Genomic DNA, 56,184 nt, shown 5'->3' on the forward strand with positions numbered 1-56,184 from the left:
GTAGCATTTTCCATACGCCAGCGGACAGACCGCCGGTCTCATCAACTCCATGAGGGATTCTCATGGCAATCGAATTCGATTACCTCGTTTTCATCGGCCGTTTCGAGCCGTTCCACAACGGCCACGCCGCCGTCGCCCGCCACGCGCTGGGCAAGGCCGCCAAGGTCGTCTTCCTGGTCGGTTCCGCCGACACTCCCCGCACCATCAAGAACCCCTTCACCGTCGCCGAGCGCGCGGTGATGATCCAGTCCGCGCTCGCCGATTCGGCCGACCGCCTGATAGTGCGTCCGCTGCGCGACCACCTCTACAACGAGAGCCTGTGGATCGCCAGCGTGCAGCGCACCGTCGCCGAGGCGGTACGCGCCGACGGCGGCGACGGCAATGCGCGGATCGGACTGATCGGCATGGACAAGGACGCCTCCAGCTACTACCTGCGCGAGTTCCCGCAGTGGCCGCTGGTCGATGTCAGCCACACCGCCACGCTGTCGGCGACCGAGTTGCGCCGTTATTTGTTCGAAGCCAACCAGATCGACAGCCATGGCGGCCTGATGCTGATCCGCGCCAACGTGCCCGGCCCGGTGTTCGACATGCTCGAAGCGTTCCGCAAGAGCTCGCCGGCGTTCACCCAGCTGGTCGCCGAATACCAGTTCATCGAGCAATACCGCGCCGCCTGGGCCGACGCGCCGTACGCGCCGACCTTCGTCACCACCGACGCGGTGGTGGTGCATTCCGGCCACGTGCTGCTGGTGCGCCGCCGCGCCGAACCGGGCAAGGGCCTGTGGGCGCTGCCGGGCGGTTTCGTCGGCCAGCACGAGAGCCTGCTGGACGCCTGCCTGCGCGAATTGCGCGAGGAAACCCGGCTCAAGCTGCCGTTGCCGGTGCTCAAGGGCTCGATCAAAGGTCAGCAAGTGTTCGATCACCCCGAACGCAGCGCGCGCGGCCGCACCATCACCCACGCCTTCCACTTCGAGTTCCCGGCCGGCGAGCTGCCGGCGGTGCGCGGCGGCGACGACGCCGACAAGGCGCGCTGGATACCGGTCAGCGAAGCGTTGGAAATGAGCCCGCAACTGTTCGAAGACCACCTGCACATCCTCGAATTCTTTCTCGGCCGCGGTTAGTCCACAGGGACCGCCCGGCCGCCAACGCCGGTGGACAGACCGCCGGCTTCCCCCAGACGCGAAGGAGCTTCCGTCATGCAATGCCTCGACAACCTGCTACTCAACACCGACAGCTACAAGGCCAGCCACTGGCTGCAATACCCGCCCGGCACCGACGCGACGTTCTTCTACGTCGAATCGCGCGGCGGCGTGCACGACCGCACGGTGTTTTTCGGTCTGCAGGCGATCTTGAAAGAGTATCTGGCCAAGCCGATCACCCACGCCGACATCAGTGAGGCGCGCGACCTGTTCGCCGCGCACGGCGAGCCGTTCAACGAAGCCGGCTGGCGCTACATCGTCGACCACCACGGCGGGCTGATGCCGATCCGGATCCGCGCGGTGCCCGAAGGCACGGTGGTGCCGACCCATCAGGCCCTGGTGACGATCGAATCCACCGACCCCAACGCGTACTGGGTGCCGTCGTATCTGGAAACGCTGCTGCTGCGCCTGTGGTACCCGGTGACGGTGGCCACGATCAGCTGGCACGCCAAGCAGACCATCCGCCAATTCCTGGAACGCACCAGCGACGACCCGGAAGGGCAGTTGCCGTTCAAGCTGCACGACTTCGGCGCGCGCGGCGTGTCCAGCACCGAATCGGCGGCGTTCGGCGGCGCCGCGCATCTGGTCAATTTCCTCGGCACCGACACGGTCTCCGGCTTGCTGTTAGCCAAGCGCTACTACCATGAGCCGATGGCCGGTTTCTCGATCCCGGCCGCCGAGCACAGCACCATCACCAGCTGGGGCCGCGAGCGCGAAGTCGACGCTTACCGCAACATGCTCACCCAGTTCGGCAAGCCCGGCGCGATCGTCGCGGTGGTGTCCGACAGCTACGACATCTTCCACGCGATCCGCGAACACTGGGGCACGACCCTGCGCGAGGAAGTGATCGCCTCCGGCGCGACCTTGGTGGTGCGCCCGGACTCCGGCGATCCGGTCGACGTGGTCCACCAGTGCGTGACCATGCTCGATGAAGCCTTCGGCCACACCGTCAACGGCAAGGGTTACAAGGTGCTCAACCATGTGCGGGTGATCCAGGGCGACGGCATCAACCCGACCAGCATCCGCGCGATCCTGGAACGCATCACCAGCTACGGCTACGCCACCGACAACCTCGCCTTCGGCATGGGCGGCGCGCTGTTGCAGCGGCTGGATCGCGACACCCAGAAGTTCGCGCTGAAGTGCTCGGCGGCGCGGGTCAACGGCGAGTGGATCGACGTCTACAAGGATCCGGTCACCGACAAGGGCAAGTCGAGCAAGCGCGGCCGCATGACCTTGCTGCGCCATCGCGAGTACGGCCACTTCAAGACCGTGCCGGTGCCGCCGGAAGCGGCGTCGCTGGAGGAAGCGGTCAAGCCGCTGGGCTTCGACGATGCGATGGTGACGGTGTGGGAGGACGGCCGGATCGTCAACGATTGGACGTTCGCGCAGGTTAGGGAGTTGGCTAACGCTACGCGGCTTTGATGGCTTGCCTGGCCCTCACCCCTCTCCCGCAAGCGGGAGAGGGGTGAGGGGATGAGCGCCGCCGGCGCGAATGCTTTCGCGACACAAATCGCCTCGCCCCAACCTCGGAGCTAAACATGCCAGCCCCCCTCGAAGGGCTCGCCGCCGCCGACCCGGCGACCCTCCCCCTCAGCGCAGCCTCCTGCCTGTTCGAACGCCTGCGCGCGAACACGCCGCAACTCGCCCGCCGCGCACCAGCCGAACACGACGCCAGCCGCTGGCGCGAACACACCCTCGGCGAGCGCCGTTACCGCTTCGCCCAACCGATCACCTTCACTCCCTACGCCTCGGCCCGCCCCTGCTCGGCGCGCTGCCGCTTTTGTTCGGAAACCCTGCGCCCCACCGAAGCCGGCGCGATGGCCCAGACCCTGCGCCCGGGCGCCGACTACTTCGCCCGCTTGAGCCAGGCGCTGGCGCAACTGCGCGGCCTGCCGCTGTCGTGGTCGCTGTCGGGGCTTGAGTCCAGCGACGACGAAGACTGGTTCCTGCAACTGCTGAGCACGCTGCAACAGGCCGAACGCGACGGCATCGTGGCCGAGGATCGGGTGCTCTACAGCAACGGCGCCGGCTTCGCCCGCGGCCGCGGCGATGAACTGATCGCCGCGCTGCGCGGCTTCGGGCTGTCGTGGCTGGAACTGTCGCGGCACCATCCAGACCAGGCGCGCAACCAACACATCATGCGCTTCCGCGACGGCGAGCCGATCGCCGCCAACGCGATGTTCGAACAGGTAGCGCGCTCGATCGCCGCGGCCTTCGAACTGCGCCAGATCTGCATCCTGCAACGCGGCGGCGTCGCCGACGCGGCCGCCATCGCCGACTACCTGGACTGGGCCCGCGATTGCGGCGCCGGCACGGTGGTGTTCCGCGAGTTCTCGCGCCTGGACGAGGGCTATCGCGACAACGGCACCCTGCGCTATCTGCAAAGCGAACGCGTGGCGATAGAAAGCGTACTGAGCCAGTGCATGGCCGCCGATTGGTGGCCGACGCTGACGCCGCTGCGGATCACCGAAGGCTACTACTTCTGGAACCTGCATCTGCGCGACAACGTCCGCGGCCTGGACGTGGTGTTCGAATCTTCCGACTACGGCGCCATGCACCAACGCCACGCCTCCGGCGACATCTACAAACTGGTGTGGCACGCCAACGGCCGCCTCTGCGCCGGCTGGCAACCCGATCGCGACGTGCTGTGGCCAGCGGAGCCGGCGCATGGATAGCCGCAGTTGGTGGGTGCTGGAACCCGATCCGCCCGAACACGGGCTGCCCGACGACCTGCGCGCGCGCGACCGTTTCGGCGGCCGCGACTGCGGCTGGGTCGCGCAGATGCGGCCGTTCGTGCGCCACTTCACCCGCCCCGGGCAATGCGTGTTCGATCCGTTCTGCGGCTTCGCCACCACCCTGCTCGCCGCCGCGCTGGAAGGCCGCCAGGCCTGCGGAATCGAGATCGACGCCGACCGCGCCGCGCTGGCCCGCGAGCGTCTGCGGCGGCACGGCGTCGACGCGCCGATCGCGGTCGGCAGCCTGCCCGACACCGCGCCGCCGCGCGCGATCGATCTGTGCCTCACCAACGTGCCCTACTTCGGCTGCCGCTGGCCGCAGGACGATACGCAGGGCGCCGCGGCCGCGGGCCAGTTGTACCTGGAACGCGATTACGCCGCTTATCTGGAACGCCTGCGCGACATCTTCCACGGCGTGCGCGCCGCGCTGCCGGACGGCGGCTTCTGCATCGCGATGGTCGAGAACGTGGTGATCGACCAGCGCATGTTGCCGCTGGCCTGGGATCTGGGCCGGCTGTTGGGCGGCCTGTTCGTCGCGCACGAAGAACGCCTGCTGTGCTATCCACGCGAAGCCGTCGCCTTGCCGGCCGCAACCACCCGCGGCGACCGCAGCCACGAGTACGCGCTGATATTTCAGAAGGCGCGCGAAACCATCTGCATCGCCAGCACTCAGGCCGAGTTGCAGGCGATCGAACAAGCCGGTTTCGCGTTCGAGCTATACGGCAGCTTCGCCCGCTGGCTGCAACGCGGCGACGCCGACTCGCCGCGACTGCCTGCCGATGCCGATCTGTTGCTGCCCGACGACGAAGCGCGTTTCAACCAGCTGCTGCACTGGCTGCACGAACGCCACTACCAACTCAGCCTGTGGGGCGAACCGATCCTGCCGCCGGTGCGCCTGCAGCAGCTGCGCGCGCATTGGTATCTGCGCGCGCAGCGTCGCGACCGTTTGGGCCGGCTGGTCCGGCTGGATCTATGCCTGGCCTCGCAAGCCGCCGAGTACCTGCGCGGTCAGCCCGACAGCGCGCGCTGAGCGCCGATCCGACGCGCGCACGAACCCGCGCGGTCCAGGCGCCCCCTTAAACGGTTTCCTCCCGATCCGATTCCTGCAACGCATCGACCAACTGCGGCAGCCGCACCGCGCCGCCCATCGCCCTGAGCAGATGCTCGCACCGCGTGCGGATCGCCGCGGGCGCCATCGGCCAGGACGGGGTAAGCCGCGACTCGGGAAACACCACGAACAGGCACGGCCCCGTCGGCGCGCCGCGTCCGCGCGCATCGGCGCGCTGGCCGGACAGATCGCTGGCCATGCGCATGGACACCTCGCCGAGCGTGCGTTCCGGGCCGATGTCGCCGATCAGGCCATGGCTGCTGCGATGGTTGGCGGGCTGATACGCCACCACGAAATCGCCCAGGTCGCCGGTGCCCGGCCGCGTGCGCAAGGATTCGGGCAACACCAGATAGGGAATCCGGCCGGCATCGACATACGCGGCCGGATCGGTGCGGGAACGATCGAAGTCGCTCAACGCGGTGATCGAGACGAAGCAACCGGCGTGCCGCCCCACCGCCTGTTGCAACGGACGCAGCGGCCGCTTCGGATCGGCCACCAACCGGCGCGACCAATCCCCGTCGGGCCAGCGGGTTCGGCGAACGTTGCCGCTGCCGGTGTTCTCGGGGTTGTACGCATCGGCGGCGCCGTCGGCGACGACCGCGACGCTGGGAATCAAAAACACGTAGGCCCGCCGCTTTCCCATGTCGATGCTATGTACGACGGTGCCGTTGTATTCCATCCACCGCTCGACGACCAATATGCTCATGCCGCTCTCCGTAGCCGTGGTCGAAGGACGCGATCGCTATCGCGTTTAGTTCGCTCCGAACCGATTGCGCACAAATCGATGTCAATTCATCGTGATTTCGTCCGGGCTCACCGGCGTCGCTGATACAGCGATGAAACCCGCGAATGCGGCGCGATATCGACGCGCCGCGATCTATGCACAAGAAATGTGCGCCGAATCATTTCGACGAAAATATTGGGTCTACATCAGGCGATTTTTTGGTACCAAAACAACGCAGTTTCATGGGCGACGGCCGGATCGTTGGCGTAATGAAAAAGGTCAAATCCGCCCAGGACAAAGCCCTTGCGTTCATAGAACCGGCAAGCGGCGACGTTGTTGTCCTGGGTTTCCAGCATCACCCCGGGCAGGCCCCGCTCGCGCGCCCAGGCCAGGGCGCGATCGATCAACGCCGAACCGGCGCCGACGCGGCGCGCGCCGGCATCGACCGCGATATCGTCGATCAGCGCATAGCCGTTCCAACTGCACGACAACAGCAGGCGGCCGACTACCGCGCTGGCGCCATCGTGGCTGGTCGCGATCGCGACGAACGCGGCGCAGTCTTCGTCGTCGAGATAACCCTGCAACTCTTGCGTATCGGTGACGCCGTAGCGCTTGCGGTACGGCGTCACCGCGACCGCTTCATAGCCGATGACGCCCTCGCGCATGTGCAGACTCAGGCGCGAATCGACCAAAAAGCCGGAATCGAAGCTCGCGGCGGCGGCCACATGCTCGGCCCGCAGCGGTTCCACTACCGGGCTCATCGATGCAACTCCAGCGCCAGAATCGCATCGTCGTAAAGCCGCCCGCCCACCTGGAAACGGCGCTCGCCGACCTGGCGGAAACCGTTGCGCGCATAGAACGCCAACGCCCGCGCGTTGCCGGCATAAACGCCCAACAACAGGCGCCCCGCACCGCGCGCGTGCGATTCGGTCACCGCCGCCTGCATCAGCTCGCGTCCCACGCCGCCGCCGTGGAAACGCGAAAGCAGATAGATCCGCTTGAGTTCCAGATCGGTCTCGCTCAGATCCGCCAGCACCAGTTTCGGCGGCGCGACCAAGGCGTAACCGACCGGTGCGGCGCCGTCGGCGGTTTCGACCAACCACGCGGCGACGCCGCTGTCGGCCAACCATTCGGCGTAAACGCCGGGCGCGTGCTGCACCCGACAATGCTCGACGATGGCATCGCCGGCGAGCACGCCGGCGAAGGTTTCCAGGAACGTGGCCGCGCCGGCCAAAGCCAGTGCGCCGACATCGTCGGCGCCGGCGCGGCGGATGCGGGTGAGCGGAGAGGACGGCGCGGAGTCGGTCATTGCGGCGGGATCGCTGAGGCGAGTCGAAGATCGCGCAACGATGCCACGGCACGCGCTCGCGGCACATCGGCGGAAAGTCGCATGACGCCCGAAAGCTCCCTGCCCGTCATTCCGGCGAAAGCCGGAACCCATTTTGACTTTGCACTACCCCACCCACGCCACTAACTCTGAGCCGCAACCCGAATCACCACCTTGCCGAAATGCGCCCCGCTCTTGAGATACTCATACGCAGCCGGCGCCTGTTCGAAATCGAACACCCGATCCACCACCGGCACAATCTTGTTGACCGCAACGAAACGCGACAAATCCTCGCCCATGCCGCTGCTGCCGACGAAGATGCCCGACAAACGCTTGGCGCCCATGATCAGCGAGATCGGATCGAACTGCCCGGCGAAACCGCTGACGCCGCCGATGATCGCGATGGTGCCGTTCATAGCCGCCGCATCGATCGAGCGCTGCAAGGTGCCCTTGCCGCCGACCTCCAGCACCGCGTCCACACCGCGGCCGCCGGTGAGCTTGCGCACCTGCTCCTGCCATTCCGGATGGGTGCGGTAGTTGATCGTGGCGCTGGCGCCGAGCGCCTTGGCGCGTTCGAGTTTTTCGTCGCTGGAGGAGGTGATGATGGTCTCCAGCCCCGCGGCCTTGGCCAATTGCAGGCCCCAGATCGAGACGCCGCCGGTGCCCAGCAGCAGAACGCTTTGGCCCGGCTGCAATTTGGCTTCGACGAACAGCGCGTTCCACGCGGTCACGCCGGCGCAGGTCAGGGTCGCGGCTTGCGCATCGTCCAGGTGCTCGGGCACCGCGAACAACGAATCCTCATCGACCACGATCTCCTCGGCCAACACGCCGTCGGCCGAGGCGCCGAACGGATCGCGGCTGTTGTGCGGCGTCACCGCGCCCTGGTGCCAGTACGGGAAGAAACTGGTCGCGACCCGATCGCCGACGCGCCAGCGGCTCGCGCCCGCGCCGAGTTCGACGATCTGGCCGACCGCGTCGGAGGCCGGAATCACCGGCCCATCGCCATCGGTCAAGTAACTGCCGTCGGCCACCATCAGGTCGCGGAAATTCAACGACACCGCGCGGACCTTGACCCGCACCTGGCCCGGGCCCGGCGCCGCCGCGGCCCGTTCGAACGATTGCAGCGAACCGATACCGGCGCCGCTGCGGATACTAAAAGCCTTCATGGACCTCTCCTGAGCAAGACAAAGCGGGAACCGGGCGGCTTGTGGGTGCCGGCCGGTCCGAGTGGCGCTAAGATATCGTCGCCACACACTCTTTAGTGGCTCAATTCAATCCACTCTTTGTATCCCTCAGGGAACCAATATGGCCGTCAACGACCGCCTGCTCGGCATCGTCGCCTTCGTCCAATCCGCCGAGGCCGGCAGCTTCGCGGTCGCCGCCGAACGCCTGGGCGTCACCCGTTCGGCGATCGGCAAACGCATCGCCCGGCTCGAACAACAACTCGGCGTGCGCCTGTTCCACCGCAGCACCCGCCGGCAGAGCCTCACCGACGACGGCCAGGCCTATTACGAGCGCTGCGTGAAAGCGCTGGCCGAACTCGACGCCGCCGAAGCCGCGCTCGACAGCGGCCGGCGCGAACCCAGCGGCCGCCTGCGCATCAGCGCGCCGGTCTTGTTCGGCCGCCACTGCGTCGCCCCGGTGATGCTGGAACTGGCCCAGCGCCATCCCAAACTGGAGATCGACCTGTCGTTCAACGACCGCATCGTCGACCTGGTCGAAGACGGCTACGACCTCGCCATCCGCCTGGGCCGCCTGCCCGACAGCGCCACCCTCGCCGCGCGTCCGCTGTACGACGAACTGCTGGGCATCTGCGCCTCGCCGGCGTACCTGGCCAAGCACGGCAAACCGCACGACGTCGACGACTTCGAAGGCCACGGCGCGGTGGTGTACGGCCGCAACGGCCAAAGCATCCCGTGGCTGCTGCGCGACGCCGCCGGCAGCGTGCGCGAACCGCGCATCCACACCCGCCTGCGTTTCGACGACGTGCAGGCCATCGCCGACGCCGCCATCGCCGGCGCCGGCCTGGCGATGCTGCCGTGCTGGTTGCTGAGCCGTTACGTGCGCACCGGCGAGCTGCAAATGGTCATGCACGCCGACCGCGTCGTCGGCACCCGCATCAGCGCGGTGTGGCCGCATACCCACTACATGCCGCTGCGCACGCGCGCGGCGATCGATTTGCTGGTCGAACGGATTCCGACGTTGGCGGGTGGGCCGACGCCGATGGCTGGGTGGAGTGCTGCGGCTTGAATGCGGATCGATAGCGGCCTCGCTGCAGCCTGCTATCGACCCAAGGCGGACGGGGCCTCAGACGGTTGCCATTGACCTGCTCAAGCCCCTGAGGCCAGAACGTTCGGTGCTGCGCCTAGACCGCGTGCGAGCCCTAATTCGCTGCCTTCGACGCCGCCGAACCGCCGGCGGCGCCCAACTCCTCGGGCGCGAACCGATAGTGCTTGGAGTGCCAGGAAGTGGAGATGCCCAGGTCGTATCCGTAAACCAGCGAGACATGGATCGCGGACATGCCGCGCGCTTTCTTGTCGTTGGCGAGGATGATCCGTGCGATGTGTTCGGCGAACGCGCGATCATCGACACGTCGCTCGGTCAAGTTCACCTGCGCAACCACTGATTCGACATTGGGGCGCCCGCTGCGGAACGCCGTGTTATGGGTGAGCTGTACGGAGCGGACGCTTGGCTCGGCACCGACGGCGTCATAGGCGGCCGACAGATCCTTGAAGTAGTCGCTTTGCGCCAGTCGCCCGGCGAACGCAGGCACGAGAACCGCCGCGACCAGGATTACGCCGACCACTGCCAGATGCACGCGCCAAACCGGTGCCGGCGCGACCGCAGCGATCGGCGTCTGCGCGGTCACCACCGAACTGCCGACCGCCAGGTCGTGCAAGGAACGGCGGCCACGGCGGTTGAATACGTACAAATAGAGGATCGACAACATGCCGCCGAAAATCACCAACGACAGCACATAGCCTACTGGCGAGAACAGCACCTGCGTATCGAGCGAGGCACCGTTGAGGAAGAACGGAACACCCAGCACGCTGTAACGCAGCAGCGATTGCGGCAACGACAGCAGCGAACCGTTCTTGCCGGCCACGCGCACGCCCAGCAGGCGCTTGCCCAAGGTCTGGCCCGCGAACAGCGTACTGTTCATCACGCCGAAGTACGCCAATGCGACGACGAAGCCCACCGCGCGCCCATAACCTCCCATCCGCGCAAAAACGTCGAACAGCGCCCAGCCTGCCAACGCGCCAACAACGCCCAACACCAGCGAATCGACGATGAACGCGATCGAGCGGCGCCAGAAACCGGCTGCCACCGCCGGTGCTTCCCCAGAAATGCTTTCCATGCCCCCTCCTTTATTGGTCCTTCCCAGCTGGCGATGATGCCATCTGTATTCGCAAGCGCTAGCTCTGAACCCGGCCGAGTGGCCGCGTCCAACCCGAATCGCGCATCGACCGCCTCGGCTCCCACCACCGTTATCGGCTCGATGTTCCCGTCGAGAGTTTGCCGGTCGCCCCCCTCCATGAATCCTCGCGCCACCGCCCCACGGTTACAATCCTCGCCGTGACGACCCAGGCGGCACCCAGATAAATGGAACTTTTCAGCCTCGCCATCGCTGGCTTCTCGATCGTCGTCGCCGCGCTGCTCTGGCTGACCTACGTGGCCTTCCTGGACATCCCCGGCAAGTCGGCGTACTCGATCCTGTCGTGCACCGTCCTGTTGGGCGCGCTGGTCGCGCTGCAGTGGGGACACTTGCTGCACTTCGCCGGCGGGCCGGCGCCGCTGGACACCCTGGCCTACCGGATCGCGCTGTTCGTGGCGCCGTCGTCGTTCTTTTTCTTCGGGCGCTGGGCGCTGCTGCCGGATCAGCCGTTCCGGCCGGCGATACTGCTGGCCTTGTCGCCGATCGCGCTGGTGCTGATCCCGCGCCTGGACGTGTCGCTGCCGATGCTGTTCGCGATCGGCGCGGGCTTCGCGCTGTGGCTGGGCTACCTGGTCTACGGCCTGCGCGCCCAGCGCAAGCAATTCCGCTTCGAGTTCTTCTGGTTCGGCGTCATGTCCGCCATCGCGGTCGCGGTGCTCGCGCTCGGCTTCGCGCTGCCCTACATCGACCACGCCTGGTTCTATCGCTTCTACTGCAACGCGATCGGCGCGGCGTTCGCGATCATGGTCGTGGCGCTGATCGCCAAACCCGACCTGCTCGCCGACCTCACCGAGGCGGCGCAGTTGCGTTACGGCAAGTCCACCCTGCGCGCCGTCGACGTCGACGGCCTGCTGGCCCGGTTGGCCGCGCTGATGGCCGACCCGAAGGTCTACCGCAACGAGGCGCTCACCCTGAGCACGCTGGCCGCGGACCTCGGCGTCAGCGGGCATCAGCTGTCCGAACTGGTCAACACCCGGCTGGGCATGGGCTTCCCGCGTTACGTGCGCGAGCGCCGGGTGGCGGCGGCCAAGTCGATGCCGGTGGCGGAGCCGAACGCGTCGATCCTCGCCATCGGCCTGGACACCGGTTTCAAATCGCAGTCGACCTTCTATGCCGCCTTCAAGGAAGTGACCGGGCAGTCCCCCGGCGACTACCGCAAGGCCAACGCGAAGACCTGCTGACGGCGCGATGCCCCCTGCCGCAGCGCGAACGCGCGGGGCAAAGCGTTCCGGACTCCGGAATGATCTTCCAGGAATCCCGCAAGTCGTTGACGACAAAGGGCTTAAGAAGAATCCGATCCGGACTGATCAGTCTGGAAGCCAGCCCTCGCCGGGGTCCGCCAACCTCGCTCCATCGACCCACCGATGGAGCTTCAGGTGTCCTCTGCTACCCCCTACGCCGCCCGCGACGGCATCAAGGTCTACACCAGACTGGGCCTGCGCCTGTATGACCCGCTGATCGTCGGCCTGTTGGCCCGGCATGTCTGGCAGTGCCCGGCCGAGACCTTCGTCGCCGCCTACCGCAAGCACCTGCGGGCCAATCACGCCGATGTCGGCGTCGGCACCGGCTACTGCCTGGACCAGTGCGGCTTCGACGCGCCGGCCCCGCGCCTGGCGTTGATCGACCTGCAACCCAACTGCCTGGGCTTCACCGCCCGGCGGCTGGCCCGCTACCGCCCCGAGACTTACCTGCGCGACGCCCGCAAGCCCCTGCTCGGAATCCCCGCATTCGACTCGGTGGCCCTCGGCGGCATCCTGCACTGCCTGCCCGGCGACATGCGCGAGAAGGCCGCGGTGTTCGATGCGTTGCGCCCGATCTGCAACCCCGGCGCGACCGTCTTCGGCTTCACCCTGGTCAACGACGCCATCGCCGCCAACCACTGCCGCCGACTGGCCTGGCGCGCCCTGAACGACCTGCGCGTCGTCAATTGCCGCGACGACACCGCTGCCGGCCTGCGCCACGAACTCACCACGCGCTTCCGCGACTGCACCGTCGAGAACGTCGGCTGCTTCGCCTTCTTCAGCGCCCGCGCCCATTGATCGCCCACTTACCCCAGGAAACCCACCCATGACCCCATCGCACAGCGTCGCCAAAACCAGCCAACGGATCGCCTGCCGCGCCGAAGACGCGTGGAACACGGTCTGCTTCTACGAACACATCCGCCGCAAACCTTCGCTGTTCCTGCGCAGCGTGCTGCCGGTGCCGATGCGCACCACCGGCTGCGCCGGCAAGGTCGGCGACACCTCGCGCTGCCTTTACAGCGACGGCGGCTACCTCGCCAAGCGGATAACCGATGTGATCCCCGGGGAACACATCGAATTCGACGTAATCGAGCACAGCATCCGCTACTGCCACAGCATCGCGCTCAAGGGCGGCAGCATCAGCGTCGTCGCCGACGGCGACGGCGCCTGCTCGGTGCACATGCTCACCCGCTACGAACTGCAGTCGCGCTGGCTGCGGCCGTTGCGCCCCTTCATCGAATTCACGATCTCGGCGATGCATCGGATCGTGATGCGCGACATGCAGGAGCGGCTGGAGGCGCGGGACGCGAGTTGGCGTTACATGGGCGGCGAGTCGGTCTAAGACTACGAATCGGGGGCATCGAGGCCAGCGAACTCAGCCCTTCGATTCGATCCAAAGGTTGGCGATCGCACCATGGCCGATGCATACGAATCCGACAGAACCGCCTCGGCGATCGCTTAGCCAGCATCGCATTCAGCAACCCGCACAAACCCCGCTCACCGCTCCGGCCAATACCAAGCCGGAGCATCCAACATCCCCTGCCCGACGATCTGACTTTGGCTGAACTGCTTTTCCAGGTGAATGCTGTTGCAGTCCTCCACCTGCTCCAACGCGCTGATCAAACGCGTGGCGTGCGAAACCACCCACACTTGCGTGCGCTTGGCGGCGTGGGCGATCAACCGCGCCAGCGCCGGCAGCAAGTCGGGGTGCAGGCTGGTTTCCGGTTCGTTGAGCACCATCAGCGGCGGCGGACGCGGGGTGTGCAGGGCGGCGATCCACAGCAGGTAACGCAAGGTGCCGTCGGACAGTTCGGCCGCCGACAGCGGGCGCAGCAGGCCGTGTTGGCGGAACTCCAGCGCGAAGCGCGCGCCTTCGCCGGCGATGTCGACGCTGGCGCCGGGAAACGCGTCGTCGACCGCGGCGGCCAAGGCGCGCTCGTCGCCGATTTCCACGATGGTCTGCCAGGCGGCGGCGAGGTCGCGACCGTCGTGGCTCAGCACCGGTGTGCGCGTGCCCAGCTGCGGTTGCCGCGCGGGTGCGTGGGCGTCGCTGCGGAAGTGGTCGTAGAAGCGCCAGCCGCGGATGGTTTCGCGCAGGGTCAACACTTCCGGCGCGGCTTGCGGGTCGGCGATCTGCGCGAACAGGCTTTCGAACGGGCTCAGGTGTTGCGCGACCACGCGCCAGCCGCGGCCGGCGCGGACCCGCGCCATGCTGCCATTGCGGTCGACCAGCAAATTCGCGCCGCGCAGGAACGGGCCGCTCCAGATCGCTTCGCGTTTGATCTGCGGGTCGTGGGCGAAACGCGACTGCGACGGCCCCGGCAGCCCCAAGTCGATGGCGTAGCCGTATTCGTCGCCGGCGAAGCCCAGCCGCAGCGCTACCGGGCTGGTGCGCGCGACGCCCTGGATCGGAACTTCGCCGCGCTTCATCCGCTCGCTGATGATCTCAGGCCCGGCCCAGAGCGAGGACGCCAATCCGCCCTCGCGCGCCAGCGCCGGCACCACCCCGCCCTGCGCGGTTTGCGCCAGCAGACGCAAGGCGCGATAGAGGTTGGACTTGCCACTGCCGTTGGCGCCGGTGACCACGTTCAGGCGGCCCATCGGCACGGCCAGTTCGCGCAGGGATCGGTAGTTGGCGATGGCCAGGGTGGTGAGCATGGGCGGTCGTGGGTATGGAGGCGGCGGCCAGGATCGCCGCCTCGCGTCGCAGGGATTGAGCCATGAACGGGCCCGGGCGCCGTCGTGGCGGCCGTTGCGCGGCCCCAGGCGGGTGCCGCCGCCGTCTGTCGGTCGCGCCGGCCCCCGTCCTGAATACGACATCTATCACGTTATCATTGCCTGGTGAGTCCGTACCCAGGCCGCCTGCAACGTGCCTGGGTTCGTTTTGGGGAACTCCGGCCGAGCTTCTGCGACAGACAGGCACCCGACAGGCAATCTTCCTAACATTCGCCCGCTCGATTCGACTCGCAAGAGCGCTGAGCAGGCCGATGCCGGGGCGAGGATCGTCGATCCGCTGCGCGCAAGGCTGGAGCGAGACGAACAGGGCTCTATCAGGCGCCGCACCGCAACGGACGCGGCTTTCAGGAAAGCTGTTTGAAGGAACGAAACCACAATGAAGACCGCAATCAAGTCAATCCCCGCCGCCGCCTGCGCGATCGGGCTGGGACTGGCGCTCAGCGTCGCGCCGGCATCGGCCCAGCGCAAAAGCGCGCAGGACCTGCGCGCCGAGAAGATGAACGAAATTCCGACCTGCTCGAAGAACCTCGGCGCCATCTCGGTGATCGAGCCGGAAGACACCGTCAATTGGTGGAGCGGCCAGCAGTTGCCCGCGCCGAGCAAGCTGATCAAGGTGTTCGTGCAGAAGTCGCGCTGCTTCACCCTGGTCGACCGCGGCGCCGGCATGGACATGGCCATGCGCGAACGCGAACTGTCCTCCAGCGGCCAGTTGCGCAATAAATCCAATATCGGCAAGGGCCAGATCCGCGCCGCCGACTACGTGTTGGTGCCCGATCTGATCTCCAAGAACAGCAACGCCGGCGGCAACGCCATCGGCGGCATGCTCGGCGGTTTGATCGGCGGCAAGGCCGGCGCGGTCGCCAGCAATCTGAACTTCAACAAGAAGACCGCCGACGTGGTGCTCACCGTCACCGACGTGCGCTCCTCCGAGCAGGTCGCGATGGCCGAAGGCAGCGCCAAGAAGACCGACATCGGCTTCGGCGCCAGCGGCGCGCTGTTCGGCAGCAGCGGCCTGGGCGGCGCGGGCGTGTCGGGCTACGCCAACACCGAAGTCGGCCAGGTCATCACCATGGCCTATCTGCAGGCTTACACCAACCTGGTGTCCGAGCTCGGCGGCCTGTCGGGCAACGCCTCGGCCTCGAATTCGCAGCAGGCGGTGACCGTGGTCAAGGCCGCGCGCCTGTTCGCCAATTCCAACGGCGCCGGCAAGGTGGTGCGTCCGCTCGAAGCCGGGATGATGCTCTACCCCACCGGCAACAAGCAGGGCGCGATGTGGGAAGTGGAAGACGAACTGGGCAACAAGGGCTGGGTGTCGTCCTTGGCGCTGGAGCTGTCGAAGTAAGTTCGACGGCGACGCGGTACTGAATGCGCGATCCAGAAAAGGGCTGCCGGCGACGGCGGCCCTTTTCGTCAAGGCAGGCGCGGATGCAACCGGAATGGATACCACCCACATGCAACCCTACCCGTTCAAGAAGATCCACCGCGACAAGCTGCAACCCGGCGATCTTTTCTCCTTGCAGATGGACGACGGCCGCTTCGGCTTCGGCCGCATCATCGCCCGCATCAACGACGGTCATGTCGCGGAAATCTTCGATGCGTTCGCAGCGACGCCGTCGATCGATCCGAATGCCGCGCATCGGCGCCTGACGCCATTGGTGGTGCTGGACGCCTACGGCTTGTTTCAGCGCAAGACCGAAGGCAACTGGGGAATCGTCGGCAAGACCGAGAACTACCGGCCCGACCCGGAAACCGCGCGGGCGCGATTCGCCTGGGGTCTGAAGGGCCATCAGAAAGCCACCGACCTGTCGGACCGGTTCGAACCGATCGACGATGCCGAGGCCGAGTTGTTGCCCCGATGCGCTCCGAAAGGCGACTACGACGTCCAGCAACTCATCCAGGCAGCGCTGGCCAAGGCCTGATCCGGCGGCGGGCGCCGCGGCCGGCGACGGCGCATGCCGCGCGCGGCGCAAGAGGCGTTGGCGATACAGCGGCCGCCGGCTCGCGCCACTATCATCGCCAATGTGTTCCGCCAGGATCCGCGCCCGTGCCCGTCGACGACGCTCCCGCTCCGCCCGCCGGCATCCTCGCCGACGCCGCCGGACACTTCGCGCACACCGCGCCGCATCCGCGATTGCGCGGGCACATCCAGCGCATCTGGCGCAATCGGGTGGCGGCGGATCTGCGCGCGCCGCTGGTGATCGTGCCCGATGCGCGCATCGATCTGATCTGGGCCGGCGGCGAATTGTTCGTCGCCGGGCCCGATACCGGCCCGGCGATCGCGCACGTGCCCGCCGGCGCGCGGGTGATCGGCTTCCAGTTCGGCGCCGCCGCCGCGAACGCGTTGTTGCGCGTGCCGATGGAACGACTGCGCGATGCGCGGGTCGACTTCGCCGAATTCGCCGGAACGCGCGCGCGCGATCTGACCGCGCGCGCCGCCGACGCGGCCGATGAGCGCCAGGCGTTGGCGGTGCTGCAACGCGGCCTGATCGCGTTGCTCGGCGATGCGCCGCTGCCGGACCGGCGCCTGCAACGCGTGTACGCGCGGCTGCAGAGCGACAACGGCGACGGCGCCAGCGCCGGCGCGATCGCGCGCGAGGCCGGCCTGAGCGAACGCAGCCTGCGCCGGCGCAGCCTGGACGCCTTCGGCTACGGTCCGCGCACGCTGGCGCGGGTGCTGCGCTTCGGCCGCTTCATGCAGGCCATGCGCGCGCGCCGCGCGGCGCCGCTGGCCGAACTGGCGCTCGAACTGGGCTACGCCGATCAAGCGCATATGAACCGCGAAGTGGCGAGCTTCAGCGGCTGCTCGCCCGGCGAAGTGCGGCGGCAACTGGGCGGCGACCTGGCCGTTTCGTTCAAGACCGCGCCGCGGCGATGACCTACAACGCCCTATCCGGCCGCGCGACCGCCGCGGCCGCCTCATCAAGGACCAACTCATGACCGCTTCGGACCGCAACCTGCGCCTGGACTATCTCGAATTTGCCGTAACCGACATCGCCGCCGCCAAGGCCTTCTACGGCGCCGCCTTCGGCTGGCGCTTCACCGACTACGGCCCGGACTACTGCGAATTCGACGACGGCCGCATGAAAGGCGGCTTCCACGTCCAAAGCGCGCCGCGCCCGGGCGGCGCGCTGGTGATTCTGTACGCCGACGACCTGGCCGATGCCCGCCGGCGGGTGCAAGCGGCCGGCGGCACCATCACCTCCGAGCTCGAATTCCCCGGCGGGCGGCGCTTCCACTTCACCGATCCCAGCGGCTACGAATTGGCCGTGTGGACGGACCGCTGAGCGCCGGTCACCGCTGAAGGCCGCCGCGATCGGCGGATTGTGCGCTGCGCGATTGACCGAGCCGGCCAATCGCGCATGCTATCGATCTCCGAACAACCCCCGCATCGCCCATGGCCTACGAACCGATCCACATGACCTGGGACTACGACGACGGCCCGCGCGCGGGCATCGCCGATTTCCAGGGCCAGCCGCACTACTTCGCCTGCGCCTTCGATTCCGAACACCCCCAGTACGCCGAGGCCTTCACCCTCACCCCGCTGGATGAGGAAACCTTCGGCTGGGCGCGCGAGCACTGGGCGATCTGGCGGCATTGGGAGGCCGAGGTCCACGCCGGCCGGCAGACGCCGGAATCGCATCCCAAGTACGGCCACTACGACCCGCGCTACAACGAACTCGAAGCGCTGATCGACGGCGGCATCGACCGGCTCGCCGCGCGCGCGACGCTCAGGCACGGCCGGTTCCGGATCGCGTCGGTGCCCGGCGAGTTGTTTCCCGGGCAGTTCCGCCAGTTCGAAGTGGAATGGGCCGAGATGGAACCGGCGGCCACCGCGCCGGAGTGATCCGACGCGGCGCCGCGCGAGTCGCCGCCGTTACACCTTCGCGTTCTTCCAGCGTCCGCGGGTGAACAGCCACAGGGTGAACGCGCCGACCGAGGTTTCCGACACGAACACCCCCCAGAACACGCCCGAGTGCTGCCAGCCCAGGGTGACGGCGAGCACGTACGACAGCGGAATCTGGATCAGCCAGAAGAACACCACGTTGATCTTGGTCGGGGTCATGGTGTCGCCGGCGCCGTTGAAGGCCTGCACGGTCACCATCCACCAGCCGTAGATGAAGAACGAGTACGACAGGATCCGCAGCCACTGCGCGCCGATCTCGATCACCTTCGCATCGTCGGTGAAGAACTGCACCAACTGGTGGGGGAAGGCGAAGAACAGCACCGACACGATGACCAGATAGGCCATGTTGTACCAGCCGATCTGCCACACCGAGGCTTCGGCGCGCTCGGGATGGCCGGCGCCGAGGTTCTGCCCGACCAGGGTCGCGGCGGCGTTGGACATGCCCCAGGCCGGCATCATCGTGAACATCATGATGCGGATGGCGATGGTCGCGCCGGCCACCGCCTCGCTGCCGATGCTGGCCAGGATCCGCATCAGGAAGATCCACGAGGTCATCGCCACGATCATCTGGCCGACCCCGCCGAGCGAAGTACGCACGATGTTCCACAGCATCGCGCCGCGCCAGACCAACTGCGCCATCGTCACCCGGATGTGCTTGCCGCCATGGAACAGCACCCACAGTTGGAACAGCACGCCGATGCCGCGGCCGATGTTGGTGGCGATCGCCGCGCCCTCGATGCCGAGCGCGGGCACCGGACCCAGGCCGAAGATCAGCAACGGGCACAGCAGGATGTTCAGGCCGTTGGACAGCCACAGCACCCGCATCGCGATGGCCGCATCGCCGGCGCCGCGGAAGATCGCGTTGATCACGAACAACAGCATGATCACCGCGTTGCCGCCGAGCATCCACTGGGTGTAGCGGTAACCGTGCTCGATGCTCCAGGCATCGGCGCCCATCAGCCGCAGCAGGTCCTGCGCATAGAAAATGCCGGCGACCGCTGGCAATACCGAGACCAGCAAGGCGATGAAGATCGCCTGCACCGCGGTGATCGCCGCGTCCTCGCGCCGGCCCTCGCCGACCCGCCGCGCCACCACCGCGGTCACCGCCATCGCCAGGCCCATGGCCACGGCATAGAGCAGGAACAGATAGCTTTCGGTCAGCCCCACCGTCGCCACCGCCGACGGGCCCAGTTTGGCGACGAAGAAGATGTCGACCACGGCGAAGGTCGATTCCAGCACCAGCTCCAGCACCATCGGCACCGCGAGCAGGAACACCGCGCGGCGCAGCGGAATCTTGGTGTAGTCCGCGTCGGTGCCGCGGATGGCGTCGCGCAGGTCGCCCCACAGGGTGTGCGCGGGTTGCGTTGCGGCGGCCTGGGGATCGGCGGCGGAAGGTTCCTGGGTCATCGCGGGCTCCGTGCTGTGGTCGCACCGGTCGAGGATAGGGCGGGACGCCCGGTTCGCCAGTGACAACAGTACGACGAACCACGGGAAGCCGAATCGACAAGCGCCCGCCGCCCGGCGCCGGGGATGCAACCTTCTCAACAAATCCTCGGCGAAACTGTTAGGAAAATGTATTCGCGCCGCGATGTCGATCCGCGCCGTTCCCGTTCGTCGCCATAATGAGGACTGCACCTCATCACATCACTTTCGGAGAACTCTCATGACCGGCACCGTCCGCCTGCAACGCGTCTTCACCGCCCCGCCCGAGCGCGTCTACCGCGCTTTCCTCGACGCCGCCGCCCTGTGCAAGTGGCTGCCGCCGGACGGCTTCACCTGCACCGTGCACGAGCTGGATGCGCGGGTCGGCGGGCGCTACAAGATGAGCTTCACCAATTTCAGCAGCGGCAGCAGCCACAGCTTCGGCGGCACCTATCTGGAACTGGTTCCGAACGAGCGCATCGTCCACGACGACCGCTTCGACGACCCCAACCTGCCCGGCACCATGGTCACCACCATCACCTTCCGCGAAGTCTCCTGCGGCACCGAAGTGCAAGTGGTGCAGGAAGGGATTCCGGACGTGATCCCGGTCGAGCAGTGCCATCTGGGCTGGCAGGAGTCGCTTACCCTGCTGGAGCGGCTGGTGGAGCCGACGATTCCGGGCTGAGGCAACTCGCCGCAAACGAAAACGGCGACCCACGATCGGGCCGCCGTTTCGATTCCGACTGTAGGAGCTGCGCAAGCTGCGACTGCGCCAATCGCGCCAAGACGAAACTTCCGCCGCGGATCGAACCTCCGCGGCCGCCGATGGCGACCGCGGCAAACGCCCGCAGCACGCGCTCCCAAACAGCGCCGACGGCGCCTTACAGCATCGGCAGATTCAAGCCCTGCTCTTTCGCGCACTGCTGCGCGATCTCATACCCCGCATCGGCGTGACGCATCACGCCGGTGCCGGGATCGTTCCACAGCACCCGCGCGATGCGCTTATCGGCTTCCTCGCTGCCGTCGCAGACGATGACCACGCCGGAGTGCTGCGAATAGCCCATGCCGACGCCGCCGCCGTGGTGCAGCGACACCCAGGTCGCGCCGCCGGCGACGTTGAGCATGGCGTTGAGCAGCGGCCAGTCGCTGACCGCGTCGCTGCCGTCGCGCATGCTCTCGGTTTCGCGATTGGGCGAAGCCACCGAGCCGCTGTCCAGGTGATCGCGGCCGATCACCACCGGCGCCTTCAGCTCGCCGTTGCGGACCATCTCGTTGAAGGCCAGGCCGAGCTTGTGGCGCAGGCCCAGGCCGACCCAGCAGATGCGCGCCGGCAGGCCCTGGAAGCTGATGCGCTCCTTGGCCATGTCCAGCCAACGGTGCAGGTGCGCGTCGTCGGCGATGATTTGCTTGACCTTGGCGTCGGTCTTGTAGATGTCTTCCGGATCGCCGCTGAGCGCGACCCAGCGGAACGGGCCGACCCCGCGGCAGAACAGCGGACGCACGTAGGCCGGCACGAAACCGGGGAAATCGAAGGCGTTCTGGCAGCCTTCGTCCTGCGCCATCTGGCGGATGTTGTTGCCGTAGTCGAAGGTCGGAATGCCCTGCTGCTGGAACGCCAGCATCGCTTCCACGTGCACGCGCATCGACTTCTTGGCCGCGTCGCGCACGCCGTCGGGGTTGGACTTCTGTTCGGCCAGCCAGCGCTCCACGCTCCAGCCGATCGGCAGGTAGCCGTGGACCGGATCGTGCGCGCTGGTCTGATCGGTGACCGCGTCCGGACGCACGCCGCGGCGCACCAGTTCCGGCAGCACTTCGGCGGCGTTGCCGAGCAGCGCGATCGACTTGGCCTCGCCGGCGGCGGTGTACTTGGCGATGCGGGCGAGCGCGTCGTCCAGATCGCTGGCTTGTTCGTCGACGTAGCGCGTGCGCAGACGCATGTCGATGCTGCTCTGCTTGCATTCGATATTCAGCGAGCACGCACCGGCCAGCGACGCGGCCAGCGGCTGCGCGCCGCCCATGCCGCCCAGACCCGCGGTGAGGATCCACTTGCCGCTCAGGTTGCCGCCGTAGTGCTGGCGGCCCATCTCGACGAAGGTTTCGTAGGTGCCCTGGACGATGCCTTGCGAGCCGATGTAGATCCAGCTGCCGGCGGTCATCTGCCCGTACATCATCAGGCCCTTCTTATCCAGGGCGTTGAAGTGCTCCCAGTTGGCCCAGTGCGGGACCAGATTGGAATTGGCCAGCAGCACCCGCGGCGCGTCGGCGTGGGTCGGGAACACGCCGACCGGCTTGCCGGATTGGATCAGCAGGGTTTCGTTGTCTTCCAGCTCGCGCAGCGACTTGAGGATCGCGTCGAACGACGGCCAATCGCGCGCGGCGCGGCCGATGCCGCCGTAGACCACCAGCTCGGCCGGGTTCTCGGCCACCTCGGGATCCAGATTGTTCTGGATCATGCGGAAGGCGGCTTCGCTGAGCCAGGATTTGCAGCTCAGGTCGCTGCCGCGCGGGGCGCGGACGACGCGGGAAGGATCGTTGCGATCGGTGGCGGACACGGCGACTCCGGCGTTCGAAAGAGACAGGAATTATCGCGCCGCGGTTCCGGCGCCCGCCAGCGCGCGGACCGCCGGGGCGAGCAGGCAAAGCGGTATTTCGGCGCGAATTTGCCGATCGGGGCACCCAATGTATACGCTGTATACATGACTGGGCCCGCCACCGCCGACCGTATCCTGCGCGCCGCCCGCGCCTTGTTCGAGCGCGGCGGCGCGCAAGCGGTGAGCATGCGCCGGATCGCCGAGGCGGTCGGGCTGACGCCGATGGCGATCTATCGCCACTTTCCTAATCGCCAGGCGCTGTTGCAGCGCATCAGCGACGACAGCTTCCAGGAGATCTCGCGCCACTGGAGCGCGCGCAACGACGGCGGCGACGTGATCGCGCGGCTGCGCGCGACCCAGCAGATCTATCTGGACTATGCGCTGGCCCATCCGCATTTGTTCGACCACGCCTTTTCCATGCAGCGCGAGCAGGCGCGGCGGTTTCCGGAAGATTTCCGCGCGCGGCGCTCGCCGACCTTGAACGTGGTCGCCGACGTGGTGATCGAGGCGCAACAGGCCGGGCGCTTGCGCGCGGGCGATCCGTGGGACATCGCGATGACGTTGTGGGCGCATACCCATGGGTTGATCGTGTTGTATCGCGCTGGGAGGTTCAGTTATGGCGAGCGTGAATTTCGGGCGTTTTATCGGGCGTCGTTGGATCGGTTGCTCGATGGGATCGGGGTTTAGCGCCGGGGATGGTGCGGCGCCGAGCGAACGGGTTGGAGCAAGATCAAAATGGGTTCCGGCTTTCGCCGGAATGACGGTAGGAAGGAACGCGGCGGCTGGAAACAACCCAGGCCTTCGCTTTTGCTCGTCATCCCCGCATTTGCTCGCCATCCCCGCCCCACAGACAAAAAAACGCCCGGCACAAGGCCGGGCGTGAGGACGGTCCGAACCGAGGTTCGAACCGGAAGGGATACGGTGGCGCTCAGTTCAAGCGCGGATCGAGTTGGCGCAGCGCCTGGCCGACGTCGGTGCGGCCGGTGCGGTCGAGTTCGTCGCGGCTGTAGCTGCGGCCGTAGCCGACACAGTCTTTCTGGTTGCGCGATTGCACCCGCGAACCGGTCTGGGTCAGGCAGCTGGGATCGCGGCGGTCCTGCTTGGCGGCCACTGCCGCCGGTTTGGCATCGGCCGCGGCCGCAGGCTGCGCGGGCTCGCGCGCCAGATCGGGCGAAGCAGCGGCGGGCGCGGTCTGCGCCGAAGCGGCGAACGCGCAAGCGCTCAGCAGCAACACCAGCATCGAACGTTTCATCGGACACCTCCTGAACTCGGGTACGTGGCGGCGTGAATCGCAATCGGTCGCGCTCAGCCTACGCCTCGCCTGTCATAGCGACAGTCCCATCGCCGCCGCCGTTTATGCAGTCGTCAGCGTCGCGGACAGTCCTCGCGGCGGCCGCGCTCGAAGGCCATGGCTTCGGCCTCGGTGGCCGGACGCGGGGTCAGGCCGTCGTCGAACAACACCCGCCACACGCCGTCGCCATCGCGATGCCAGACCGATTGGTAAGCGCCGATCAGATAACGCGGCTCAGCGCCCGGATCGAGCTTTTGATACAGCGCCGGCCCGGTCGACCAGGCCACATCGCCGACGCCGCCGATGGTGACCCGCGCCGGATACCAGCGCAGGCGCAGGCTTTTGCCTTCGATCAGCCCCTTCCACTGCTCGGCGATCTGTTCGCGTCCGCGCGTGGGCTGTGGGCGGCCGGAGCCGAACGCGGCCTGTGGATGCAGATGCGCGGCGAAGGCCTGGGCATCGTGTTCGGCGATCGAGCGGGCGAAACTCAGCTCGCGCGCCCACACCGCGCACTCCTCCTCGCTTAGCGGTGCCAGCGGCGGCGGTGCCGGCTTTACCGGCGGCGACGGCGGCGCGGCGGGCGCCGGCGCGACGGATTTCGTCTCCACCCCGGCAGCGGCAGCATCCGCACCGCTGGCGGCCGGCGCGGCGGCCAGCAGCGACAGACACAGACAGGCGGCACGAGCGGTGGCGCGCATGGCGAATCTCGTTGGGAACCCGCGGCCACTATCCGGCCGCGCCCACCAATACGCCAGCGACTGAAGTCATGCATCGCCCGCGTCGGCGCCCGCCATGCCGATCCTGGCGGCTCGCCGCGCGGCCGCCGCCGACGATAGCTGACACCGGCCGGCAACCGCCCGCCGGTATCATGGCCCGATGCGTTCGATCATCCCCGCGGCCCGCGCCGCCCTGCTCGCCTTCGTCCTGGTCCTCACCGCCTGCGCCGCGCCGACCCGCCCGGCGACGCCGCGCGCCGCGCCGCCGGCCGACACCCCGCTGCTGCTGATCTCCATCGACGGCTTCCGCGCCAACTATTTCGAACTGGGCCTGACCCCCAATCTGGAACGCCTGGCCCAGAGCGGCGTGCGCGCGCAATGGATGTCGCCGTCGTATCCGTCGCTGACCTTTCCCAACCACTACACCCTGGTCACCGGCCTGCGTCCGGACCACCACGGGGTGATCCACAACAGCATGAGCGACAGCGCGATCGGCAGATTCAAGGTCGCCGACCGCGACGCCGTCGGCGACACCCGCTGGTGGAACGGCGGCGAGCCGATCTGGATCGGCGCGCAAAAAGCCGGGCTGCGCAGCGCGACCCTGTTCTGGCCGGGCAGCGAAGCGCCGATTCACGGCATGCGCCCCAACCGTTGGCGTCCGTTCGACGCCAAGATCGATGAGAACGCGCGCGTCGACGAAGTGCTGAGCTGGTTGGGCGAACCCGCCGCCACCCGCCCGCACGTGGCTACGCTCTACTTCGACGCGCTCGATCACGAAAGCCACGACCACGGCCCCGACTCGGCCGAATCGCGACAAGCCATGCAACGCATCGACGCGGCCATCGGCCGTCTGCTCGACGGGCTGAGCGCGCGCGGCCAACTGGAACAGGTCAACCTGATCGTCGTCTCCGACCACGGCATGGCCGAAGTCGCGCCGGGACAACGCATCGCGGTGGAAGACATGGTCTCGGTCGAACAAGCCACGGTCACCTCGGTCGGCCAGTCCATCGGCATCGCGCCCAAGCCCGGACGCGAGGCCGAAGTCGAACGGCGCCTGCTCGGCAAGCACGATCACTACGACTGCTGGCGCAAGAGCGAACTGCCGGCGCGCTGGCATTACGGCACCCATCCGCGGGTGCCGCCGATCGTCTGCCAGATGCACGAAGGCTGGGATGCGATCGAAGCCGAGAAGCTGAAGAACTGGCCGAAGAACCAGACCCGCGGCTCGCACGGTTACGACCCGGCGCTGCCGTCGATGCGCGCGATCTTCCTCGCGCGCGGCCCGGCGTTCAAGCGCGGCGCCACCCTGGCGCCGTTCGACAACGTCGACGTGTATCCGTTGCTGGCGCGTTTGCTCGGCATCGCCCCGGCCAAGAACGACGGCGACATCGCGCCGCTGCTGCCGGCGCTGCGGGACGGCTCCGCGCGCTGAACGCCGCGGCGGGATCGGGCGAGGCGGACTGGATCTGTCCGCGATCGGCGCAGCGCGCGCATCGCCGCATCGATTCGCTGCCGCGATGCACTAAGAAAAAATTCCGTCATGCGTAGGGCATGACAAAAATCGGCGCGTATCCGTGACTGTTTCATCCAATCGGCCGCGCACGCGCGTCGCGATGACATCGAGCGGCGCTGACGTTTGTCATCGATCTGGATTTTGGTGACGACGACCCAGATTTTTCGTCCCACCGCGGCGCTAGTTTAGCCCCGGGAATCCAGGGACCTCCTCCCCGCAACACCGCCCAAGGAACGGCTCGCCGTTCCTTGGGCGCACACCCCGCGCGTTCGCGCAATCCACGCACCGGAATCCTCCCATGCCTAACGAATCAGGCTCATCGCCTGCGCGCGATCGCGCGGGCCATCGCTTCGTATCCACGCATCCGCTGTTGCCCGCGCTCGCATTGTTCGGCGCGTTGTCGGCGGCGCCGTTGGCGTCGGCGCAAAACATCGCGCCGGCCGGAACCGCGTACCGCTGGGCCCACGGGTTCACCCCCGGCGCCGACGGCCGCAGCGAAACCGAACCCAACAGCGTGCGCGTCGCCGCGCCCCTGCTCAACGACGGCGACGACAGCGTCGATGTCGATCTCAGCGGCGGCCAACCCGAACCCAGCAACAACTACGAAGCCGCCGGCGTGGTGTGGAACGCGCCGCGCACCGTCGACCGGATCGAGATCGTCCACGGCAGCTGGAACAGCAGCGGCGACGGCGCGTTCTGCGATGGACTGAGCCTGCAGTTTTCCAACAGCGCGCGCGGCGACTGGCGCGACAGCGGCTGGGCGGTGCAACCGCAATACGCCTACGATTCCTCGCAGACCGCCGGCGTGGTCTACAGCTTCCGCGGCGCACCGCGCGAGGCGCGCGCGTTCCGGGTGACCGGCAAGCTGCATTGCACTCAAAGCAGTTCGTACTGGGCCAACATCCGCGAAGTGCGCGCGTTCCAGGCCGGCAACCAGAGCCTGTGGAACGACAGCGCGCTGCCGACCCTGGTCGATTCCACCGATCCCGAAGGCGTCGAAGTGGGCCTGCGTTTCCGCAGCACCCAACCGGGCTGGATCAAGGGCGTGCGCTTCTACAAGTCGGCGGCCAACACCGGCGCCCACGTCGGCAATCTGTGGGCGCAGGACGGCACCTTGCTGGCCCGGGTCGGCTTCAGCGACGAAACCGCCTCGGGCTGGCAGCGCGCCTCGTTCGCGACGCCGGTGCGCATCGCCGCCGACACCACTTACATCGTCTCGTACTACGCGCCCAACGGCCGCTACTCGGCGGATCTGGATTATTTCTCCGCGGCCGATTACGCCAACGGCCCGCTGCGCGCGCTGCGCGACGGCAGCGACGGCGGCAACGGCAACTACCGCTACGGCGCGCAAAGCGGGTTCCCCGGCTCGACCTGGCGTTCGGCCAATTACTGGGTCGACGTCGAATTCGCTCCGCTCAGCGGCGACACCACCGCGCCGAGCGTGCCGACCGGATTGGCGGCGACGGTGGCCGATGCGAGCACGGTCAACCTGAGTTGGAACGCCAGCGCCGACGACACCAGCGCGGTGCGTTATCGCGTCTATGCCGAAGGCAACCCGGTCGCGTTGGGCGAAACCGAGCTCACCGGCTATGTCCACGCCGACGCGCAACCGGAAACGCGCTACAGCTACCGGGTCAGCGCGCTCGACGCGGCGGGCAACGAATCGGCGCGCTCCGAAGCGGTCGCGGTGACCACGCCGCCCTTGGCCAACACCCGCACCTGCCCGCCGTTCCCGGCGTTCCCGGATGCGAACTGCACCGGCGTTCCGGCCGGCCAGACGCTGACCACCATCAACGGCAGCTACAGCAGCAGCCGCGACGGTCAGGTCATCAACGCCTTGCTGATCACCGGCGATCTGGTTATCCGCCACGACAACGTCACCGTCAGCAACAGCCGCATCAAGGGCTTCGTCGATCACCGCACCAACCGCAATCTGGTCCTCAAGGACGTCGACCTGGGCCCGGACCGTTGCCCGGCGGTCAACAACGGCGGCCGCCGTTTGATCAACGGCGACAACGGCTACACCCTGATCCGCGCGCACCTGCATCACAACGGCGACGACATGCTGATCGCCGGCGGCGGCGAACCGGTGCTGATCCAGGACAGCCTGATCCACAACACCTGTTTCTATCCCGACGATCATCTGGACGCGTTGCAGTTCTATTCGCCCGGCCAGGTCGGCCACGTCAGCGTGATCCACAGCAACATCGACGCGCGCCCGGTCAATTCCTCCGGCTACGGCAACGCGGCGATCTTCTGGGCCGACCGTCCGGGCGCCGGTTCGACTCTGACCATCCGCCAAAGCCAACTCGCCGGCGGCGGCTACACCCTGGCGCCTTACGATTCGGGCCGGGGTTCGGGCGTGACCATCGAAGTCAGCGACACCCGCTTCGTGCGCGGTTCGCAATGGGGCAGCGCGTGTTATGTCGGCCAGAACGATCCGGCCAACCATTCGCCGACCATTGACTACAACGGCACCGAAGGCCTCAAATGGCTGCGCAACGCCTGGAGCGACGGCACGCCGCTGCCTAGCTGCCAGTAATCGGTAACTGCGGGCGATCCGCCGCTGCGGCGACGCAGCGGCGGATCGGCGAGCCGGCGCGATGCGGCGGCCCCGCAGGCCCGCCGGAGCGCCCCGACCCCGGCTCGTATTGATGTCCGAATCCGGCGAGTCCCGCCCCGGCCCCGGTGCTAGCCTTAGTCCATGGACGCCATCGCCACCCCCGCACCGAACGCCTCGCTGCCGCATTGGCGGGTCTGCGAACAAGCCCGTTTCAGCGGCGACCCGCGCTTCGACGGCTTGTTCTTCACCGCGGTCACCAGCACCGGCATCTATTGCCGGCCGGTCTGCCCCGCGCCGGCGGCCAAGCGCGAGAACGTCAAATACTTCGGCCACGCCGCGGCCGCCGAAGCCGCCGGTTTTCGCCCTTGTTTGCGCTGCCGTCCGGAACTGTCGCCGGCCGAAGGCGCTTGGCGGCGCGGCGATGCCGCGGTCGCGCGCGCACTGAAACTGATCGATGAAGGCTTGCTCGCCGACCAGCCCCTGGCCGCCCTGGCCGAGCGCGTGGGCCTGGGCGAACGGCAACTGCGCCGTCTGTTCGTCGAACGCCTCGGCGCGCCGCCGATCGGCGTGCACGGCACCCGCCGTCTGCTGTTCGCCAAGCAATTGCTGACCGAAACCCATCTGCCGATCACCGAAGTGGCGATGGCCGCCGGTTTCGGCAGCTTGCGCCGCTTCAACACCGCCTTCCGCGAGGCCTACCGCATGGCCCCGCGCGATCTGCGCCGGCGTCCCAACGAAACCCCGCACGGCGACGGCGACAGCCTGGTGCTGCGGCTGGGTTATCGGCCGCCGTACGACTTCGCCGCGATGCTCGATTTCTTGCGCGGCCGCGCCCTGCCCGGCGTGGAATTAGTCGACGAACACAGCTACAGCCGGGTGATCGGCCCGATCGAATCGCCCGGTTGGTTGCGGGTGAGCGCGTGGCCGGCCGACAAGCGCGAGAGCCAGCATGCGTTGAAGCTGGAACTGCACGGCCCGGCGCCGGCGCGCTTGCTGGAAATCATCAACCGTCTGCGCCGCATGTTCGATCTGGACGCCGATCCGAACGCGATCGCTTCGGCGCTGTCGGTCGATCCGCGTTTGCAGGCGCTGTTCGTCAAGCGCCCCGGACTGCGTTTGCCCAGCGGTTGGGACGGTTTCGAGATTTCGGTGCGGGCGATTCTCGGCCAGCAGGTCAGCGTCGCCGCCGCGCGCACGCTGGCCGCGCGCACCGCGCAACGTTTCGGCCAACCCTTGCCGAAGCCGTTCGGCCCGGGGCTGGAGCATCTGTTCCCCACCCCCGAAGCCTTGGCCGATGCGGATCTGGTCGAAATCGGCCTGACCCGCGCGCGCGCCGAGACCGTGCGCACGGTCGCGCGCGCCTTGCTCGAAGGCCGGGTGGATTTCCGCGCCGAACGCACGCTCGACGATTTCGTCGCGCGCTGGGTCGCACTGCCCGGGATCGGGCCGTGGACCGCGCACTACATCGCGATGCGCGCGCTCGGCCATCCCGACGCGTTTCCGGCCGACGATCTGGTCCTGCAAAAAGCCGTACCCGAAGACGGCGTGCGCATGAGCGCCAAGGCGCTCAACGCGCGCGCCGAAGCGTGGCGGCCGTGGCGTGCGTACGGCGTGATCCAGGTCTGGCGCGACAGCATGCCGGTGCCGATCGCCAAACCCGCGGCCGCGTCGGCCAAGCCCGCGCGCAAGCCGAGCAAAGCCGCATGAGCAAGCACATCCGCCTGAAAGCCGGCGCGGTGACGTTCCAGCGCATCGACAGCCCGGTCGGATCGCTGCTGCTGGCCAGCGGCGACGACGGCCTGCGCCTGATCGAATTCCAGGCGCCGTGGCATCCGGTGGTGATCGAGCCGCATTGGCGCGAAGGCGACAACGGCGTGTTGCTGGAAACGCGCAAGCAATTGCGCGAGTACTTCGACGGCCTCCGCCAACGCTTCGATCTGCCGCTGGCGCCGCATGGCACGCCGTTCCAGTTGCAGTGCTGGCATACCCTGGCCCTGATCGGCTGGGGCGAAACCTGGAGCTACGGGCAAATGGCGCGGCATCTGGGCCAACCCACCGCCACCCGCGCGGTCGGCGCCGCCAACGGCCGCAATCCGTTGCCGATCGTGCTGCCCTGTCATCGGGTGATCGGCGCCGACGGCAGCCTCACCGGTTTCGGTGGCGGGCTGCCGACCAAGGAGTTTTTGCTGAGGCTGGAAGGCGCGTTGCCGCAGCCGGCGCCGGTGCCGATCGGCGATTTGTTCGGCCATTAACCACGCCGAATCCGCGCGATCCCCCTGTAGGAGCGGCGCAAGCCGCGACCGCGACATCGCGCCCATTGCGCAACCTTCGCCGTAGCTGCGATTTCGCGGTCGCGGCTCGCGCCGCTCCTACAGGGAGATGGCGCGAACCATCGCAGCTCAATCGGCCAACAACGCCCGCAACGTATCGCCATACCGCCGCGCGATCGCCTCGCGGTCGCGATGGCGCCCATCGCTCACCACCTGACGGCCGCCGACGCGCACGTCCCGCACCAAGTTGCGATTGCCGCTGAACAACCAACGGTCGACATAGTCTTCGTCGGTCGCACCGGCGAACGCGGGTGCGTCGCGATCCAAAGTCAACGTGTCGCCCTGCAAAACCGCAGCGGCGAAACCGGTCGAGCGCTCGGCGCTGGCATGAGCGCCGCGCAACAAGGTCTCGCCGACGCTGGTGCTGTCGGCGCCGACGGCGATGTTGCGCTTGCGCGTGATCAGGCGCTGGCCGTATTCGAGCCAGCGCAGTTCCTCGACCGGCGAAACCGAGATATGCGAATCCGAGCCCACGCCCCAGTAACCGCCCGCGTCGAGGTAATCGCGCAGCGGGAACAGGCCGTCGCCGAGATTGCCCTCGGTGGTGGTGCAGATCGCCACGGTCGCGCCGCTGGCGGCGATGCCGCGCACTTCGGCGTCGTTCAAATGGGTGGCGTGGACCAGGGTCCAGCGCTCATCGACGTCGGCATTGGCCAGCAGCCATTCCACCGGGCGCGCCTTGCGCACCGCCAGGCAATCCTCGACCTCGGCCACTTGCTCGGCGATATGCACATGCACGCGGCTGTCGGCCGGCAGCGCCGCCAACACCTCGCGCATCGGCTGCGGCGGCACCGCGCGCAGGCTGTGCAGGCAGCAGCCCACTTGCAGCGCTTGGTCGGTGTCGGCGCGCAAGCTGTCGAGCAGACGCAAATACGCTTCGACCGTATGCCCGAACCGGCGCTGGCGCTCGCTCAGCGGCCGTTCGTCGAAACCACCGGTCATGTAAAGCACCGGCAGCAAGGTCATGCGGATGCCGGTCTCGCGCGCCGCGGCGATCAGCGCGCGCGACATTTCCGCCGGATCGGCGTAGGGACGGCCATCGGGCGCGTGATGCAGGTAGTGGAACTCGCACACGCTGGTGTAACCGGCTTCGAGCATTTCCACGTACAGCTGGGTGGCCACCGCATGCAGCGCTTCGGGGCTGAAGCGCTCGGCGAAGCGGTACATGGTCTCGCGCCAGGTCCAGAAGCTGTCGGCGGGGTTGGTCTGGCGCTCGGCCATGCCGGCCATGGCGCGCTGGAAGGCGTGCGAATGCAGGTTGGCGATGCCCGGCACGATGCGCTCGCCGGCGGCGTCGCCGCGCCAGCCGTCGGGGGTCCAGAGAACGGTCGGAGTCGAGGTGGTCATGCGCGCATTCTCGCCTGCATGCGCGCGCGGCGCGACCGTTGCCGCGCGTATGGCGCGCGGGCGGAGCGCGCGTCCGCCCGCGGCCAAGCCCCCGCGCCGACGGCCATTGACTAGAATCGGCGCCATGAACACCGTTTCCGCCCCCCTTTCGCCCCGGCCCGACGGCCGGCCTTACGACGGTTTGATCCTCGGCGCTTCGCTGGCGACCCTGGACGCCGCCGAGGGCTACGGCGAGATCGCCGACGCCGCGCTGGCCTGGCGCGACGGCCGCATCGCCTGGCTCGGGCCGCGCGAACAACTGCCGGGCGCGCCGGCCGATCTGGCCGCGACCGTGATTCAAGCCGAAGGCTGGATCACCCCGGGCCTGATCGACTGCCACACCCATCTGGTCTTCGCCGGCGACCGCGCGCGCGAGTTCGAGCTGCGCCTGAAGGGCGCCAGCTACGAGGAAATCGCCCGCGCCGGCGGCGGCATCGTCTCCAGCGTGCGCGCCACCCGCGCCGCCGACGAAACCGAGCTGCTGCGCCAATCGCTGCCGCGCGCCCGCGCCTTGTTGGCCGACGGCGCGACTACGCTTGAGATCAAGTCCGGCTACGGCCTGGATTTCGACAACGAGCGCAAGATGCTGCGGGTCGCGCGCCAGGTCGGCGAAACCCTCGGCGTGCGCGTGCGCACCACCTACCTCGGCGCGCACGCGCTGCCGCCGGAATACCAGGGCCGCGCCGACGACTACATCGACGCGGTCTGCGCGTGGATGCCGCGCCTGCACGCCGAAGGCCTGATCGACGCCGTCGACGCGTTCTGCGAAGGCATCGGCTTCAGCCCGGCCCAGACCACCCGCGTGTTCGAAGCCGCGCGCGCCCTGGGCCTGCCGGTGAAGCTGCATGCCGATCAGCTCAGCGATCTGGGCGGCGGCGCGCTGGCGGCCGCGTTCGACGGCTTGTCGGCTGATCACGTCGAACACACCTCCACCGACAGCGTCCGCGCGATGGCCGCGCACGGCACCGTCGCGGTTCTGCTGCCGGGCGCGTTCCATGTGCTGCGCGAAACCAAGCTGCCGCCGCTGGATGCGTTCCGCGAACACGGCGTGGCGATGGCGGTGGCGACCGATTGCAATCCCGGCACCTCGCCCTTGCTGTCGCTGCGGCAGGCCATGCAACTGTCGTGCACCCACTTCCGCCTGACCCCGGAAGAAGCGCTGCGCGGCGCGACCGTGCACGCCGCGCGCGCGCTCGGCCTGGACGACGCCGGCACGCTGCGGGTCGGCGCGCGCGCCGACTTCGTGCAGTGGCAGATCTCACATCCCTCCGAGCTGTGCTACTGGCTCGGCGGGCGGCTGGCGCAGCGCGTGGTCGCCGGCGGGCGGGTGCTGTCGCAGCGCGAGGCGGCGGGCTGAGCGGCGGCGGAGAGTTTCGCGGCAGGCCACGGTCGCGACGGCAGTTGCAGGTTCGCGGTCGCAGCTTGCGCAGCTCCTACAGGTAGCAGCCGGCCCTGCTCGCAATCGGGGTACTACCTGTAGGAGCTGCGCAAGCTGCGACCGCGAACCTGCAGCAACGACGCAACCCCAATCCACCCGCATCAACCGCAACCGCGAACGCCGCGACCATCGCCCCCGCCCCAGCAAACGCTGCAACGCGACAAGGCAGCCCGCGCCCGCTGTTGTACGCTGAGCCCCCGGCGCGTCGTCCGAACGCGCCCAGCCGACACTCCGGAGGTCACGTGCGGATCGCTGCTCTCGCCTTAGCCCTTGCCCTGCTGCCGCTCGCCGCGCAGGCCGACCAACCGCTCAGCAGCGGTCAACGCTTCGCCCAGGACGCGATCATCGTCGATACCCACATCGACGCGCCGAGCTTGTTGCTGCGCCATTGGGCCGACCTGGGCGTGGACACGCCCAAGGTCGAGTTCGACTATCCGCGCGCGCGCCAGGGCGGGCTGGATGTCGCCTTCATGTCGATCTACACCTCGCCCGGCGAAGACCGCGCCGGCACCGCCACCCAAACCGCGCACACCCAGATCGACGCGGTCGAAGCGATGATCGGCCGGCGTCCGGAGCAATTCGCCCTGCTGCGCTCGCCCAAGGACTTCGAGCGCCTGCACCAGCGCGGTCAGCGCGTGCTGCTGGCGCTGGGCATGGAAAACGGCGCGCCGATCGGCGAAGACCTGTCGCTGCTCAAGCTGTTCCACCAACGCGGCGTGCGCTACATCACCCTGGCCCACAGCGAGGACAATCGGATCAGCGATTCCTCCTACAGCCGCAAGCACACCTGGAAAGGCCTGAGCCCGTTCGGCGAAAAAGTCGTCGATGAAATGAACCGGCTCGGCATCATGGTCGACGTGTCGCATCTGTCCGACGACGCCGTGCGCGACGTGCTCGCGCGCAGCAAGGCGCCGGTGATCGCCAGCCACTCGGGCCTGCGCCACTTCACCCCGGGGTTCGAACGCAACCTCAGCGATGAATTGGCCAAGGCGGTCGCGGCCAAGGGCGGCGTGGTCCAGGTGGTGTTCGGCAACGCCTTCGTCGATCCGGCTTCGGCCGCCGACACCCAGGCCTATTTCGGCGCCAGCGCCAAGTTCGAGCAGGAACAGGCCGCGGCGCGCGCGCGCGGCGAAACGCCGAAGTCGTCGGAAGCCTTCGACAAGGAATGGGAAGCCGCGCATCCGCCGCGGCAAGTGAAGATCGACGCGGTGCTGGATCAACTCGATTACGGCATCAAGCTGCTCGGCGCCGATCACGTCGGCATCGGCTCGGACTTCGACGGCGTCAGCGGCGCGTTGCCGCAAGGGCTGAAATCGGTCGCCGACTATCCCAATCTGATCGAAGGCCTGAAAGCGCGCGGCCATTCCGACGAAACCATTCGCAAGGTGCTCGGCGGCAATTTGCTGCGGGTATGGGGCGAAGTCGAAGCCAAGGCGGCCACGCCGTGAGCGCAAGCGCTTCGCCGAACTTCGAGCCGCTGCCCGCCAACCCGGGCAGCGACACCCACGGCCATTTGCGCTTCGTCGACGAAGACGGCGAGGAATGGCTGGAGCCGTTCGACTTGCCCGAGCTGGCCGCGCAGATTTTGAACGAACTCGGCCATGAGGCGCGCGTAGGCGAAGACGGCTGGCTGGAACTGAGCGGCAGCGGCTGGCGTTTGCTGCCGCAGTTCATCGAATTCCACGAACGCGACGACGGCAACATCGGCACCGCCACCACGGTCCAGTGCAATCATCCGACGCTGTCGCCGCTGGGCTTGTTCGAATACCAGTACGCGATCCACGAAACCTTCGACGAAGCCGCCGGCGCGGGCTTCCGCAAATGGGCGCGGACCGATCTGCCGGCGCTGCTGGATGCCGAACGCGACGAACCCGACGCGTGCATGACCATGAGCATGGAACTGCCGGAGAAAGACGGCCAACCGGCGCGCAAGCGGCGCCTGTTGTTCGGGCCGGTCGAACACTTCGGCCGGCAAGAACCCGCGGCCGCGGACCAGCAAGACGGGCAAGACGCGGAGGAAGCGGAAGACTTCTGTCCCTGCTGCCTGTTCACCAAATCGATCGACGCCTTCGACCCGCTGCTGCGCAGCGACCGGTTCTACGGCGTGCGTCTGTTCGCCTCCAACGATCCCAGCGACGGCAAGCGTCAGGCCGACTGCCGGGTCAACGGCGAGGAGTGGGCACAAGCGCAAGACGCGCTGCGCGCCTATGCCGCGACCTGGCCGGCCGGCGCGGGGTTGGAATACCGCAAGCAGTACGTGATCGTGCAGAACCTGGCCGACTAGCGCCGCTCGACGACGGCAACGAAAAAGCCCGGCTTTCGCCGGGCTTTTTCTTTTCGAAACCGCTACGGCGATCAGAAGCTCGCGCGCACGCCCAGGTTGAACTGGCGGTTTTCGGAACCGAACTCGGCTTCGCCGACGATGCCCCAAGTCTGGTTGAACTTCACCAACGCGCCGAGAGTGGCGCTGGCTTCGCTGTCGTACGCGTCGCCGTCGGTGTAGTTGATCTTGGCCCAGCCTTCGAAGTGGCTGGCGAGGTTGCCGCGCAGGCCCACCGACACGCGGAAGTCGTCGGCGCGATCGAAATCGCCGCCGCGGTCGACCTCGACGTCGGTGCCGACGTAGCTCAACTCGCCGGTCCAGTCCACGCGCTCGGACAGAGTGTGGTGGTAGCCGAAACCGATCTCATACTGCCTCAGATCGAACTCGGCCTCGCCCAACTTGACGTTGCGGTAACGCACCGCGACATCGTCGTCGCCCTGGCGATAAGCGCCGAACAGATGGAACGCATCGCCGAGCGCGACCGAACCCTGCAGGTAACCGCCATTGGCGCGCACGTCGTCGACCGAGACACCACCGCCGAGCGACGGCAGTTCGACCCGGCTCTGAGCGACGCCGGCTTCGACATAGGAATAGCTCAGACCGCCCTCTTCGGCCGCGGCTGCGGACGACATTGCAGCGAGCACGAGCGCCAGCGCGAGTTGCTTGTTCATCTTGAATCCCCTTGAGTCCTTGATTGATTGACGCTCCCTTCCTAGGGAGCGGCGCGCATGTTAGTGGAAAAACGAACGCCGCGCGCGGGGTTTTTCCGCGCACAACTCGAAGATCCACAGATGATGTGCCACGTGCTGCAGCCGATACTCATAACTGTTATCAAGCCGCGCATTCGAGGCATAAAAAATACGGAAAAGAGCACCCCACGATTGCGGGGCGCTCTCTTTTTGCCACCGATTCAGCGGATCAAAAGCTCGCGCGCACGCCGAGTCGGAACTGACGATCGTCCTGGCCGACTTCGGCTTCGCCGACGATGCCCCAGACTTCGTTGAACTTCACCAACGCGCCGAGGGTGCCGCTGAACTCGCCGTCGTAAAAATCGCCGTCGGTGTAGTTGGCCTTGACCCAACCTTCGAAGTTGGCGGCCAGATCGCCCTGCAAACCGATCGAGGCGCGGTAATCGTCGCCCTCGACCCGCGGATTGATGACCTGTTCGCGATCGAACTTGACCTGGGTGCGGATGTAGCTCAGTTCGCCCGTCCACTCCACCCGATCGCTGACCGGACGGTGATAACCGAAGCCGACTCGGGCCTGCTGCACATCGGTATCGATTTCCGTCGATTCGCCCAGGCTGATGATGCTCGCGCCGATGTCGGCGTTGCCTTGCTGGTAACCGCCGAACACATAGAAACGGTCGTTGACCTCGTAGGAGCCGGCGATGTAGCCGCCGTCGGCCTTGGCGTCTTCGATCGAAACATCGGAGGCCGGGATGTCGGTCGGGCCGCGCAGCGGCGTCTTGGTCTGCTGATGCAGGAAACCGCCTTCGACGTAGGTGTGGCGCAGACCGTCGGCCGCCGCGGCAGCCGAGGAAGCGGTGGCCAGGAGCACGGCCAACGCGAGTTGCTTGTTCATAAGTCCCCTTGAGTCCTTTAATGGATTGGATTCCGTTCCCTTTCCCGGGAACCGCGCGATCTTAATGAAAAACTTACAGCGCGTGGCCATCTTTTGATCCGAATCACATTTAGACACAGCTCGGCCGCTGCACGACACGCCAGCGCCGGCCGCGCCGATGCCTCGCGCAAAAGAAAAGCCCCGCACAGGCGGGGCTTTTCTTCGAGCCTGTACCGGCGGCGGACCCGGCGGCTGCGATGCAGCGGCGGGCTCCGGCCGGCGGGCGGCTTATTCCTTGGTGGCCTTCTTCGCCACGACCTTCTTGGCCGGCGCCTTGGCGGCGGCGGTCTTGGCGGTCTTCTTGGCGGCCGGGGCGGCGGCGGTGCCGGCGGCCTTGGTCACGGCCTTGCTGCGGGCGTTGCCGTAGCTGGAGTTGTAGCGCTTGCCCTTGGCGGTCTTGCGGTCGCCTTTACCCATGGTCGTGCTCCTGTATGCGTTTGAACGTGTTTCGAATGATGGTCCGCGCAGCCGCCAGCGGTGCCGCGGAAGGGCGCGAAGCCCGTTTTCCGGCACGGCACAGCCGCGCGCGAGGCTGCGAAGCCTAGCACAAGCGCCCGGATTAGGCGTTCTGAACCGCCCGGCGCGCTCAGTGGGCGCAGCTGGCGTCGTGGATGTGGCCGTGGTTGAGGCGCAGATTGGCCAGATGGGCCAGGCCGACCAGCACGCCGCCGCAGGTCATGGCGATGGCATGGGGCAGCAGCGAATGGTGCAGCGGCGCGTACAGCACCCCGACCCAGAGCAGAGCCAGGCCCGGCACCAGCAGCGAGAACGCGCGCAACTCATGGTGGCGGCGGTAGCCGGAGATCACGCTGATGCTGCCCAGCAGAGTGGCGAAAATCACGAACGCCAGCTCGAAGCTGTCGCCGAACCAGACCGCGACGCCCAGCGAGGGCAACACGGCGATCAGCAGCGGCAAGGCAGCGCAATGCACGGCGCAGGCCAGCGAGCCGAAGGCGCCGATCCGGTCGAGCAAGCCGCGGAAAATGGAAGGCATGGAGGGATGACTTCTGGGACGGTTGTCAATCAGGTATCGTTACTTTATAACATTTCAACCTCCCCCGCCAGTTCATCTTCAGTCCTCCTGTCATGCCCAAGCCCATCGTCAGCTCCCCGCGCGCTCGTCGCAGCGCGCTTGCCATCGCATTGACCCTCGCCCTGCCGTTCGGCCAAGCCGTCGCCCAGGACGTCTCCGCGGATGCCTCCGCCCAGAACGCCACGCCCGGCACGCCCAGCGACAACCGCCACGCCAAGGCTACCAGCCTGGACGCGGTGGTCGTAACGGCCACGCCGCTGCAGTCCAGCGCCGAAGAACTGGCCCAGCCGGTGGAAGTGCTGGCCGGCGAGAAGCTCGACGAAGCCCGCGCCACCACCCTGGGCGAGACCGTCGGCAAGCTGCCCGGCGTGCAGAGCTCCAATTTCGGCGCCGGCGTCGGCCGCCCGATCATCCGCGGCCAGGACGGCCCGCGCGTGGCGGTGATGACCGGCGGCCTGGCCACCCAGGACGTCTCCACCGTCAGCCAGGACCACAACGTCACCGTCGAGCCGTTCCTGGCCGACCAGATCGAAGTGCTCAAGGGCCCGGCCACCCTGCTCTACGGCAGCGGCGCGATCGGCGGCGTGGTCAACGTGGTCGACGGCCGCATCGCCGAGAAACCGCTCGATGAAACCGTGTCCGGCCGCGCCGAGATCCGCCGCAGCACCGTCAACGACGGCGTCACCGGCATGGCCCGGGTCGACGCCAGCGGCGCCGACGGCGCGCTGGTGCTGCACGCCGACGGCGTGTACCGCAACAACGACGATTACCAGACCCCGCTGGGCCGTCAGCGCAACAGCTTCGTCGACACCAAGACCGGCGCGCTCGGCGCGTCCCTGGTCGGCGACCTGGGCTTCCTCGGCTTTTCCGCCGCGCGCTACGAAGACAAGTACGGCAACCCGGGCGAGCCGGGCAACGCCGAAGAAGGCGAGTCGCCGGTGCATATCGACATGAAGCAGAACCGCTTCGAGTTGAAGGGCGGCATCAACCAGGAATTCGGCATCTTCAGCGGCTTGCGCGCCAGCGTGGCCAACACCGAATACGAGCACACCGAGTTCGAAGGCAGCGAGGTCGGCACGCGTTTTCTCAGCGACGCCACCGAAGGCCGCTTCGAGCTGACCCACAAGCCGCTGGCCGGCTGGATCGGCGCGCTCGGCGTGCAGGGTTACGACCGCAAATTCCAGGCGATCGGCGAAGAAGCCTTCGTCCCCCACACCAAGACCCGCGCCGGCGGTTTGTTTCTGACCGAACAGCGCAAGTGGGATCAGCTGCAGGTCGAACTGGGCGCGCGCATCGACCGCGTGGAAGTCTCGCCGCAAGGCGCGGACAAGCGCAATTTCAATCCGCTGAGCCTGTCGGCCGGCGTGTTGTGGAAGTTCAACGATGCCTGGCGCCTGACTTTCAACGCCGATCGCGCCGAACGCGCGCCGGCGGAAGAAGAGTTGTTCGCCGACGGCCTGCATGCGGCCACCGCTTCGTACGAAATCGGCGACGCCAATCTGCGCAAGGAGCGCGCCAACCAGTTCGAACTCGGCCTGCATTACCACGGCGCCAAGTTCGAGGCCAAGTTGGCCGCGTACCAGACCCGTTTCGACGGCTTCATCTATCTGCTCGACACCGGCGGTTTCGACGAAGAGAACAACCCGATCCGCCAGTGGAGCCAGGCCGACGCCAAGTTCACCGGGTTCGAGGGCGAAGCGATCGCCCATCTGTTCGACGGCGACGCCGGCAAGTTCGACGTGCGCGTGTTCGGCGACAGCGTGCGCGCCAAGCTCGACAACGGCGGCGGCAACCTGCCGCGGATCGCGCCGGGCCGGGTCGGCGGCGAACTGCGCTGGAACGCCGACAGCTGGCGCGCCTCGCTGGGCGCCACGCGTTACATGAAGCAGGACAAGGTCGCGGCCAACGAAACCCCGACCGACGGCTACACCCTGGTCGACGCCCATCTGGCCTACCACTGGGACGCCGGCAACCTGGGCTACGAGTTGTTCCTGGACGGCACCAACCTCACCGACCAGACCGCGCGCGTGCACACCTCCTTCCTCAAGGACTCGGTGGTGCTGCCGGGCCGCGGCGTGGACTTCGGCGTGCGGGTGTTCTTCTGATCCACCGCCCGAACGACTGCCAGCGGGACCGATCCGACTCTCTCCAAGTCGCCAGGTAGCGCCCTTCCCGCGGCCCCGAACGCCGGCCTTCGCGCCGGCGTTTGCGGTTGCGGCGCAAATAGGTGTATATACACTCAATGACCACGATCGCCGACATCATCCGGGCCGAGAACGCCGCCCCCAGCGTCTGCACCTGTTTCCGCATGCGCAAACTCGCCCGGCTGATGAGCCAGCGCTACGACCAGGCGCTGGCGCCGGCGGGGATCAACCTCAACCAGTACTCGATCCTGCGCCGCACCGGCGGCCGCGGCCGGCCCTTGGGCGAAGTGGCGCGCGAGCTGGGGATGGACCGCACCACCCTCAGCCGCGACCTGAAGCCCTTGGTCGCCGCGGGCTGGATCGAATCGGTGGCCGGCGAAGACGCCCGCCAGCGCCGGCTGCGCATCACCGCCGAAGGCCGCGCGGTGATCGAACGCGCGCAGCCGTTGTGGCGGGTCGCGCAGGACCAGATCGACCGCGGCCTGGGCGAAGACGGCATCGCGGCGCTGCATGCGCAGTTGGATCGGGCGATCGCGCAGTTGCAGGCTGGGGATGAAGCGTGGGCGTCGCTGGGCTGACGGCTGCGGCGACTAGGCGGATGGCTTGCTCCGTGGGTCGACCGTTCCGCCTCGACGCGCGCCACTCGCCCACCTACGCGGTTCATCCACTTATCGACGCAACCCACCCGACCGTCATTCCCGCGAACGCGGGAATCCAGGGCCTTTCGGGCGAAAGCGCATGAAGCCTTCGAATTCCCGCCTCAGCTGCCACAGCCAAAGTCGCTGGATTCCCGCGTTCGCGGGAATGACGGCAAAAGCGCGAGCGCTACGACTTCATAGTCTTTCGCTCGAAGAGCCCTGGATTCCCGCCTTCGCGGGAATGACGGCAAAAGCGCGGGCGCTACGACTTCATAGTCTTTCGCTCGAAAAGCCCTGGATTCCCGCCTACGCGGGAATGACGGCAACGGCGATAACGCAACCCGCCAATACAAGAACCTCAGACCACACGCCGCGCAAGCGCGCGTCGAATCCGTAAGCGTCTATCGCTTAGCGAACGCGCCCCCCATCAACGCCAGCCCCACCTGTCGAGATCCCGATGACCACCGCAATCGACGCCCCGCCCAACAGCAAAACTCCGTCCTACTGGCCGCTCCTGCTCGCCGCCACGGCGATGCTGATGATCACCATGGGCATCCGCCAATCGCAGGGCTTGTTGATCAAGCCGATCGGCCAAAGCACCGGCATGGGCATCGCCGAAATCAGTTTCGCCCTGGCGATCGGCCAGTTCGTCTGGGGCGCGGTGCAGCCGATCTTCGGCGCGGTCGCCGATCAACGCGGCCCCGGGCGGGTGCTGGTGTTCGGCGGTCTGTTGCTGATGGCGGGCATGGCGCTGACGCCGTTGGTGTCGTCGCAATGGGGCTTGATCGTGACCCTGGGCCTGCTCGGCGCGGCCGGCGCCGGGGCCGGCAGTTTCTCGATTCTGATCGGCGCGACCGCGCAGCAATTGCCGGCGGAAAAACGTTCGATGGCGGCGGGATTGATCAACGCCGGCGGCTCGATGGGGCAGTTCCTGTTCGCGCCGTTGGTGCAGGCGGTGATCGCCGCGGCCGGCTGGATGGCGGCGATGTGGACCCTGGCGGTGGCCGCGTTCGCGACCCTGCCGCTGGCCTGGCCGCTGCGTCGGCGCAAGCCGGCGCAGAGCGCAGCCACGGCCGCCGCCGCGCCGGCGCCGGGCATCGGTCTGCGCGAACAAGTGCGCATCGCCCTGCGCAATCCCAGCTACTGGATGCTGCACATCGGGTTTTTCACCTGCGGCTTCCACATCGCGTTCCTGGTCACCCACTTGCCCGGCGAAATCGCCTTGTGCGGCCTGTCGGACAACGTCTCGGCGGTGGCGCTGGCGCTGATCGGTTTGTTCAACGTCGCCGGCAGTCTGGCCGCGGGCTGGTTGGGTCAGCGCTATCGGATGAAGCATCTGCTCGCGCTGATGTACGCCAGCCGCGCGGCGATGATCGCGATCTATCTGATCTCGCCGCCGACGCCGATAACGTTCTACTTGTTCGCCGCGGGCCTGGGCGTGACCTGGCTGGCGACGGTGCCGCCGACCGCGGGTCTGGTCGGCAAGTTGTTCGGGCCGCGCTATCTGGGCACGCTGTTCGGACTGACCCTGCTCTCGCACCAGATCGGCGGCTTCTTCGGCGCCTGGCTCGGCGGCGTGGCGATGGCCAAGTTCGGCGACTACACCTGGATGTGGTACGCCGACATCGCCCTGGCGCTGATGGCCGCGGCCGCGCATCTGCCGATCCGCGAGGCGAAGCCGGCGGCACCGGCGTTGGCGACGGCGAACGCCTGAGCGATCTGCCCGCCATCACGTGGTTGCGATAATCCCCTGTAGGAGCGGCGCGAGCCGCGACCGCGACATCGCGATAACGGCGAAACTACCGGCACGCAGGTAAACGACGCGGTTGTTGCGATGTCGCGGTCGCGGCTTGCGCCGCTCCTACAGGAAGCCTGTGCGGGCCGCTCGCGAACTCAGGCTTTCGCCGCTTTCGCCTCGACGCAATCCGCGCACTGCCCATGCACTTCCAAAGTCTGCGCCTGCGGCACGAAACCCAGCGCGCGCGCGCGGGTTTCCAGCAGGTCGACGATGCGTTCGTCTTCCAGTTCGGTGGCCGACTGGCAGCTGTCGCAGATCAGGAACGGCACCGCATGCTGCGCGCCGCCGGGGTGGTGGCAGCCGACGAAGGCGTTGATCGAGGCCAGCTTGTGGATGAAGCCGTGTTCGAGAAGGAAATCCAGCGCCCGGTAAATCGTCGGCGGCGCGGCGGCGTCGTGGGTGGCCTTCATCTGGTCGAGCAGATCGTAGGCCTTCATCGGCCGGCCGGCGGCCGCGATCAGGCGCAGCGCGTGCGCGCGGATCGGGGTGAGCCGCAGGCCGCGTTGCTCGCAGGCCCGCTCGACCTCGTGCACGAAGCCGTCGCCGTCGTGGACGTGGTGTTGGGGATCGGTGCAGGCGTGGCTGGTGCTCATGGCGGGGCTCCTGATGCGCGGCGCGGGAAACGACGCTGGCGGGTTCCTACGCAGGGATCTTAGTGAGGGCGGTGTCGATGCGATGCAAGGCCTGGGCCTGGCCGGCCAGGTACACCGTATGCGAGATGTCCGGGCTGACCTGGGTGCCGGTGATCGCCACCCGCAGCGGCTGGGCGACCTTGCCCATGCCCACGCCGAGCGCTTCGGCGGCCTCGTGCAACGCCGCCGAGACGCTGTCGGCGGTCCAGGCGGCCAAGCCGGCCAAACGCGCGCGCGCCTCGCTCAGCGGCGCCTGGGCGGCGGCGTTGAGGTGCTTGGCCACCGCGGCGTCGTCGTAATGCTCCAGCGGGCGATACCAGACCGCCGCGCGCTCGGCCATGTCCTTGAGCGTCTGCACCCGGTCGCGCAGCGCGATCACCACGTCGGCCGGCGCCGGGCCCTGGCTCAGGTCCAGGCCCTGCTGGCGCAGATGCCATTCCAGGTGCTTGCCGACCGCGGCCGGATCGTCGCTCTTGAGGTACTGCTGGTTCATCCAGCCCAGCTTGGCCGCGTCCAGGCGCGAGGCGCTGGAATTGACGTCGCCGAGCTGGAACAGCCGGGTCATTTCCTCGATCGAGAAGATTTCCTGATCGCCGTGCGACCAACCCAGCCGGACCAGATAATTCAGCAGCGCGTGCGGCAGATAGCCGTCGTCGCGGTACTGCATGACGTCGGCCGCGCCGGTGCGCTTGGACAGCTTGGCGCCTTCGTGGTCGAGGATCATCGGCAGGTGGGCGAAGTGCGGCACCGGCGCGCCCAGCGCCTGGTAGATGTTGATCTGGCGCGGGGTGTTGTTGACGTGATCGTCGCCGCGCACGACATCGGTGATGCGCATGTCCAGATCGTCGACGACCACGGCGAAGTTGTAGGTCGGATAGCCGTCGGCGCGGAAGATCACCAGATCGTCGAGCTCGCTGTTGGCGATCTCGATCCGGCCCTTGACCTTGTCTTCGAACACCACCGTGCCGTCGAGCGGATTCTTGAACCGGATCACCCGGTTCGGATCGTCCCGATAAGGCTCGTTGCGCTCGCGATAGGCGCCGCTGTAGCGCGGCTTTTCCTTCGCCGCCAACGCCGCGTCGCGCGCCGCCGCCAGCTCTTCCTTGGTTTCGTAGGCGTAGTAGGCGGTGCCGGCGGCGACCATCTGCTCGGCGACTTCGCGATAGCGGTCCAGGCGCTGGGTCTGATAGATCGGGCCTTCGTCGTAGCTCAGGCCGAGCCAGTCCATCGCCTCCAGGATCGCGTCGATCGCGGCCTGGGTGCTGCGCTCGCGGTCGGTGTCCTCGATCCGCAGGATGAACTGCCCGCCCGCGCGGCGCGCCTCCAGCCAGCAGTACAGCGCGGTGCGCGCGCCGCCGATGTGCAGGTAACCGGTGGGGCTGGGGGCGAAACGGGTGCGGGTCATGCGGGGCTCGGGTGGATCGGAGGGAGACCGGGGATTTTAACGGATGCGGCGGCGGCAGGTTTTGCGGGGGCGGCAGGGGGGCGAAACGCTGTGCTGGCGCGGCTTGTGCCCTTCCGCGGCCCATCCGCCACCCATCCGCGGCCCCTCAAACACCGTCATTCCGGCGAAAGCCGGAATCCATTTTGATTTTCGCTCTGTGCCGCAACCAACCGTCGGCTCCTGCCGTGGACGCGGAGCAAGATCAAAATGGATTCCGGCTTTCGCCGGAATGACGGTATAGGAGAGGACGGGCTTTACCGGGTTCGGCCCACCGCGACCGCCCTGCCCGCCGAAACCCCATAAACTAGCCCCATGACCACGCTCTTCATCTCCGACCTCCACCTCGACGCCGAGCGCCCGCAGATCACCGAACTGTTCGGCCGCTTCGTCCGCGAGGACGCGCGCGGCGCCGATGCGCTGTACATCCTCGGCGACCTGTTCGAGGCCTGGGTCGGCGACGACGACCCGTCCGAGACCGGCGCCTTCGTCGCCCGCGAGCTCAAGGCCCTGGCCGACAGCGGCGTGCCGGTGTTGTTCATCCGCGGCAATCGCGACTTCCTGCTCGGCCAGCAGTACGCCGAGCGCGCCGGCATGCGGGTGCTGCCCGACCCGGCGGTGATCTCGCTGTACGGCCGGCCGGTGCTGATCGGCCACGGCGATTTGCTGTGCACCGACGATGTCGCCTATCAGCAATTCCGCGCCCAGACCCGGCATCCGCTCTGGCAGGCGCAGTTCCTCGCCCAGCCGCTGGCGGCGCGGCTGGCGTTCGCGCAGCAGGCGCGCGCCGCCAGCAAGGCGCATCAGGCCGGGCTCAAGGACGCCGGGCGCATGGAAACCATCACCGACGTCGCCCCCGCCACCGTCGCCGAGACCTTCGCCCGCTACGGCATCGACACCCTCATCCACGGCCACACCCATCGCCCGGCGGTGCATGAACTCCAAGTCGGCGCGCGCGCATGCACCCGGGTGGTGCTCGGCGATTGGTACGAGCAAGGTTCGGTGTTGCGGGTGGATCGCGACGGGATGCAGTTGCAGAGCCTGAGCTGACGCCGCGGCCGGACCCGCCGCGCGATCTTCGCAGGCGATAGCGCGCCGGCCCGTTTCAGGCCGCGCGCCGAATCAGTCCTCGCGCGGCGCCCAACGCACCGATCGCGCCACCGCTTCGGCCCAATCCTGCGCCGCGTCGAGTTCGTCGGTGATGGTGAGCAGCAACACCTGGCCGTCGACCGCGCAGGCCGCGTACAGATGGCGCACACCGCCGTCGCGGTCGCGCTCCCAGTACGCGCAGGCCAGGATGTCGTCGTGGGCCCAGCGCAGATCCGCGCCGGCCTCGCCGCTGGCGGTTTCCAGCAGTTCCGCCGCCGGCGGCAGGCTGCCGTCGTCGGCGGCGACGCTGAGCGAGCTGACGTACACCGCGCGGCGGTCGCCGACGTATTGCAGGTTCTTGCCGTCGTTGAGCTGATGCTCGATGAAGTGCCCCGGCACTTCGACGCTCCAGGAGCCGCCGTACAACACGTGCCGGGTCGGCAAACGTTTGTAGCCCGGGCCTTCGGCCTGCGGCAGTTCGATTTCCGCGCCGCGTTCGAGCAGCCAATGCAGTTCGTCGCGCAAGGCCGGCGCCAGCGCCCGATCCGGATCCAGCGCGCTGGCGCGGCGGTCGCTTTCGAGCACGCCGCGCAAGGTGTCGCGCTCGGCCTGATCGCGCGGGCCGACCCAACTCACATCGCACCACAGGCCGACCCGCGCCATCCCGCCCCAGAAGTCGGCCTGGAACCCGCGCTGCCACCACGGAAAAAATTCGCGCGCCAACACCAGCGCGTCGCCTGCGTCGTCGGCCGCGTCGCGAAAACGCGGTTCGTCCCAGATGCCCATCGGCGAGCCGACGAAACCGGCGAAGTGCGGCATCGGCCCGATCGGCATGGATACGAACAAGTTCTGCGCGCCATCGCGCTCCAGCACGATCCTGGCGACCTGGCGCAACCACGCGGTCATTTCGTCCTGCAGCAAGCGCATGTCGCGATGCAGGGCGTAGCCGGTTTCATCGCCGCCTTCGTCTTCGCCGGCGTTCTCCCAACTCCAGCGCACGCCCCATTGGGCGGAGATCCGATCCAGCAATTCGATCAGAAACGCGTGATACCCCGGCCCGACGGTGTTGGTGACCGCCCAGGCGACCAGGCTGCCGTCTTCGCGCAGGTCGATCGACAAGCCTTCCTCGGCCGGATGCCATGCCACGCTGACGCCCTGCTCGCGCTGCCACAGATTCACCCGCTCGCGCAGCATCGGTTCGGGCAACGCATCCAGACAGATCCGACGTAATTCGCGTGCCAACGCCGGCACGCTGGGCTTGGCCCACATGCGCCGTTTCCACGGCGTGCTGACGACTTGAAACCCTACCCCCATCGCGACTCTCCCCCCGCGCAGCCCGCTGGAATACTAACGAGTTTGCGCCATGCCTAACGAGTCGACTGGTGGCACATATGCCGACGCAGCAACGCCCGGCCGAAGCCGGGCGTTGGTGGCGACCCATCCGCACGAGACGATCGCGCGGACTTAGCGGACGCGGGCTGTTCCGATCAGAACCGCACTTCCGCGGTCAAGAACGCCTGCCGCGGCGCGCCCGACTGCAAGGTGTAGTTCAAGCCGCGCGGATCGGAGGCGACGAAGCCGTTGGTGCCGATGCTGCCGAAGTATTCCTTGTCGAACAGGTTGGTCGCGTTGAACTGCAACTTGAACGCATCCGCCCACGACAGGTCCTTCCACTCGTACGAAGCCGAAGCGTCGACCACCCAGAAGCCGTCGACCTTGGAGTCGTTGAGATAGGTCAGATAGCGCTTGTCGGTGTACTTGGCGCCCAGTTGCAGCGACAAGCCGCCCTGCTCCCAACGCAGTTCGGTCGCATACAAACGCTTGGGCGCGTCGACCGCCTGCTTGCCCTTGGTGCGGACCAGGGTGGTGCCGTCGAGGTAGTCGGATTCGTATTGCGAATCGTTGAACGCCAGCGAGTGATACCAGCTGAAGCCGGCGATCGGCTTCCACAGCACGGTGATCTCCGCGCCGCGGCTGTCGACGTCGCCGACGTTGGCGAAGCTGGACGCGCAACCGACGATGCCGGCGCAACGCGCGATCGCCAGCAGGCGGTTTTCGAAGTTGACCCGGTACACCGCCACCGACGCTTCGATGCTGTCGCGGCTGGTGCGCAGGCCGGCTTCGAAGGTCTTCGAGCTTTCCGGCTCCAGCGTGGCCACCGCCGCGTTGAACGCCGCCTGCGAGGTCGAATGCGGGCCGTTGACGCCGGTGCGGAACGCCGACAGGTTTTCGCTGTAGGAGCCGAAGATTTCTTCGTGCTCGCTCAGCTGCCAACGCGCGCCGATCTGCGGCAGGAAATTGTCTTCCGACACCAGCTTGCCGCTGGCGCGGCTGGCGCCGCCGATCAGGGTCTTGCCGTCGGTCTCGACCTTCAGCCCCTTGAAGCCCGCGTCTACGGCCAGGCGGCCGTCGGCGAATTCCATGTGGTCGAGCAGGTAGTACATGCGCGTGTCGGTGTCGAAGCGCTGACGGAACACGCGCTCGCTCGGGTTGCGGTAGAAGAAGATATCGTTCGGCGGCTCGGTCGCCTTGAGATCGTAGAAGTTGCGCTGCACGCCGTGGTCGTTCTTCTCCAGCCACAAGCCGGCCTGCAGGCGGTGGTTGCCGATCTGCCAGCTCAGGCTGGGCATGAAGCCGGTGCGCTCGATGTCGTACTCGGTGGTGCGCATGCGCAGCGGCACCGTCGGCGACTTCGAGTACGGCGTGGCCCAATGGCCCTGGCCTTCGTTGGTGTGGTAGTACGCGGTCGCCGCCAGGGTCAGGTCGGGCGTGGCGTTCCATTCCGCGCTCAGATAAACCAGATCGTCGTCGCGCACGCCGCGGGCGATGTAGTAGGCGTCGTCCAGGCTGGTGACGCCGCCGCGGAAGATGCCGTTGGACGCGTCGATCGCGCGCTGCCAATCCTTGGCGTAGTTGTCCCAGTCCATGCCCAGGCGCTTGGCCGATTCCAGCGACAGATCGGCGTAGTCGGTTTCGCGGCGGCGCGAGGAATCGGCGAAACCGGTGATCTTGAAGTCTTCGCCGGCGTAGACGAACTTGCCGTTGAACTGGGTGTTGCGCTGCGGGCCGTCGCCCTTCCACTTGTCGGTGGTGTGGAACACGCCGCTGAGGTAGGCGCTGAACCCGTTGTGGTCGCCGGTGTCCATGCGCGCGTAGGTGCGGCTGGTGGAGTCGCTGCCCAGGGTCTGGGCCAGACGCACGCCGAACTCGGCCGACGGGTCGGAGCTGAAGAAGCGCAAGGTGCCGCCGAGGTTGCCCGACGAAGCGGTGTCGATCGCGCCGCTGCCTTGCGAGAGTTCGGCGCCGGAGAGATTTTCCGAGCTGATCGCGCGGCCGATGTGCAGGCCGTTGTGGTTGCCGTAGCTCATGTCGCCGAGCGGCACGCCGTCGAGAGTGAAGCCCAGTTGCTGCTGCGAGAAGCCGCGGATGCTCAGCTTGCTCGACCACTCGTAATTGCCCCACGGGTCGGAGCTTTGGAAGTGCACGCCCGGCAGCTTGGCCATGACCTTGAGCGGGTTGGTGCCGGCGGCCACGCGGGTCAGCTCGGCGCGGCCCAGCGCCTGCACCTGACGGGTTTGGCCGGTGCCGACCACCGAGACCGCATCGAGCGTGGTGGCGTCGCGGCCGCTGTCGGCGGCGGTGCCGGCATCGGCGGTGGCGTTGGCGGGCGCGAGTTCTGCGGCGAAGCCGGTTCCGGCTTGCAGGCACAGCAAAATCGAGGCGGCGAGGAGCGTCGTCTTCGTCGTCATGGGACTTCCGTTGGTGAGTGGCTGCCGCCTGCGTACGCAATCCGTTGCGCTTAATCACTCTGGGCGGCTTGAGAGCGAAGCCCGGAAGTCTGTGGGGGACGTGTGAAAGCGATATTTCAGTACTGGGTCATTTGATCGAGTCGGCCTTTTCGGCGTGCGCCAGGTCGCTCGATTTCTCCCTGTAGGAGCGGCGCGAGCCGCGACCGCGACATCACAGCTACGTCATAAGCGTGATGTCGCGAGGGAGGAGACGGTTTATCCGGCGATCTGGGGCGGTAGCCGTTGGCACCGCCGGCACCGCATCCGGCGAGGGCCGGAAGTCGCGGCGCGGCTCAGCCAATTCGCCGCTCAAATGCGATAAATCCAATCGCCGCTCTCAGCAAGCAACTGCGATCTTTGTCGGGCCCTGGCCGAGCATAACCACGTCATCGGCCACGCTACGGACACTTCCATCACATCGGCCACGCCCTCAGCATCGCCTCGGTAACCGGCGCATCGTCGCGATGCTTGCGCAAGTACCGCCGCAGGTCCGCGGCCAGCGGCGCCTCCGGAAAATGGTCCTGGACCCCCACCAGTTTCTGCTTCAACTCGCCTACCGAAATAGTCCTGGGCGCCGACATCGCGTACTCGCAAAGCGCCAGCGGAATCAGAAACTGAAACGGCAGCGCCCAGGTGCGTCTGCGCCCGCGCGGCGTTATTTCCCGGAATCGGCCGGTGATCTCCAGAAACCATCCCGGCGTCTCGATGGCGCCGCGCCGCGCGCTCACCCTGCAGACCATCGTATCGGCATCGGGGAAGAACGCGCCGTCGATCTTGAAGCCGGCGCCGTCCTTGTCGACGAACAGGCGATCGTCCTGGTAGGCGAGTAACGGGAAATCGAACATCTTCGCTCCTATCCGTTGGAGTGGCGCGTCCTGATTGCCGGAATGCTATCGCTCGGCGAACGCTTCCAGCATCTTCAATTCTTCATCGTCGAACCCGGCCGCACTGCGCGCGTCGAAGTTGAACGGCCCGTACAACACCGCGCGGGCGTACTCGCTCAGCAATTCGCGAAAGCGCGGCCCCGGCTCGACGCCGGCGCGTTCGCAGTACCAACGGAACCAACGCGATCCGGCGGCGACGTGGGCGACTTCCTCGCGCAGGATGGTTTCCAGGATCGCCACGGTGGCCTTGTCGCCGATCGAGGTCAGTTTGACGATCATGCCCGGCGTCACGTCCAGCCCGCGCGCTTCCAGCACCCGCGGCACCAGCGCCATCCGCGACAGGCCGTCGTGCGCGGTCTTCTCGGCCATTTCCCACAGGCCGTTGTGGGCGTCGAAATCGCCGTAGTCGAACCCCAGCTCGCGCAAGCGCGCGCGCAGCAGGCTGAAGTGGCGCGCTTCGTCGTTGGCCACGGTGACCCAGTCGGCATAGAACTGCGGCGGCAAACCGCGGAAGCGGTAGACCGCGTCCCAGCCCAGGTCGATGGCGTTGAGTTCGATGTGGGCGATCGCGTGCACGAACGCGGCGCGGCCCTCGGCGGTGCCGAAACCGCGCTTGGGCAGCTCGCGCGGATGCACCAGCGCAGGCCGCGCGGGGCGGCCGGGCATCCGGATCGGCTCGGGCGGCGGCGCGTCCTCCGGCGTCGCCAGCTCGCCGCGCGCGAACGCGGCGGCGCAGGCGAAGGTCAGTTCGACCTTGGCCTCGGGCGTGGCTGCGTCGAGGCAGGCGCGGGCGGCGTCGAACAGCGTGGCGGGGAGGACGAAGGGGGCGGTCATGCGGGGCGGAGGCGGTTCGGGCGGGCGAGACGGCGTGGCGTTGCTAGACATCATGCCCCGCTATTTCGCTGCCGTCATCGCGGGACGCCGAAACCTCCGCCACCGTCATTCCGGCGAAAGCTGGAACCTCAATCACCGTCATTCCGGCGAAAGCCGGAACCCATTTTGCTCTTGCTACTGCTCTTACCACCGCGAACGGCAACGGCAAAATCAAAATGGGTTCCGGCTTTCGCCGGAATGACGGTGGTGGAGGTGGTCGGGGTGCTGGAAAGCGGCAGTGAAGATCCGCGAGCCCCACGGAAATCCGCGAGCCCGGCGAAGGCTCGCGGCAAGCACGCATGGAGCGCGGATCAGCGCGCTCCATCGCCGCCGCGCTTACGACGCGCGCCGGGTCTTCTTGGCTTCGTCCGAACGCAATTGCTGGATGCGCTCGAAGTAACCCGGCTCCACGCCGGTGACGTACTCGCCGTTGAAGCACGAGGAATCGAAGTGCTCGATCCGGTGCTTGGGACCGGACACCGCCTGCTCCAGCGCGTCCAGGTCCTGATAGATCAGCCAATCGCAGCCCAGCAGCGTCTGCACTTCTTCGTCGCTGCGGCCGTGGGCGACCAGTTCGTCGGTCGACGGCATGTCGATGCCGTAGATGTTGGGGAAACGCACCGGCGGCGCGGCCGAGGCCAAATAAACCTTGCGCGCGCCGGCGTCGCGCGCCATCTGCACGATCTGGCGCGAGGTGGTGCCGCGCACGATCGAGTCGTCGACCAGCAGCACCACCCGGTTGCGGAATTCCAGCGGAATCGGATTGAGCTTGCGGCGCACGGATTTGGCCCGCTCGCCCTGCCCCGGCATGATGAAGGTGCGGCCGACGTAACGGTTCTTGATGAAACCCTCGCGGTACTTCACGCCCAGGGTGTTGGCGATTTCCAGCGCGGAATCGCGCGAGGTGTCGGGAATCGGGATGACCACGTCGATGTCGTGATCCGGGCGCAGGCGCAGGATCTTCTCGCCCAGGGTCTGGCCCATGCGCATGCGCGCCTTGTGCACCGAGACGTCGTCCATCATCGAGTCGGGACGGGCGAAGTACACGTATTCGAAAATGCACGGCGCGTGCTGGCGCGGCTGCGCGCACTGGCGCGAGAACAGTTCGCCGCGCGGGGTGACCACCAGGCCTTCGCCCGGGCGCACGTCGCGCACGCGCTCGAAGCCGAGCAAGTCCAGCGCCACCGATTCGGACGCCACCGCATACTCGTCCTGGCCGCCGGTGTTGCGCTTGCCCAGCACCAGCGGACGGATGCCGTGCGGATCGCGGAACGCGACCAGGCCCAGGCCGAGCACGGTGGCGACCACCGCGTAACCGCCGAGGCAGCGGCGGTTGACGCCTTCGATCGCGGCGAACGCGGCTTCGGCGGTCAGCACGCGCTGGCGGTCCAGTTCGTGCGCGAACACGTTCAGCAGCACTTCCGAATCCGATTCGGTGTTGACGTTGCGGCGGTCCTGTTCGAACACCTCGCGTCGCAGCGTGTCGGTGTTGATCAGGTTGCCGTTGTGGGCCAAGGCGATGCCGAACGGCGAATTGACGTAGAACGGCTGGGCCTCATCGGAGCCCTCGCTGCCGGCGGTCGGGTAGCGGCAGTGGCCGATGCCGACGCGGCCTTCCAGCAGGCGCATGGCCTTCTCGTCGAACACGTCGCTGACCAGGCCATTGCCCTTGTGCACGCGCAACCGAGCGCCATCGGCGGTGGCGATGCCGGCCGCGTCCTGGCCGCGGTGCTGCAGCACCGTGAGTCCGTCGTAGAGTTGGGCGGCGACATCCGTGTTGCCGACGATTCCGAGAATGCCGCACATAGCGCTGGTCCTGCCTGAGAGTCGAATGCCGCTGGGCCGCGGCGGCGCGGATTATCGCCGCTGCGCGCCGCAAATGCTCGACCGCCGTTCATCGCGGGCGAGAAAGAACGTGTTCGGCACGGTCCATCGTGGTGCCGCGGCGCCGGATTTCCACGCCGTCCGCGGCGATGCCGCGTTGCGCCGGCGGCCGTAGCGGCGCCGGCGCGGGCTTACTGCACCTGCTTGTCGTCGCGTTGCGGCGCGCCGACCTTGGCCGGATCGCCTTCGATCCGGGCGCCTTCGGCGCGGTTCTGGCTGGGTTTGTGCATGGATTTGGGCAGCATGTCGCGCATCGGCGCGGGCAGCATGCCGACCAGGCCTTCGCCGGATTCGCCTTCCGGCAGCGGCAAGGGCAGCGGCGCGGGATCTTGCTGCGCGCTTCCGCGCTGGCCACCACCGCCCAGGCCGCCGAACCCGCCGGCCATAGTCTCGCCCAGGCCGTCCGGCAAGCCGGCCGGCATCTTTTGCTTGAGGTTCTTTTCCAGACCGCGCGCCTCGGCCTGGACTGTGGCCTGCAGCGAGGTGCCGCGGCCTTCCAGGTCGACCTTGGCCGCCATCGCATTGGGCAGCGCGCTGCGCATCAACCGGGCCCCGGGCATCAGCACCCCGGCCAGGCTGGAGTCGCGCCAGGCGCGCTCGCGCGGCAGCGTGGTCATGCCCATGAACAGCAGCGCGGCGCAGGCGAAGATCACCCCGCGCACCGCGCCCAGGCCCAGGCCCATGGCCCGATCCATGCCGGACAGGCCGTAAGAGTGGGCGACGCTGCGGATCACGTAGCCGACCAGGCCCACGCCGATCCAGATCACCGCAAAACTCAGCGCATAGCCGGCCGCGTAGGAGCCCCAGCCCATTTCGGAGGTCAGGCTGCGGCCGACTTCGCCGCCGAACAAGTACGCGCCCAGGCCGGCCAACAGCCACGCCGCCAGCGACGCGGCCACGCCGATCAGACCGCGGGCCATGCCGAGCAACGCCGACAAGCCGACGATCAGCAGCAGTCCCCAATCCAATGCCGTCATAGCGTGCCGCTCCTTAGTGTGTCCGGCCGCCGATCATTGGCGGCCCGCCCCGCACCCGCCCCGCGCGCTCACGGATGCGGCTTGACCAGGGCGTCGCCGATGCCGAGTTTGCCCGCGACCTGGGCCTTGAGCTTATCCGCATCGGCGCGGTTGACCACCGGACCGATGCGCACGCGGTTGAGCGTGCCCTTGTCGGTGCGGACCTGTTCGACGAAAGCGCTGAAACCGGCCGCGCGGGCGCGGTCGCGAAGCTTGTTGGCCTCATCGGCATTGCCGAACGCACCCAGTTGCACGGCGAAGCCGGTGCCGGCCGCGGCGGGCTTGGCCGGTTCGACCGGCTTGGCCGGCGCGGGCTTGGGCTCGGCCGGCTTGGCGGCGACAGGCTTGGCGGGCTCGGGCTTGGCCGCTGCAGGCTTGGCCGGCTCCGGCGGCAGCGGCTCGACCTTGACCGGCTTGGTCGCGGACGGCTTGGGCGGCTCGGGTTTGGAAGGTTCCGGTTTGGCCGGCTCGGGCTTGGCGGGAGCAGGCGTCGGCGCCGGCTTGGGCGCGGGCACCGCGGCCGGCTGCGAGGAACCCGCCGGCGAGGCCAGATCGGCCGCATCGGCGTTGAGCACCACGACCTTGGCGCCGATGTCGTTGCGCACCTTGGTCGAGCTCAGGCGCGCGGATTCGGCGTCGGCCTGGGTTGCGAACGGCCCGATCCGGACCCGGTACACGGTGCGGCCGTTGGCGCCCGCGGCGGTCTCTTGATAGCCCGGCAGGCGCGCCGCCAGCAGCGCCGCGATCACCCGGTCGGCGTCGCTTGCGCTGGCGTAACTGCCGAAGCTGACCGCGTAATCGCCGCCCGCGGTGGACGGCGGCATCATGCCGTTCTGACGGCCGGCGGCGGTGTCGACGGTGGGCAGGGTCTGGCCGTCGCCGGACGGCGCGGCGGCCGAATCGGCCGGCGCGGGATGCTCCATGCCGACCACGCCGCCTTGCGGCGCATCGCCCGGCATCACCAGCGGCAACTCGCGGGTTTCGCCCTGGCCGGTTTGCGGCTGCTCGGGCAAGGTCAGCGGGACATCGGACGCGCCGCTCTCCGGCGCGGGGCCCTTGATCAGCATGGGCAGAAAAATCACCGCCAGGGCGATCAGCACCATCGCACCGATCAGTCGCTGTTTCAGGGCAGGTTCCATCGCTACTCGATCACTCGCAGGGCCGGTTACCGGTGCGAATTATACCCTCGCGCGGGCAACGGGCCGGTGTACATGCGCGGGCGGGAGCGCTGCGTTCATAAAAACGGCGGAAAACCGGCCGATGCGCGGCGCATGCGGCGATCAAACCGGCGCCGCCGCCAACCACTCCAGCGCCGCCGCCGCGGTGTGGAACGAGCCGAACACCAGCACCCGCTCGCCCGG

General features: G+C 67.7%; 50 protein-coding genes. 26 read left to right on the forward strand and 24 right to left on the reverse strand.

The genetic code is table 11. The features are described from left to right. Window positions 1–62: 62 nt before the first annotated feature. From V7787_RS32855 to V7787_RS32870, 4 genes are all read left to right on the forward strand, one after another. Complete coding sequence (locus tag V7787_RS32855) at window positions 63–1,118, forward strand: bifunctional nicotinamide-nucleotide adenylyltransferase/Nudix hydroxylase (protein ID WP_336091587.1); 1,056 nt, start codon at window positions 63–65, stop codon at window positions 1,116–1,118. 75 nt (window positions 1,119–1,193) lie between these two features. Beyond that, on the forward strand, window positions 1,194–2,618 hold the full coding sequence (locus V7787_RS32860; RefSeq protein ID WP_336091588.1) for a nicotinate phosphoribosyltransferase: 1,425 nt from the start codon (window positions 1,194–1,196) through the stop codon (window positions 2,616–2,618). Window positions 2,619–2,734: 116 nt separating this feature from the next. Continuing rightward, complete coding sequence (locus V7787_RS32865) at window positions 2,735–3,871, forward strand: hypothetical protein (RefSeq protein WP_336091589.1); 1,137 nt, start codon at window positions 2,735–2,737, stop codon at window positions 3,869–3,871. After that, entirely contained in the window at window positions 3,864–4,961 is a 1,098-nt protein-coding gene (locus tag V7787_RS32870; RefSeq protein ID WP_336091591.1) for a DNA methyltransferase, read from the forward strand. The genes V7787_RS32865 and V7787_RS32870 overlap by 8 nt, the downstream gene beginning before the upstream one ends. Before the next feature lie 46 nt (window positions 4,962–5,007). Here the strand turns inward: V7787_RS32870 and V7787_RS32875 are convergent, their stop codons facing one another. From V7787_RS32875 to V7787_RS32890, 4 genes are all read right to left on the reverse strand, one after another. Then, window positions 5,008–5,745: a hypothetical protein gene (locus V7787_RS32875; protein WP_336091593.1), complete on the reverse strand. Its 738-nt coding sequence runs from the start codon at window positions 5,743–5,745 to the stop codon at window positions 5,008–5,010. A gap of 224 nt (window positions 5,746–5,969) precedes the next feature. Then, window positions 5,970–6,524 carry a GNAT family N-acetyltransferase gene (locus tag V7787_RS32880; protein ID WP_336091595.1) on the reverse strand — a complete coding sequence of 185 codons (555 nt, stop codon included), beginning with the start codon at window positions 6,522–6,524 and terminating at the stop codon, window positions 5,970–5,972. Further along, window positions 6,521–7,072 (reverse strand): GNAT family N-acetyltransferase, encoded by a 552-nt coding sequence (locus V7787_RS32885; RefSeq protein WP_336091596.1) that lies wholly within the window; start codon window positions 7,070–7,072, stop codon window positions 6,521–6,523. The genes V7787_RS32880 and V7787_RS32885 overlap by 4 nt, the downstream gene beginning before the upstream one ends. A gap of 161 nt (window positions 7,073–7,233) precedes the next feature. Next, window positions 7,234–8,256 carry a zinc-dependent alcohol dehydrogenase family protein gene (locus tag V7787_RS32890; RefSeq protein WP_336091598.1) on the reverse strand — a complete coding sequence of 341 codons (1,023 nt, stop codon included), beginning with the start codon at window positions 8,254–8,256 and terminating at the stop codon, window positions 7,234–7,236. A 139-nt stretch (window positions 8,257–8,395) separates the two neighbouring features. On the opposite strand from V7787_RS32890, the gene V7787_RS32895 reads away from it, so the two are divergent. Beyond that, entirely contained in the window at window positions 8,396–9,340 is a 945-nt protein-coding gene (locus V7787_RS32895; RefSeq protein ID WP_336091599.1) for a LysR family transcriptional regulator, read from the forward strand. Between the two features lie 133 nt (window positions 9,341–9,473). On the opposite strand, the gene V7787_RS32900 is transcribed toward V7787_RS32895, so the two are convergent. Continuing rightward, window positions 9,474–10,448: an RDD family protein gene (locus V7787_RS32900; protein ID WP_336091601.1), complete on the reverse strand. Its 975-nt coding sequence runs from the start codon at window positions 10,446–10,448 to the stop codon at window positions 9,474–9,476. A 245-nt stretch (window positions 10,449–10,693) separates the two neighbouring features. Between V7787_RS32900 and V7787_RS32905 the strand changes: the two genes are divergently transcribed. The 3 genes from V7787_RS32905 (at window position 10,694) to V7787_RS32915 (ending at window position 13,109) form a co-directional block, all read left to right on the forward strand. Beyond that, window positions 10,694–11,707, forward strand: coding sequence for a helix-turn-helix domain-containing protein (locus V7787_RS32905; protein ID WP_336091603.1), 1,014 nt, complete (start codon window positions 10,694–10,696; stop codon window positions 11,705–11,707). A gap of 195 nt (window positions 11,708–11,902) precedes the next feature. Beyond that, the gene (locus tag V7787_RS32910) at window positions 11,903–12,565 is read left to right on the forward strand and encodes a class I SAM-dependent methyltransferase (RefSeq protein WP_336091604.1); all 663 of its coding nucleotides are present in this window, start codon (window positions 11,903–11,905) and stop codon (window positions 12,563–12,565) included. A 28-nt stretch (window positions 12,566–12,593) separates the two neighbouring features. After that, window positions 12,594–13,109 carry a hypothetical protein gene (locus V7787_RS32915; RefSeq protein ID WP_336091606.1) on the forward strand — a complete coding sequence of 172 codons (516 nt, stop codon included), beginning with the start codon at window positions 12,594–12,596 and terminating at the stop codon, window positions 13,107–13,109. 155 nt (window positions 13,110–13,264) lie between these two features. On the opposite strand, the gene V7787_RS32920 is transcribed toward V7787_RS32915, so the two are convergent. Continuing rightward, complete coding sequence (locus V7787_RS32920) at window positions 13,265–14,425, reverse strand: AAA family ATPase (protein ID WP_336091608.1); 1,161 nt, start codon at window positions 14,423–14,425, stop codon at window positions 13,265–13,267. A gap of 454 nt (window positions 14,426–14,879) precedes the next feature. Here V7787_RS32920 and V7787_RS32925 point away from each other — a divergent pair, with 454 nt between their 5' ends. The 5 genes from V7787_RS32925 (at window position 14,880) to V7787_RS32945 (ending at window position 18,347) form a co-directional block, all read left to right on the forward strand. After that, window positions 14,880–15,845 carry a CsgG/HfaB family protein gene (locus V7787_RS32925; RefSeq protein WP_336091611.1) on the forward strand — a complete coding sequence of 322 codons (966 nt, stop codon included), beginning with the start codon at window positions 14,880–14,882 and terminating at the stop codon, window positions 15,843–15,845. 94 nt (window positions 15,846–15,939) lie between these two features. Continuing rightward, the gene (locus V7787_RS32930; RefSeq protein WP_336091613.1) at window positions 15,940–16,422 is read left to right on the forward strand and encodes an Imm26 family immunity protein; all 483 of its coding nucleotides are present in this window, start codon (window positions 15,940–15,942) and stop codon (window positions 16,420–16,422) included. A 125-nt stretch (window positions 16,423–16,547) separates the two neighbouring features. Then, window positions 16,548–17,378 carry a helix-turn-helix domain-containing protein gene (locus tag V7787_RS32935; RefSeq protein ID WP_336091615.1) on the forward strand — a complete coding sequence of 277 codons (831 nt, stop codon included), beginning with the start codon at window positions 16,548–16,550 and terminating at the stop codon, window positions 17,376–17,378. 58 nt (window positions 17,379–17,436) lie between these two features. Continuing rightward, the gene (locus V7787_RS32940) at window positions 17,437–17,787 is read left to right on the forward strand and encodes a VOC family protein (RefSeq protein ID WP_336091617.1); all 351 of its coding nucleotides are present in this window, start codon (window positions 17,437–17,439) and stop codon (window positions 17,785–17,787) included. Window positions 17,788–17,897: 110 nt separating this feature from the next. Continuing rightward, window positions 17,898–18,347, forward strand: a complete 450-nt coding sequence (locus V7787_RS32945; RefSeq protein ID WP_336091619.1) for a hypothetical protein — start codon at window positions 17,898–17,900, stop codon at window positions 18,345–18,347. Window positions 18,348–18,377: 30 nt separating this feature from the next. Here the strand turns inward: V7787_RS32945 and V7787_RS32950 are convergent, their stop codons facing one another. Beyond that, window positions 18,378–19,814: an MATE family efflux transporter gene (locus V7787_RS32950; RefSeq protein ID WP_336091621.1), complete on the reverse strand. Its 1,437-nt coding sequence runs from the start codon at window positions 19,812–19,814 to the stop codon at window positions 18,378–18,380. Window positions 19,815–20,070: 256 nt separating this feature from the next. Between V7787_RS32950 and V7787_RS32955 the strand changes: the two genes are divergently transcribed. Next, a complete protein-coding gene (locus V7787_RS32955; RefSeq protein WP_336091623.1) occupies window positions 20,071–20,514 on the forward strand; it encodes an SRPBCC family protein in 444 nt (147 codons plus the stop codon). 196 nt (window positions 20,515–20,710) lie between these two features. On the opposite strand, the gene hutU is transcribed toward V7787_RS32955, so the two are convergent. Continuing rightward, a complete protein-coding gene (gene hutU / locus V7787_RS32960; protein WP_336091625.1) occupies window positions 20,711–22,381 on the reverse strand; it encodes a urocanate hydratase in 1,671 nt (556 codons plus the stop codon). A gap of 144 nt (window positions 22,382–22,525) precedes the next feature. Here hutU and V7787_RS32965 point away from each other — a divergent pair, with 144 nt between their 5' ends. After that, complete coding sequence (locus V7787_RS32965; RefSeq protein WP_336091626.1) at window positions 22,526–23,107, forward strand: TetR/AcrR family transcriptional regulator; 582 nt, start codon at window positions 22,526–22,528, stop codon at window positions 23,105–23,107. Between the two features lie 241 nt (window positions 23,108–23,348). Here V7787_RS32965 and V7787_RS32970 read toward each other — a convergent pair whose 3' ends face one another. Further along, complete coding sequence (locus V7787_RS32970; protein WP_336091628.1) at window positions 23,349–23,672, reverse strand: hypothetical protein; 324 nt, start codon at window positions 23,670–23,672, stop codon at window positions 23,349–23,351. 113 nt (window positions 23,673–23,785) lie between these two features. Further along, the gene (locus V7787_RS32975; protein WP_336091630.1) at window positions 23,786–24,409 is read right to left on the reverse strand and encodes a YybH family protein; all 624 of its coding nucleotides are present in this window, start codon (window positions 24,407–24,409) and stop codon (window positions 23,786–23,788) included. Window positions 24,410–24,587: 178 nt separating this feature from the next. Between V7787_RS32975 and V7787_RS32980 the strand changes: the two genes are divergently transcribed. From V7787_RS32980 to V7787_RS32995, 4 genes are all read left to right on the forward strand, one after another. Further along, window positions 24,588–25,859: an alkaline phosphatase family protein gene (locus tag V7787_RS32980; protein ID WP_336091631.1), complete on the forward strand. Its 1,272-nt coding sequence runs from the start codon at window positions 24,588–24,590 to the stop codon at window positions 25,857–25,859. Between the two features lie 379 nt (window positions 25,860–26,238). After that, a complete protein-coding gene (locus V7787_RS32985) occupies window positions 26,239–28,482 on the forward strand; it encodes a DUF4082 domain-containing protein (protein WP_336091632.1) in 2,244 nt (747 codons plus the stop codon). Window positions 28,483–28,644: 162 nt separating this feature from the next. Beyond that, entirely contained in the window at window positions 28,645–30,210 is a 1,566-nt protein-coding gene (locus V7787_RS32990; RefSeq protein WP_336091633.1) for a DNA-3-methyladenine glycosylase 2 family protein, read from the forward strand. Then, a complete protein-coding gene (locus V7787_RS32995; RefSeq protein ID WP_336091634.1) occupies window positions 30,207–30,755 on the forward strand; it encodes a methylated-DNA--[protein]-cysteine S-methyltransferase in 549 nt (182 codons plus the stop codon). Before V7787_RS32990 ends, V7787_RS32995 begins: the two co-directional genes overlap by 4 nt. A 147-nt stretch (window positions 30,756–30,902) precedes the next feature. On the opposite strand, the gene V7787_RS33000 is transcribed toward V7787_RS32995, so the two are convergent. Continuing rightward, a complete protein-coding gene (locus V7787_RS33000) occupies window positions 30,903–32,180 on the reverse strand; it encodes a formimidoylglutamate deiminase (RefSeq protein ID WP_336091635.1) in 1,278 nt (425 codons plus the stop codon). A gap of 124 nt (window positions 32,181–32,304) precedes the next feature. On the opposite strand from V7787_RS33000, the gene hutI reads away from it, so the two are divergent. The 3 genes from hutI to V7787_RS33015 all read left to right on the forward strand — a co-directional run bounded on the left by hutI (window position 32,305) and on the right by V7787_RS33015 (window position 35,941). Continuing rightward, window positions 32,305–33,576, forward strand: coding sequence for an imidazolonepropionase (hutI, locus tag V7787_RS33005; RefSeq protein WP_336091637.1), 1,272 nt, complete (start codon window positions 32,305–32,307; stop codon window positions 33,574–33,576). A gap of 323 nt (window positions 33,577–33,899) precedes the next feature. Next, window positions 33,900–35,105 carry a dipeptidase gene (locus V7787_RS33010; RefSeq protein WP_336091639.1) on the forward strand — a complete coding sequence of 402 codons (1,206 nt, stop codon included), beginning with the start codon at window positions 33,900–33,902 and terminating at the stop codon, window positions 35,103–35,105. Further along, entirely contained in the window at window positions 35,102–35,941 is an 840-nt protein-coding gene (locus tag V7787_RS33015) for a DUF6348 family protein (RefSeq protein ID WP_336091640.1), read from the forward strand. The genes V7787_RS33010 and V7787_RS33015 overlap by 4 nt, the downstream gene beginning before the upstream one ends. A gap of 71 nt (window positions 35,942–36,012) precedes the next feature. Here the strand turns inward: V7787_RS33015 and V7787_RS33020 are convergent, their stop codons facing one another. The 4 genes from V7787_RS33020 to V7787_RS33035 all read right to left on the reverse strand — a co-directional run bounded on the left by V7787_RS33020 (window position 36,013) and on the right by V7787_RS33035 (window position 38,597). Beyond that, a complete protein-coding gene (locus V7787_RS33020) occupies window positions 36,013–36,651 on the reverse strand; it encodes an outer membrane beta-barrel protein (protein WP_336091641.1) in 639 nt (212 codons plus the stop codon). Window positions 36,652–36,898: 247 nt separating this feature from the next. Continuing rightward, window positions 36,899–37,564, reverse strand: a complete 666-nt coding sequence (locus V7787_RS33025) for an outer membrane beta-barrel protein (RefSeq protein ID WP_336091642.1) — start codon at window positions 37,562–37,564, stop codon at window positions 36,899–36,901. Window positions 37,565–37,831: 267 nt separating this feature from the next. Continuing rightward, window positions 37,832–38,020, reverse strand: coding sequence for a 30S ribosomal protein THX (locus tag V7787_RS33030; protein WP_336091644.1), 189 nt, complete (start codon window positions 38,018–38,020; stop codon window positions 37,832–37,834). A gap of 169 nt (window positions 38,021–38,189) precedes the next feature. After that, on the reverse strand, window positions 38,190–38,597 hold the full coding sequence (locus V7787_RS33035) for a MerC domain-containing protein (RefSeq protein ID WP_336091645.1): 408 nt from the start codon (window positions 38,595–38,597) through the stop codon (window positions 38,190–38,192). Window positions 38,598–38,689: 92 nt separating this feature from the next. On the opposite strand from V7787_RS33035, the gene V7787_RS33040 reads away from it, so the two are divergent. The 3 genes from V7787_RS33040 to V7787_RS33050 all read left to right on the forward strand — a co-directional run bounded on the left by V7787_RS33040 (window position 38,690) and on the right by V7787_RS33050 (window position 43,132). Further along, on the forward strand, window positions 38,690–40,741 hold the full coding sequence (locus V7787_RS33040) for a TonB-dependent receptor (protein ID WP_336091646.1): 2,052 nt from the start codon (window positions 38,690–38,692) through the stop codon (window positions 40,739–40,741). A 137-nt stretch (window positions 40,742–40,878) separates the two neighbouring features. Continuing rightward, a complete protein-coding gene (locus tag V7787_RS33045; RefSeq protein WP_336091648.1) occupies window positions 40,879–41,358 on the forward strand; it encodes a MarR family winged helix-turn-helix transcriptional regulator in 480 nt (159 codons plus the stop codon). A gap of 517 nt (window positions 41,359–41,875) precedes the next feature. After that, window positions 41,876–43,132 carry an MFS transporter gene (locus V7787_RS33050; RefSeq protein ID WP_336091650.1) on the forward strand — a complete coding sequence of 419 codons (1,257 nt, stop codon included), beginning with the start codon at window positions 41,876–41,878 and terminating at the stop codon, window positions 43,130–43,132. Between the two features lie 179 nt (window positions 43,133–43,311). Here V7787_RS33050 and V7787_RS33055 read toward each other — a convergent pair whose 3' ends face one another. Together V7787_RS33055 and gltX are read right to left on the reverse strand one after the other, a co-directional pair. After that, window positions 43,312–43,809: a transcriptional repressor gene (locus V7787_RS33055; RefSeq protein WP_336091652.1), complete on the reverse strand. Its 498-nt coding sequence runs from the start codon at window positions 43,807–43,809 to the stop codon at window positions 43,312–43,314. Window positions 43,810–43,855: 46 nt separating this feature from the next. Continuing rightward, the gene (gene gltX, locus V7787_RS33060) at window positions 43,856–45,253 is read right to left on the reverse strand and encodes a glutamate--tRNA ligase (RefSeq protein WP_336091653.1); all 1,398 of its coding nucleotides are present in this window, start codon (window positions 45,251–45,253) and stop codon (window positions 43,856–43,858) included. Between the two features lie 351 nt (window positions 45,254–45,604). Here gltX and lpxH point away from each other — a divergent pair, with 351 nt between their 5' ends. Continuing rightward, window positions 45,605–46,339: a UDP-2,3-diacylglucosamine diphosphatase gene (gene lpxH, locus V7787_RS33065; protein ID WP_336091655.1), complete on the forward strand. Its 735-nt coding sequence runs from the start codon at window positions 45,605–45,607 to the stop codon at window positions 46,337–46,339. A 72-nt stretch (window positions 46,340–46,411) separates the two neighbouring features. Here the strand turns inward: lpxH and V7787_RS33070 are convergent, their stop codons facing one another. The 7 genes from V7787_RS33070 to V7787_RS33100 all read right to left on the reverse strand — a co-directional run bounded on the left by V7787_RS33070 (window position 46,412) and on the right by V7787_RS33100 (window position 55,962). Next, window positions 46,412–47,647, reverse strand: a complete 1,236-nt coding sequence (locus V7787_RS33070) for a hypothetical protein (protein WP_336091657.1) — start codon at window positions 47,645–47,647, stop codon at window positions 46,412–46,414. 218 nt (window positions 47,648–47,865) lie between these two features. Next, window positions 47,866–50,127: a TonB-dependent receptor gene (locus V7787_RS33075; protein WP_336091659.1), complete on the reverse strand. Its 2,262-nt coding sequence runs from the start codon at window positions 50,125–50,127 to the stop codon at window positions 47,866–47,868. Window positions 50,128–50,579: 452 nt separating this feature from the next. After that, the gene (locus V7787_RS33080) at window positions 50,580–51,011 is read right to left on the reverse strand and encodes a hypothetical protein (RefSeq protein WP_336091660.1); all 432 of its coding nucleotides are present in this window, start codon (window positions 51,009–51,011) and stop codon (window positions 50,580–50,582) included. A 45-nt stretch (window positions 51,012–51,056) separates the two neighbouring features. Further along, the gene (locus V7787_RS33085; RefSeq protein WP_336091661.1) at window positions 51,057–51,884 is read right to left on the reverse strand and encodes a ferritin-like domain-containing protein; all 828 of its coding nucleotides are present in this window, start codon (window positions 51,882–51,884) and stop codon (window positions 51,057–51,059) included. A gap of 375 nt (window positions 51,885–52,259) precedes the next feature. Continuing rightward, a complete protein-coding gene (purF, locus tag V7787_RS33090) occupies window positions 52,260–53,729 on the reverse strand; it encodes an amidophosphoribosyltransferase (protein WP_336091662.1) in 1,470 nt (489 codons plus the stop codon). Window positions 53,730–53,938: 209 nt separating this feature from the next. Further along, window positions 53,939–54,784, reverse strand: a complete 846-nt coding sequence (locus V7787_RS33095) for a CvpA family protein (protein WP_336091663.1) — start codon at window positions 54,782–54,784, stop codon at window positions 53,939–53,941. 68 nt (window positions 54,785–54,852) lie between these two features. After that, entirely contained in the window at window positions 54,853–55,962 is a 1,110-nt protein-coding gene (locus tag V7787_RS33100) for an SPOR domain-containing protein (protein WP_336091664.1), read from the reverse strand. Window positions 55,963–56,184 lie beyond the last annotated feature (222 nt).

This window comes from Pseudomonas sp. CGJS7, assembly GCF_036961695.1.

Bases quoted from the DNA above. Each gene is read 5' to 3' on its own strand.
- V7787_RS33070 (WP_336091657.1), bottom strand. From the start codon at position 47,647: ATGTGGGCCAAGCCCAGCGTGCCGGCGTTGGCACGCGAATTACGTCGG.
- V7787_RS32905 (WP_336091603.1), top strand. From the start codon at position 10,694: ATGGAACTTTTCAGCCTCGCCATCGCTGGCTTCTCGATCGTCGTCGCC.
- hutI (WP_336091637.1), top strand. From the start codon at position 32,305: ATGAACACCGTTTCCGCCCCCCTTTCGCCCCGGCCCGACGGCCGGCCT.
- V7787_RS33085 (WP_336091661.1), bottom strand. From the start codon at position 51,884: ATGACCGCCCCCTTCGTCCTCCCCGCCACGCTGTTCGACGCCGCCCGC.
- V7787_RS32885 (WP_336091596.1), bottom strand. From the start codon at position 7,072: ATGACCGACTCCGCGCCGTCCTCTCCGCTCACCCGCATCCGCCGCGCC.
- V7787_RS33055 (WP_336091652.1), bottom strand. From the start codon at position 43,809: ATGAGCACCAGCCACGCCTGCACCGATCCCCAACACCACGTCCACGAC.
- V7787_RS32930 (WP_336091613.1), top strand. From the start codon at position 15,940: ATGGATACCACCCACATGCAACCCTACCCGTTCAAGAAGATCCACCGC.
- V7787_RS32895 (WP_336091599.1), top strand. From the start codon at position 8,396: ATGGCCGTCAACGACCGCCTGCTCGGCATCGTCGCCTTCGTCCAATCC.
- V7787_RS32975 (WP_336091630.1), bottom strand. From the start codon at position 24,409: ATGCGCGCCACCGCTCGTGCCGCCTGTCTGTGTCTGTCGCTGCTGGCC.
- V7787_RS32900 (WP_336091601.1), bottom strand. From the start codon at position 10,448: ATGGAAAGCATTTCTGGGGAAGCACCGGCGGTGGCAGCCGGTTTCTGG.
- V7787_RS32875 (WP_336091593.1), bottom strand. From the start codon at position 5,745: ATGAGCATATTGGTCGTCGAGCGGTGGATGGAATACAACGGCACCGTC.
- V7787_RS32970 (WP_336091628.1), bottom strand. From the start codon at position 23,672: ATGAAACGTTCGATGCTGGTGTTGCTGCTGAGCGCTTGCGCGTTCGCC.
- V7787_RS33050 (WP_336091650.1), top strand. From the start codon at position 41,876: ATGACCACCGCAATCGACGCCCCGCCCAACAGCAAAACTCCGTCCTAC.
- V7787_RS33080 (WP_336091660.1), bottom strand. From the start codon at position 51,011: ATGTTCGATTTCCCGTTACTCGCCTACCAGGACGATCGCCTGTTCGTC.
- V7787_RS33020 (WP_336091641.1), bottom strand. From the start codon at position 36,651: ATGAACAAGCAACTCGCGCTGGCGCTCGTGCTCGCTGCAATGTCGTCC.
- V7787_RS32955 (WP_336091623.1), top strand. From the start codon at position 20,071: ATGACCGGCACCGTCCGCCTGCAACGCGTCTTCACCGCCCCGCCCGAG.
- V7787_RS33045 (WP_336091648.1), top strand. From the start codon at position 40,879: ATGACCACGATCGCCGACATCATCCGGGCCGAGAACGCCGCCCCCAGC.
- V7787_RS32965 (WP_336091626.1), top strand. From the start codon at position 22,526: ATGACTGGGCCCGCCACCGCCGACCGTATCCTGCGCGCCGCCCGCGCC.
- V7787_RS32940 (WP_336091617.1), top strand. From the start codon at position 17,437: ATGACCGCTTCGGACCGCAACCTGCGCCTGGACTATCTCGAATTTGCC.
- V7787_RS32990 (WP_336091633.1), top strand. From the start codon at position 28,645: ATGGACGCCATCGCCACCCCCGCACCGAACGCCTCGCTGCCGCATTGG.
- V7787_RS33035 (WP_336091645.1), bottom strand. From the start codon at position 38,597: ATGCCTTCCATTTTCCGCGGCTTGCTCGACCGGATCGGCGCCTTCGGC.
- V7787_RS33000 (WP_336091635.1), bottom strand. From the start codon at position 32,180: ATGACCACCTCGACTCCGACCGTTCTCTGGACCCCCGACGGCTGGCGC.
- V7787_RS32920 (WP_336091608.1), bottom strand. From the start codon at position 14,425: ATGCTCACCACCCTGGCCATCGCCAACTACCGATCCCTGCGCGAACTG.
- V7787_RS32950 (WP_336091621.1), bottom strand. From the start codon at position 19,814: ATGACCCAGGAACCTTCCGCCGCCGATCCCCAGGCCGCCGCAACGCAA.
- V7787_RS32870 (WP_336091591.1), top strand. From the start codon at position 3,864: ATGGATAGCCGCAGTTGGTGGGTGCTGGAACCCGATCCGCCCGAACAC.
- lpxH (WP_336091655.1), top strand. From the start codon at position 45,605: ATGACCACGCTCTTCATCTCCGACCTCCACCTCGACGCCGAGCGCCCG.
- V7787_RS32865 (WP_336091589.1), top strand. From the start codon at position 2,735: ATGCCAGCCCCCCTCGAAGGGCTCGCCGCCGCCGACCCGGCGACCCTC.
- V7787_RS32985 (WP_336091632.1), top strand. From the start codon at position 26,239: ATGCCTAACGAATCAGGCTCATCGCCTGCGCGCGATCGCGCGGGCCAT.
- V7787_RS32860 (WP_336091588.1), top strand. From the start codon at position 1,194: ATGCAATGCCTCGACAACCTGCTACTCAACACCGACAGCTACAAGGCC.
- V7787_RS33095 (WP_336091663.1), bottom strand. From the start codon at position 54,784: ATGACGGCATTGGATTGGGGACTGCTGCTGATCGTCGGCTTGTCGGCG.
- V7787_RS32915 (WP_336091606.1), top strand. From the start codon at position 12,594: ATGACCCCATCGCACAGCGTCGCCAAAACCAGCCAACGGATCGCCTGC.
- purF (WP_336091662.1), bottom strand. From the start codon at position 53,729: ATGTGCGGCATTCTCGGAATCGTCGGCAACACGGATGTCGCCGCCCAA.
- V7787_RS32925 (WP_336091611.1), top strand. From the start codon at position 14,880: ATGAAGACCGCAATCAAGTCAATCCCCGCCGCCGCCTGCGCGATCGGG.
- V7787_RS32890 (WP_336091598.1), bottom strand. From the start codon at position 8,256: ATGAAGGCTTTTAGTATCCGCAGCGGCGCCGGTATCGGTTCGCTGCAA.
- V7787_RS32880 (WP_336091595.1), bottom strand. From the start codon at position 6,524: ATGAGCCCGGTAGTGGAACCGCTGCGGGCCGAGCATGTGGCCGCCGCC.
- V7787_RS32855 (WP_336091587.1), top strand. From the start codon at position 63: ATGGCAATCGAATTCGATTACCTCGTTTTCATCGGCCGTTTCGAGCCG.
- V7787_RS33100 (WP_336091664.1), bottom strand. From the start codon at position 55,962: ATGGAACCTGCCCTGAAACAGCGACTGATCGGTGCGATGGTGCTGATC.
- V7787_RS33030 (WP_336091644.1), bottom strand. From the start codon at position 38,020: ATGGGTAAAGGCGACCGCAAGACCGCCAAGGGCAAGCGCTACAACTCC.
- V7787_RS32945 (WP_336091619.1), top strand. From the start codon at position 17,898: ATGGCCTACGAACCGATCCACATGACCTGGGACTACGACGACGGCCCG.
- gltX (WP_336091653.1), bottom strand. From the start codon at position 45,253: ATGACCCGCACCCGTTTCGCCCCCAGCCCCACCGGTTACCTGCACATC.
- V7787_RS32995 (WP_336091634.1), top strand. From the start codon at position 30,207: ATGAGCAAGCACATCCGCCTGAAAGCCGGCGCGGTGACGTTCCAGCGC.
- V7787_RS32980 (WP_336091631.1), top strand. From the start codon at position 24,588: ATGCGTTCGATCATCCCCGCGGCCCGCGCCGCCCTGCTCGCCTTCGTC.
- V7787_RS33040 (WP_336091646.1), top strand. From the start codon at position 38,690: ATGCCCAAGCCCATCGTCAGCTCCCCGCGCGCTCGTCGCAGCGCGCTT.
- V7787_RS33025 (WP_336091642.1), bottom strand. From the start codon at position 37,564: ATGAACAAGCAACTCGCGTTGGCCGTGCTCCTGGCCACCGCTTCCTCG.
- V7787_RS33075 (WP_336091659.1), bottom strand. From the start codon at position 50,127: ATGACGACGAAGACGACGCTCCTCGCCGCCTCGATTTTGCTGTGCCTG.